At 65.8% G+C, this 57,054-nt stretch carries 48 protein-coding genes and 3 pseudogenes (1 of these 51 only partly in view); 21 read left to right on the top strand and 30 right to left on the bottom strand.

Features of this window, described 5'->3' with window-relative positions; genetic code table 11:
- The 4 genes and pseudogenes from ACX80M_RS11930 to ACX80M_RS11915 form a co-directional block, all read right to left on the bottom strand.
- A protein-coding gene (locus ACX80M_RS11930; RefSeq protein ID WP_252609390.1) for a type II toxin-antitoxin system RelE family toxin crosses the window boundary here: on the bottom strand, nucleotides 1-117 show its 5' portion. Its footprint begins 177 nt before the window's first position; only the first 117 of its 294 coding nucleotides appear in the window; its start codon is at nucleotides 115-117; its stop codon lies beyond the left edge, outside the window.
- Nucleotides 114-389 (bottom strand): type II toxin-antitoxin system Phd/YefM family antitoxin, encoded by a 276-nt coding sequence (locus ACX80M_RS11925; protein WP_056347465.1) that lies wholly within the window; start codon nucleotides 387-389, stop codon nucleotides 114-116. The genes ACX80M_RS11930 and ACX80M_RS11925 overlap by 4 nt, the downstream gene beginning before the upstream one ends.
- A 102-nt stretch (nucleotides 390-491) precedes the next feature.
- On the bottom strand, nucleotides 492-1,196 hold the full coding sequence (locus tag ACX80M_RS11920) for an alpha/beta fold hydrolase (protein ID WP_252603339.1): 705 nt from the start codon (nucleotides 1,194-1,196) through the stop codon (nucleotides 492-494).
- 9 nt (nucleotides 1,197-1,205) lie between these two features.
- Nucleotides 1,206-1,841, bottom strand: a pseudogene (locus ACX80M_RS11915) (ABC transporter ATP-binding protein); the annotation flags it as partial.
- A gap of 140 nt (nucleotides 1,842-1,981) precedes the next feature.
- Here ACX80M_RS11915 and ACX80M_RS11910 point away from each other — a divergent pair.
- A complete protein-coding gene (locus tag ACX80M_RS11910) occupies nucleotides 1,982-3,133 on the top strand; it encodes a GGDEF domain-containing protein (protein ID WP_252603829.1) in 1,152 nt (383 codons plus the stop codon).
- A gap of 87 nt (nucleotides 3,134-3,220) precedes the next feature.
- Here ACX80M_RS11910 and ACX80M_RS11905 read toward each other — a convergent pair.
- A pseudogene (locus tag ACX80M_RS11905) lies at nucleotides 3,221-3,388 on the bottom strand (SulP family inorganic anion transporter); the annotation flags it as partial.
- 213 nt (nucleotides 3,389-3,601) lie between these two features.
- On the opposite strand from ACX80M_RS11905, the gene mptB reads away from it, so the two are divergent.
- Entirely contained in the window at nucleotides 3,602-5,221 is a 1,620-nt protein-coding gene (gene mptB / locus ACX80M_RS11900) for a polyprenol phosphomannose-dependent alpha 1,6 mannosyltransferase MptB (protein ID WP_252603832.1), read from the top strand.
- A gap of 42 nt (nucleotides 5,222-5,263) precedes the next feature.
- Here the strand turns inward: mptB and ACX80M_RS11895 are convergent, their stop codons facing one another.
- The 6 genes from ACX80M_RS11895 to ACX80M_RS11870 form a co-directional block, all read right to left on the bottom strand.
- Complete coding sequence (locus ACX80M_RS11895; RefSeq protein ID WP_252603835.1) at nucleotides 5,264-5,560, bottom strand: hypothetical protein; 297 nt, start codon at nucleotides 5,558-5,560, stop codon at nucleotides 5,264-5,266.
- 38 nt (nucleotides 5,561-5,598) lie between these two features.
- A complete protein-coding gene (locus ACX80M_RS11890) occupies nucleotides 5,599-6,819 on the bottom strand; it encodes a glycosyltransferase 87 family protein (protein ID WP_459309748.1) in 1,221 nt (406 codons plus the stop codon).
- A 61-nt stretch (nucleotides 6,820-6,880) separates the two neighbouring features.
- Nucleotides 6,881-8,206 (bottom strand): glycosyltransferase family 87 protein, encoded by a 1,326-nt coding sequence (locus tag ACX80M_RS11885; RefSeq protein ID WP_459309766.1) that lies wholly within the window; start codon nucleotides 8,204-8,206, stop codon nucleotides 6,881-6,883.
- A gap of 158 nt (nucleotides 8,207-8,364) precedes the next feature.
- Complete coding sequence (locus tag ACX80M_RS11880) at nucleotides 8,365-9,474, bottom strand: GTP pyrophosphokinase (protein WP_459309747.1); 1,110 nt, start codon at nucleotides 9,472-9,474, stop codon at nucleotides 8,365-8,367.
- Between the two features lie 113 nt (nucleotides 9,475-9,587).
- Nucleotides 9,588-10,637 (bottom strand): LacI family DNA-binding transcriptional regulator, encoded by a 1,050-nt coding sequence (locus ACX80M_RS11875; protein ID WP_252614917.1) that lies wholly within the window; start codon nucleotides 10,635-10,637, stop codon nucleotides 9,588-9,590.
- 47 nt (nucleotides 10,638-10,684) lie between these two features.
- Complete coding sequence (locus ACX80M_RS11870) at nucleotides 10,685-11,728, bottom strand: NAD(P)-dependent alcohol dehydrogenase (protein WP_252609394.1); 1,044 nt, start codon at nucleotides 11,726-11,728, stop codon at nucleotides 10,685-10,687.
- A 127-nt stretch (nucleotides 11,729-11,855) separates the two neighbouring features.
- Between ACX80M_RS11870 and ACX80M_RS11865 the strand changes: the two genes are divergently transcribed.
- From ACX80M_RS11865 to ACX80M_RS11845, 5 genes are all read left to right on the top strand, one after another.
- Complete coding sequence (locus tag ACX80M_RS11865) at nucleotides 11,856-12,752, top strand: helix-turn-helix domain-containing protein (protein ID WP_252609395.1); 897 nt, start codon at nucleotides 11,856-11,858, stop codon at nucleotides 12,750-12,752.
- A 36-nt stretch (nucleotides 12,753-12,788) separates the two neighbouring features.
- A complete protein-coding gene (locus ACX80M_RS11860) occupies nucleotides 12,789-13,358 on the top strand; it encodes a DapH/DapD/GlmU-related protein (RefSeq protein WP_252614919.1) in 570 nt (189 codons plus the stop codon).
- 133 nt (nucleotides 13,359-13,491) lie between these two features.
- On the top strand, nucleotides 13,492-14,538 hold the full coding sequence (gene uriH, locus ACX80M_RS11855; RefSeq protein ID WP_459309746.1) for a uridine-preferring nucleoside hydrolase UriH: 1,047 nt from the start codon (nucleotides 13,492-13,494) through the stop codon (nucleotides 14,536-14,538).
- A complete protein-coding gene (gene uriT / locus ACX80M_RS11850; RefSeq protein WP_459309745.1) occupies nucleotides 14,539-15,966 on the top strand; it encodes a uridine transporter UriT in 1,428 nt (475 codons plus the stop codon).
- On the top strand, nucleotides 15,963-16,940 hold the full coding sequence (locus tag ACX80M_RS11845) for a ribokinase (protein ID WP_459309744.1): 978 nt from the start codon (nucleotides 15,963-15,965) through the stop codon (nucleotides 16,938-16,940). Before uriT ends, ACX80M_RS11845 begins: the two co-directional genes overlap by 4 nt.
- A 92-nt stretch (nucleotides 16,941-17,032) precedes the next feature.
- Here the strand turns inward: ACX80M_RS11845 and ACX80M_RS11840 are convergent, their stop codons facing one another.
- Both ACX80M_RS11840 and ACX80M_RS11835 read right to left on the bottom strand, forming a co-directional pair.
- Nucleotides 17,033-17,992, bottom strand: coding sequence for a polysaccharide deacetylase family protein (locus tag ACX80M_RS11840; RefSeq protein WP_252609399.1), 960 nt, complete (start codon nucleotides 17,990-17,992; stop codon nucleotides 17,033-17,035).
- Nucleotides 17,993-18,044: 52 nt separating this feature from the next.
- Nucleotides 18,045-19,574, bottom strand: coding sequence for a purine-cytosine permease family protein (locus ACX80M_RS11835; RefSeq protein ID WP_252609400.1), 1,530 nt, complete (start codon nucleotides 19,572-19,574; stop codon nucleotides 18,045-18,047).
- A 107-nt stretch (nucleotides 19,575-19,681) separates the two neighbouring features.
- Between ACX80M_RS11835 and ACX80M_RS11830 the strand changes: the two genes are divergently transcribed.
- Both ACX80M_RS11830 and ACX80M_RS11825 read left to right on the top strand, forming a co-directional pair.
- Nucleotides 19,682-21,238 carry a helix-turn-helix domain-containing protein gene (locus ACX80M_RS11830; RefSeq protein WP_252609402.1) on the top strand — a complete coding sequence of 519 codons (1,557 nt, stop codon included), beginning with the start codon at nucleotides 19,682-19,684 and terminating at the stop codon, nucleotides 21,236-21,238.
- Nucleotides 21,239-21,502: 264 nt separating this feature from the next.
- On the top strand, nucleotides 21,503-21,700 hold the full coding sequence (locus ACX80M_RS11825) for a hypothetical protein (protein WP_252609404.1): 198 nt from the start codon (nucleotides 21,503-21,505) through the stop codon (nucleotides 21,698-21,700).
- Nucleotides 21,701-21,887: 187 nt separating this feature from the next.
- Here ACX80M_RS11825 and purU (ACX80M_RS11820) read toward each other — a convergent pair whose 3' ends face one another.
- From purU (ACX80M_RS11820) to glyA, 7 genes are read right to left on the bottom strand one after another with little or no spacing between them, the layout of a single operon-like run.
- A complete protein-coding gene (gene purU / locus ACX80M_RS11820; RefSeq protein WP_459309743.1) occupies nucleotides 21,888-22,784 on the bottom strand; it encodes a formyltetrahydrofolate deformylase in 897 nt (298 codons plus the stop codon).
- 2 nt (nucleotides 22,785-22,786) lie between these two features.
- Nucleotides 22,787-24,160, bottom strand: coding sequence for an L-serine ammonia-lyase (locus ACX80M_RS11815; RefSeq protein ID WP_459309742.1), 1,374 nt, complete (start codon nucleotides 24,158-24,160; stop codon nucleotides 22,787-22,789).
- Nucleotides 24,160-24,795 (bottom strand): sarcosine oxidase subunit gamma, encoded by a 636-nt coding sequence (locus ACX80M_RS11810; protein WP_252609409.1) that lies wholly within the window; start codon nucleotides 24,793-24,795, stop codon nucleotides 24,160-24,162. Before ACX80M_RS11810 ends, ACX80M_RS11815 begins: the two co-directional genes overlap by 1 nt.
- Complete coding sequence (locus ACX80M_RS11805) at nucleotides 24,788-27,730, bottom strand: sarcosine oxidase subunit alpha family protein (protein ID WP_252614923.1); 2,943 nt, start codon at nucleotides 27,728-27,730, stop codon at nucleotides 24,788-24,790. The genes ACX80M_RS11810 and ACX80M_RS11805 overlap by 8 nt, the downstream gene beginning before the upstream one ends.
- The gene (locus tag ACX80M_RS11800) at nucleotides 27,727-28,137 is read right to left on the bottom strand and encodes a sarcosine oxidase subunit delta (RefSeq protein WP_252614924.1); all 411 of its coding nucleotides are present in this window, start codon (nucleotides 28,135-28,137) and stop codon (nucleotides 27,727-27,729) included. Before ACX80M_RS11800 ends, ACX80M_RS11805 begins: the two co-directional genes overlap by 4 nt.
- A gap of 27 nt (nucleotides 28,138-28,164) precedes the next feature.
- Nucleotides 28,165-29,385, bottom strand: a complete 1,221-nt coding sequence (locus tag ACX80M_RS11795; protein ID WP_252609413.1) for a sarcosine oxidase subunit beta family protein — start codon at nucleotides 29,383-29,385, stop codon at nucleotides 28,165-28,167.
- Entirely contained in the window at nucleotides 29,382-30,779 is a 1,398-nt protein-coding gene (gene glyA / locus ACX80M_RS11790; protein ID WP_308293024.1) for a serine hydroxymethyltransferase, read from the bottom strand. The genes ACX80M_RS11795 and glyA overlap by 4 nt, the downstream gene beginning before the upstream one ends.
- A gap of 158 nt (nucleotides 30,780-30,937) precedes the next feature.
- Between glyA and ACX80M_RS11785 the strand changes: the two genes are divergently transcribed.
- Complete coding sequence (locus tag ACX80M_RS11785) at nucleotides 30,938-31,609, top strand: GntR family transcriptional regulator (protein ID WP_459309741.1); 672 nt, start codon at nucleotides 30,938-30,940, stop codon at nucleotides 31,607-31,609.
- Nucleotides 31,610-31,720: 111 nt separating this feature from the next.
- Here ACX80M_RS11785 and hxlA read toward each other — a convergent pair whose 3' ends face one another.
- Complete coding sequence (hxlA, locus tag ACX80M_RS11780) at nucleotides 31,721-32,344, bottom strand: 3-hexulose-6-phosphate synthase (RefSeq protein WP_252602949.1); 624 nt, start codon at nucleotides 32,342-32,344, stop codon at nucleotides 31,721-31,723.
- Nucleotides 32,345-32,402: 58 nt separating this feature from the next.
- On the bottom strand, nucleotides 32,403-33,005 hold the full coding sequence (gene hxlB / locus ACX80M_RS11775; RefSeq protein ID WP_252602946.1) for a 6-phospho-3-hexuloisomerase: 603 nt from the start codon (nucleotides 33,003-33,005) through the stop codon (nucleotides 32,403-32,405).
- 130 nt (nucleotides 33,006-33,135) lie between these two features.
- Here hxlB and ACX80M_RS11770 point away from each other — a divergent pair, with 130 nt between their 5' ends.
- Both ACX80M_RS11770 and ACX80M_RS11765 read left to right on the top strand, forming a co-directional pair.
- Nucleotides 33,136-34,410 (top strand): helix-turn-helix transcriptional regulator, encoded by a 1,275-nt coding sequence (locus tag ACX80M_RS11770; protein WP_252602944.1) that lies wholly within the window; start codon nucleotides 33,136-33,138, stop codon nucleotides 34,408-34,410.
- A gap of 36 nt (nucleotides 34,411-34,446) precedes the next feature.
- Complete coding sequence (locus ACX80M_RS11765) at nucleotides 34,447-35,259, top strand: IclR family transcriptional regulator (protein WP_252602942.1); 813 nt, start codon at nucleotides 34,447-34,449, stop codon at nucleotides 35,257-35,259.
- A gap of 69 nt (nucleotides 35,260-35,328) precedes the next feature.
- Here the strand turns inward: ACX80M_RS11765 and ACX80M_RS11760 are convergent, their stop codons facing one another.
- Entirely contained in the window at nucleotides 35,329-36,465 is a 1,137-nt protein-coding gene (locus tag ACX80M_RS11760; RefSeq protein WP_252602940.1) for an aromatic ring-hydroxylating oxygenase subunit alpha, read from the bottom strand.
- Between the two features lie 83 nt (nucleotides 36,466-36,548).
- Nucleotides 36,549-37,778, bottom strand: a complete 1,230-nt coding sequence (locus ACX80M_RS11755; protein ID WP_459309740.1) for an NAD(P)/FAD-dependent oxidoreductase — start codon at nucleotides 37,776-37,778, stop codon at nucleotides 36,549-36,551.
- A 248-nt stretch (nucleotides 37,779-38,026) separates the two neighbouring features.
- On the opposite strand from ACX80M_RS11755, the gene ACX80M_RS11750 reads away from it, so the two are divergent.
- The 6 genes and pseudogenes from ACX80M_RS11750 to ACX80M_RS11725 all read left to right on the top strand — a co-directional run bounded on the left by ACX80M_RS11750 (nucleotide 38,027) and on the right by ACX80M_RS11725 (nucleotide 47,068).
- Entirely contained in the window at nucleotides 38,027-38,377 is a 351-nt protein-coding gene (locus tag ACX80M_RS11750; protein WP_104060247.1) for a bifunctional 3-phenylpropionate/cinnamic acid dioxygenase ferredoxin subunit, read from the top strand.
- A 35-nt stretch (nucleotides 38,378-38,412) separates the two neighbouring features.
- Entirely contained in the window at nucleotides 38,413-40,302 is a 1,890-nt protein-coding gene (locus tag ACX80M_RS11745) for a BCCT family transporter (protein WP_252602936.1), read from the top strand.
- Between the two features lie 9 nt (nucleotides 40,303-40,311).
- Nucleotides 40,312-41,289, top strand: a complete 978-nt coding sequence (purU, locus tag ACX80M_RS11740; protein ID WP_252602934.1) for a formyltetrahydrofolate deformylase — start codon at nucleotides 40,312-40,314, stop codon at nucleotides 41,287-41,289.
- Nucleotides 41,290-41,325: 36 nt separating this feature from the next.
- Entirely contained in the window at nucleotides 41,326-43,833 is a 2,508-nt protein-coding gene (locus ACX80M_RS11735; RefSeq protein ID WP_252609417.1) for a GcvT family protein, read from the top strand.
- Between the two features lie 107 nt (nucleotides 43,834-43,940).
- Nucleotides 43,941-45,049 (top strand): annotated as a pseudogene (locus ACX80M_RS11730) (HNH endonuclease signature motif containing protein); the annotation flags it as partial.
- Between the two features lie 297 nt (nucleotides 45,050-45,346).
- Nucleotides 45,347-47,068, top strand: coding sequence for an alkaline phosphatase D family protein (locus ACX80M_RS11725; RefSeq protein ID WP_252609419.1), 1,722 nt, complete (start codon nucleotides 45,347-45,349; stop codon nucleotides 47,066-47,068).
- Here ACX80M_RS11725 and ACX80M_RS11720 read toward each other — a convergent pair.
- From ACX80M_RS11720 to ACX80M_RS11705, 4 genes are all read right to left on the bottom strand, one after another.
- A complete protein-coding gene (locus ACX80M_RS11720; RefSeq protein ID WP_459309739.1) occupies nucleotides 47,065-47,889 on the bottom strand; it encodes a PhzF family phenazine biosynthesis protein in 825 nt (274 codons plus the stop codon). The two genes, ACX80M_RS11725 and ACX80M_RS11720, sit on opposite strands and share 4 nt — an antisense overlap.
- A 92-nt stretch (nucleotides 47,890-47,981) precedes the next feature.
- On the bottom strand, nucleotides 47,982-50,303 hold the full coding sequence (locus ACX80M_RS11715; protein ID WP_252602926.1) for an FdhF/YdeP family oxidoreductase: 2,322 nt from the start codon (nucleotides 50,301-50,303) through the stop codon (nucleotides 47,982-47,984).
- Nucleotides 50,304-50,349: 46 nt separating this feature from the next.
- Entirely contained in the window at nucleotides 50,350-50,967 is a 618-nt protein-coding gene (locus ACX80M_RS11710; RefSeq protein ID WP_252602924.1) for an MBL fold metallo-hydrolase, read from the bottom strand.
- Entirely contained in the window at nucleotides 50,964-52,070 is a 1,107-nt protein-coding gene (locus ACX80M_RS11705; RefSeq protein WP_252609421.1) for an S-(hydroxymethyl)mycothiol dehydrogenase, read from the bottom strand. Before ACX80M_RS11705 ends, ACX80M_RS11710 begins: the two co-directional genes overlap by 4 nt.
- Before the next feature lie 554 nt (nucleotides 52,071-52,624).
- Between ACX80M_RS11705 and ACX80M_RS11700 the strand changes: the two genes are divergently transcribed.
- From ACX80M_RS11700 to ACX80M_RS11690, 3 genes are all read left to right on the top strand, one after another.
- Nucleotides 52,625-53,935: an MFS transporter gene (locus ACX80M_RS11700; protein WP_459309738.1), complete on the top strand. Its 1,311-nt coding sequence runs from the start codon at nucleotides 52,625-52,627 to the stop codon at nucleotides 53,933-53,935.
- Between the two features lie 86 nt (nucleotides 53,936-54,021).
- Nucleotides 54,022-55,278: an aminopeptidase P family protein gene (locus tag ACX80M_RS11695; RefSeq protein WP_252602914.1), complete on the top strand. Its 1,257-nt coding sequence runs from the start codon at nucleotides 54,022-54,024 to the stop codon at nucleotides 55,276-55,278.
- A gap of 115 nt (nucleotides 55,279-55,393) precedes the next feature.
- Complete coding sequence (locus tag ACX80M_RS11690) at nucleotides 55,394-56,233, top strand: IclR family transcriptional regulator (RefSeq protein ID WP_252602912.1); 840 nt, start codon at nucleotides 55,394-55,396, stop codon at nucleotides 56,231-56,233.
- Between the two features lie 93 nt (nucleotides 56,234-56,326).
- Here ACX80M_RS11690 and ACX80M_RS11685 read toward each other — a convergent pair whose 3' ends face one another.
- Nucleotides 56,327-56,614, bottom strand: a complete 288-nt coding sequence (locus ACX80M_RS11685) for a hypothetical protein (RefSeq protein WP_252601835.1) — start codon at nucleotides 56,612-56,614, stop codon at nucleotides 56,327-56,329.
- Complete coding sequence (locus tag ACX80M_RS11680) at nucleotides 56,601-56,942, bottom strand: ANTAR domain-containing protein (protein WP_459309737.1); 342 nt, start codon at nucleotides 56,940-56,942, stop codon at nucleotides 56,601-56,603. The genes ACX80M_RS11685 and ACX80M_RS11680 overlap by 14 nt, the downstream gene beginning before the upstream one ends.
- Nucleotides 56,943-57,054: the final 112 nt, after the last annotated feature.

Genomic DNA, 57,054 nt, shown 5'->3' with positions numbered 1-57,054 from the left:
AACGAATTCGACAATTGCGGCAGCAGCCTTCTCCGGCAGCCGACGAAACCCCTTCAGCGCGGGGCTGGTAACTTCGATTCTCCAGGGGCCCTGCTCGTTCGATGGTTCCTCAGTCACCTCGGCGGTAGCCCAAACTCTCGGCGCAGGTCATCGCCGCTGACGGTGTTCCCTGCCTCGATGTCGCGCCGGGCCTGTTCCAAATCTGTCCTGATGTCCGGCTGCGATAGCCAGTGGATGGTTTCCTGGAGTGACTCGAGGTCGTCAGCGGACATCAACACCGCTGACGGGTGCCCGTGGCGGGTGATCTGGATGATCTCATGCGTCTTGTCCGCCTCCTCCACGAGTGCGGAAAGCTTGTCCTTGGCTTCGCTAAGGGGCACGGTTTTCATACTGTGATTATAGCCTGAAGTCAGGCTATTTAATGGCCTGACTTTTAGCCGATAATTGAACTCGCGGAGGCTCAGCTGATGTCACTGCTTAGATCCGCCGCGTCACCCCGTCCGCTCCACCGCCGCCAGGATCGCCTGGCCCAGTTCCACAGGCTTGGTGAACTGGGGCCAATGCCCGGTGGGGAGGTCCACGTACTCGACGTCGCGGATGCGGGCCAGCTCGGCGGTGAAGGGATGGCCGGCGTCGATCCATTCGGTGAGGAGCGACGACGGGAACTGGCACGCGATCACAGTCGCCGGAACGTCGTACCTGCGGACGTCATGCAGCCGCTGCCGGCCATGCGCAACGCCCCTGGGCTCGGGGATGGCGCGCGCCCGGAATGACGCGCGCAACTCATCGGTGAGGTCCACCAGATCGGCGTCATCGAAGCCATCCCACGGCGGCAGGGGCACATCGTCGCCCTCGGTGCGCAGCCCGTCATTGATGACGCCGCCCTCGCCCAGGGGTCCGCTGTCCACGTAAATATTCCGGGCAACGCGGTCCGGCCGTGCGTCCGCCACGCCGTGGATGACCGCGCCACCACCGGAGTGCCCCACCAGAACCACCTTTCCGTCGAGACCGTCCAGAACGTCTACGACGGCGGCAATATGGTCCTTCAGAGTGATGCCTCCACGCCGTGCGTCCACAGATTCAAGGCCGGGAAGAGTCAGTGGATGGGTTGTGTGCCCCGCCGCCGCCAGCGCCGGCGTCACCTTCTCCCACGATGACGCGTCCAACCAGAAACCGGGTACCAGGATGATGTCCATGACCGAACCCTACTCCGCGCCCCCGGCGCTAGGTAAGGCGCCGGGTACCACCGGGGCGGTCAGGCCGCCGTCGCGCATTACAGCGACGGCGTCGGTCAGCGGGACGAATTCCGTGTCATGCGTGACCATCACCGTGGCCACCTGGAACTCGTCGGTGACCCGGCGCAGCAGCCCGACGATCGACGCGCTGCGCGCGTGGTCCAGCGCCGCCGTCGGCTCGTCAACCAGCAGCACTTTCGGACTGCCCATCAGGGCCCGGGCAATGTTCACCCGCTGCCGCTGCCCGCCCGAGAGCTGGTGCGGACGCTTGTCCGCGGACGCGGCCAGCCCCACCAGATCCAGGAGTCCCGCGGCGCGCGAACGCGCGGCCCTCAGCGGTTTGCCACGCAGGTGGTGGCCAATCATCAACTGCTCGACGGCGGTCAGGGACGCCAGGAGGTTGGGCTGCTGGAAGATGATGCCCACCTTCTCCCGGCGCAGCGCGGTCAGTTCCCTGTCCTTCAGCCCCGCGGTGTTGATCCCGTCAACGATCACGTCGCCGCTGGTGGGGCGGACCAGGGTGGCGGCGACTGCCAGGAGGCTTGATTTGCCCGAGCCGGACGGGCCCACCAGCGAGACCATCCGGCCCGCTGCGACTTGGAGGCTACGGCAAGCTCGGCGTGGACAACCGGACCTCCGCCATCGAACTGGCCACGCAACGACGGATCATCCTTATGAGGCGAAAATGTCCGACGGCGGTGCAATACTGAGGTTTGCATCACTCGGCAGCCGGGGGAACTTCTGAAATGGTCTTGGATACAGCGACGCTGCGGGTCGCGTTCGGCCTGATGGCTTTGGTCCTGGTGCTGCTGTTCTACTTTTCGGCCTACCGCTACACACGCTCGCCGTACAGCGGCTGGTGGTGCCTCGCTCTGGTGTTCTTCCTGTCCGGATCCACCGCTTTCCTGCTCAACGGAACCCCACACCAGTGGTGGGCCAACACTCTGGGCAACGTCCTGCTGGTCCTCGGCGGTGTAGCCGTCTGGGCCGGCGCACGCTCGCTCCGGGACGTGCGGCCGCTCCGTTGGATCTTCACGGGGCTGCCGGTGGTCACGCTGGTGGCATCCGCCGTCGACCATCCCGGCACCAACACCTGGTCCGGCGGCCCGGTCTTCCTCGCCGCGATGTGCCTGACGGTGGGGCTTGCTTCCCGGGAACTCTGGCGGCTGGAGCCGGGATATTCGCGCGTCCGGGTCCCCATGGCTGCCGCGGCGGCCGGGTTGTCCGCGTTTTATTTCGGCCGGCTGGTGTACTTCCTCCTGGAGGGCCCGAATGGACCCACGTTCGTCACGTATTTCGGGTCCGCAGTGACCACGTTGGTGACCATGGTGCTGCTGGTGGTGGTGTCCTTCAGCATGGCCGCATTGAGCAACGAACAGCAGACCCGGGCCCTGCGGATGGTGGCCACCCGGGACGATCTCACGGGGCTGCTCAACCGCAAAGCTTTCCTGGACCTGGCCGCGGAACTGTTGAATGACAGGGCCGTCACCCAGGGAACGGGCGCCCTGATCCTTGCTGACCTGGACCACTTCAAGGCAGTCAACGATACCCACGGCCATGCCGCCGGTGACCTCGCGCTGCAGGCTTTCGCTGGCGCCTGCCGGGACACCGTCAGGTCAACGGATCTTGTGGGCAGGTACGGCGGGGAAGAGTTCATCCTCCTCATCCCGGGCGCCTCCGCCGACCGGGCGCAAAAAACAGCGGGGGAGGTCAGCCGGCGCCTGGCTGAGGTCCCCACTGCCGACGGGCTGGAGATGCCCACCGTCAGTTACGGTGTGGCACTGTACGACGCCGGGACCTCCGATGTGGAAGACCTCATCGCCGCCGCTGACCGGGCCCTCTATATGGCCAAGTCGTTGGGCCGGAACCGCTCCGTCCACAGCGACCCGCGGGGCTAGCCCGTCAGTTGAGCTTTCCCGCCAGCCGCGTCCGCATCTGAATGCTGGCGGCATTAAGCCCGATCAGCTCCACTTCCAGCCCGTTCCGCCCGCGATCACGGAGAAGGCGATAGCTTCCGGGATCAGTGCCAGCGCCACCACCAGGCCCGCCAGCGCCTCGGTCTTGAGCCGCCGTGGGGAGCGAAGGGTGGCGCGGACTGATTGGAGCTGCTGCGGCGTGCCGGTCCGGGCATCGGGGACGCTTCGTGCGGCCATGGCTGGGTCCAATCGTGCTGGTGAAGCCGGCAGTGGGGGCTTCGTTCTTAGGCGGGGATGGGGCGGCGCGACGCCCCATTGCGAAATAGGGGGCGCGTCCGCCCCTCCCAGTCTGGGGCACGCCGCTGGCCAACTGCTAAAATGACTGGGTTGTAGACCGGCCTATAGCTAGTCCAGCCAGCGCCGTAACGTAAGTAGGGGACCACACAAGACATGACGGCAGGCGGTTCACACATCAGCACTTCGGAGAGCTTCCCCGGTCCGTCGAAAAAGACAGCGGCCGGCACGGAGCTCCCGAAGTCTGCTGCGCCCGCCTCAGCTCCCCCCACCAAGCGCCGGGTGTACATCGCCACCTGGCAGGGGTTCCTCGGCGCCCTCATGATGTTTGTGGGCTCGATCGGAACCGGCTGGATCGCCAACGGCTCACCCATGATCCGCCAGCCGGTGGTCATCGCCCTGCGGACCGAGGGCTGGGGCGTGACGCTGTCCACCGTGCTCCTGACGGTGGGGGCGATGCTCCTGATGCGGTCCTGGCTCCGGCTGGGCCAGCGGTTGGACGACTGGGGCGAACACTCGCTGCGGTCGGTGGTCATAGCCATCTCCGCCTGGTCCCTGCCGCTCCTGCTGGCCGTCCCCATCTTCTCCCGCGATGTCTACGCCTACACCGGCCAGGGCCGCCTGGTCATGGAAGGCCAGAACCCCTATACGGTGGGCATCTCCACCCTCAACAACTGGTTTGCCCTCGGCGCGGACCCGGCCTGGGCCGAGAACCGGACCCCCTACGGGCCCTACTTCCTGTGGCTTGCCCGCGGCGTTGTGGAGCTGACAGGGGCACAGCCCGACGTGTCCGTGCTGCTGTTCCGCCTGATCGCCGGCGCAGGGGTTCTGCTCTGCGTCATTTACGTGCCCAAGCTGGCCGAACTGCACGGCATCAACGGCGCGCGGGCACTCTGGATCGCGGTGGCCAACCCGCTGTTCCTCATCAGTTTTGTGGCCAGCGCCCACAACGACGCACTCATGGTGGGCCTCGCCGTCGCCGGTGTCTACTTCGCCGCGACGAAGCGCTACCTGGCCGGAATCCTCCTTGTCACGGCCTCCATCGGGATCAAGCCGATCACCGTGCTGCTGCTACCGTTCATCGGGGTCATGTGGGCGGGGCACGCCGCCTCGTGGACGCGGAAGTTCCTTATTTGGGGAGCGACGGCGGGAATCAGTTTCGCCGTTCTGGCCGTCAGCGGGATCCCGTACAACCTCGGGTTGGGCTGGGTCTGGGCCATCATGGACCCGACGCCGGGGTACACCGGCTATTCGCCGTCAGGGTTCCTGGGGCAGCAGGTGGAGTTCCTCGGCAACGTGCTGGGACTGCCGGGCGGCACCATCGCGGACCTGCTGCGGACGGGCATGAAGTGGGCGGCGATCGGGCTGGTGCTGCTGCTGATGTTCCGAGGCGATTACTCGCGGGCGGTGCGCCGGCTGGCCCTGGCGTTCGCCGCCGTCGTGATGCTCTCGCCCATCATCCAGCCCTGGTACATTCTCTGGTTTGTGCCGTTCCTGGCGGCCACGGGCATCCGGAACGACTGGCAGATCCGGTGCCTCTACGTGGGGGTGACGTTCTTTGTGGTGTTCGGCGCGCAGGACCAGCTCTCGGTCTGGTCGTTTGTGGAGCTGGCCATTGACGCGTCGTCGCTGGCGTTCGTGACGGCGCTGCTGTTCACGTTCTATCTGCTGGTCCTGGACATCCACACGCGGAAGTTGCTGATCGAGGGTAAACCCCTGGACTGGGCCCGGCGTGGTTGGCGTTGGGTCCTGGACCAGCGCCGCAGCGCCCGCTGAGGCGCGCCGGCTTCGTCAGGTCCTGAGAGTTGACGAGCCGAACTAATGCGCTGGCTGGCGCCGGAGACCCAAGCGGTATCCCAACCAGAACGCCAGTGTCAGCAGGCCCATTGCAATGAGTAAATAACCGGCCCGTGCACCGCTGTCCATCAGGACTATCGTGACCGCTGTGAAGGTTTGGTTGGACAGGAGCGCGTAGGCGAACCACCCGATCTCCTGCCGGGGCGCCAGGATGGCAGCAAGTCCTGTAGCAACGGCTGCTGCAGCAAGGAGCGGTGCCAGCAGCGGCAGCCAGCGGCGGAACCCCGGCCTGTTTGTGTTGTCTGCCCCCGCGGTCATGGCACTACCCTAGTGCGGCCCGGGTCAGGCGGCCCACATCAGGCGGCCTGCGGGACCGCCTGCGATTTGCGGCCCAGCTCCGCGGTCCGCTTCACCGACCACCACAGCAGCACCACCAGGAGCACGTTGCGCGTGGTCAGGATGGCGGCCATGACCGGGTGGGCGTGGATGAGGGGCGTGTAGAACAGCGGGTAGATCACAAACGTGGTCAGGGCAATGCCCATCAGCAGCGTGGCAGGGACCTTCCACCACTCCCAGTCGTGCGTGAGGCCGGCGATGATCACCGGGGCCAGCCAGATGATGAACTGCGGCGATCCCACCTTGTTGAACACGATAAACGCCGTGGTCATCATCAGGGCGCCCTCGAGGAAGAGTTCCTCCCGCTCGGCGCCCCGGTTCAGCGCCCGGACCAGCAGGACGGCGGCCACCACGGCGGCGAGGATCAGCAGGGGCTGCATCAGGAACGCGGCCACGTCCGCGCCCGGGCCGTAGACCTCGGTGGAGTTGATGGCCGTGTTGTCCGCCATCTTGGAACCGGCGATGTTGAACACGCTGAGCCACACCCACGGCGTGGAGAATGTGGCTTCCAGCTGCATGCCGCGCTCGCCCTGGTTGGTCAGGAAGTCCATGATGTGCGGCAGGCCGCCGGACAGGTACGTGCCCAGGCCCACGACGGCGGTGACTGCGACGCCGGACACCAGCACCTGGATCCGTTTCCGGCTGGCAATGACGATCGGCACCAGGACCGCTGCCGGCCACACCTTGAGCCAGGTGGCCACGCTCAGCAGGATCCCTGCCACCACGGGGCGTTCGGCCGCGTACAGCAGGGCAATCAGCACGATGGGGGCGGTAATTCCCTCCACCCGGGCGAAGCTGAGGTAGCCCATAAAGACGGTGAAAAACAGCCACCACCAGGCCGGGGCGATGCCCTTCACCTTCCGCGGCCCGCGCGTCAGGAATGCAAGCCCGACGGCGTTGAGGCCTGTGATGATGAGGAACCAGCACAGGAGGTACAGGCTGGGTCCGGCAATGTTCGCGAGGAAGATGGGGATCTGCGCCAGCACCGGGTACACCCAGGGGCTGATCTTGCCGTCCAGGCTGTCCGGGCTGTAGCCGTCCATGGCCCACTGGCGGTACTGCTCGGTGTCGCTGAACGTATCGCCGTTGAGGAAGAAGGACGCCATCCAGCCGAGGAAATACAGGTGGATGACCGCGAAGCCCCACCAGACGCTGGACGGACGGGCGAACCAGTCCACCACGCGGGCGGGCAGGACTGTGCGGCGGACGCTGACCAGCCGGTCGAAGAACTTTGTGGAAATCTCAGGACTCCTTGAGCGCGGGGACGGACGCTGAAGTCTTTTTGCCCAGCGAGTACAGGCGCCGGACCGACCACAGGAACAGGACCACCAGAAGGACGTTGCGGATGGTCAGCACACCGGCCATAAGGGGGTTGTTGTGGCTGAGGGCATCATAGAACAGCGGGTAGATGAAGAACGTGGCCACCGCGATCGCGATGAGCATGGCCGCGGGGACCCGCCACTCACGCCAGCTGTGCGCCAGGCCCACCGCTACGGCCGGGGCGAGCCACACCATGAACTGGGGCGAGCCCACCTTGTTGAACACCACAAAGGCGGTGGCCAGGGTAAGCGCCCCGGCCAGCAGCAGCTCGGTACGGTCCACGCCGCCGTCGGCCTTTCCGTTGCTGTTGAGCTTGCCGTTGTGCAGCGCCCAGAAGGTCAGTCCGGCCACGAGCAGGGCAGCAAGAATGAGGAGCGGCTGCATCAGCACGGACATCACCGCGGTGCCGGGTCCGTCCACCTGCATGGAGTTGATATCGGTGTTCATGTACATCCGGGAGTCGCCGATGTTCAGCACGGACAGCCACAGCCACGGGGCGGTGAACGTTGCCTCGAGCTGCATGCCCCTGTCACCCTGCTGGGTCAGGAAGTTCAGCAGCTTGGACACACTGCCAACCGCGGCGGCAAGTGCCACCACCACCGCTGACGTGGCCACGCCCGCCAGCACCACCAGGAGGCGGTTCTTGACCACGGCGAACAGGGCCAGCATCACCGCGGCCGGCCAGACCTTTACCCACGTGGCGGCGGCGAGCAGGACCGACGCGACAAACGGCCGGCCCACACCATAGGCCAGGGCCACCAGGACGATCGGTGCGGTGAGGCCGTCCACGCGTGCGAAGCCGAGCCAGCCCATCAGCAGCGTGAAGATCAGCCACCACCAGGCCGCCGGGATGGCGTCCTGGTTGCGGCCACGGTCCGTGAGCTTGGCCAGGGCCCAGCCGTTGAGGAGGGTGGTCATCAGCACCCACAGGAAGAAGAACGGTCCGGGGCCGGCAAGCCCTGCCAGCGCCATGGGGATGAGCGCGAGGATGGGGTACACCCAGGGGCTGGGGCCACCGCTGAGGTTCGCTTCGTCGAAACCGGCCCGGGCCCAGTCGCGGTAGATGAACGTGTCGCTGAACGCTTCGCCGCGCAGGGAAAGCAGCGCCGCGAAGATCAGGAAGCCCAGGTGCACCAGGATAAAGCCCGTGAGCAGTCCACGCGGCGTGTTCAGCCAGGACCGTGCGGCCGCAGGCAGGATGACGTTGCGGATCCGGGTGAGCGTGGCGAAGAATGCGTCCGTGGAAATGGCGGAATCCTTGTCAGAGAGGGGCAAAAACAGGTGCCGGATCTTGCCGCGGGGCTGGAGCCGGGAGCATCGGAGGTCCGTCTACAACAGCCTCCACCATGAGTCAAGGGTAGTTGAATGTCAGCGGTGCCCAATAATCCTGCGGCTCCGCGATTGGTCTACTCGGACTTGGTCTGGCGGTAGCGCACGATCTGTTTGAGCCGCCGCAGGAGGCTGTCGCGCCGCGGGTGCGGGACGGCGTCGGGCGCCTCTGCGGTGAGGTCAATGTGTTTGGTGCCGTATTGCCACAGCAGGAGGTCATCCAGCAGGCGGTCCGGGCCGGGGGAGTAGCGGTGGTCCAGTGCCTTGCGGACCTCGGTGATCCGCTGGGCGCTGAGCAGGCCTGCCAGCTGGACGGTCTGGTTGAGGCCGTGGGCAGCCATGAGCTCGGCGGCCCAGCCCCAGTCGTCATCCACTTTGCGGTCCACGTGCGGCAGCAGCGTGCGCCAGACGTCCCGGATCCGGTTGGGTGTGAGCTGCGCGGCGCCTTCGCCCTCCATGTCCCAGTAGCTGCGGACTTCCTCGTAGCGTTCGTGGAGGTCCGCGAAGGCGCTTTCCACTGTTTCCAGCATGGCGGCGGTGGCGGTGAACTGCCGGTCGAAATGCGGCGTCCAGGCGCGGGGGTCCTCGGCTTTGAAGCGGATGTCGTGCTCGATCTCGCTCCATGCGTGGGCGAAGACGGTGCGGATCTGGCATTCGAAGAAATAGCTGCCGTTGGCCGGAATATCCGGGTTGAAGGCCTGCTGGTAATCCTTCACCGCCTCGTTCTGGATGGTGCGCAGGATCAGGTGGCGGCTCGAATAGCCGTACGTGCCGGACTCGATGGAACCGATGTCCTTCTCCCGGTCCCCGCGGCAGTCAAACACCTGCCGCTGGCGCTTGATGATGTTGGCCACCAGGGCATTCTCGGTTGGCAGTTTGGTGATGACGCGCACGCCCACCATGTCGTTGAGGGTGCGGAACGGGTCCGGGAACTTCAGCACCGGGGGTCCGCCGGGTTCCAGCGGTTCCTCAATCCGGGAGATCTTCTCCCGGAAGGATTCCACCGACTTGGTGCGCCCGGTGACAAAGAGCGGCGTGACCTCGGTGTCCTTCAACATGTCGCGGAGGATATGGAGAACGTCCTTGGTGACCAGCTTCAGGGCAGGGCGGACGCGCTCGTAGATCTCCACGTTCTCCTGCACGGATTCACGCAGGCTGACGTCCAGGGCGTCCCAGTTACTCGGCATGCCCCCAGCTTACGGCGGGGGTGTGACAGCACCCCATCACACCCCTCTCTCACTTATTCTAAGAAATGCGGCAACGCTCTCTCACTTTCTTAGGGAAAGTGAGAGAGCGTTGGCTATGAAGGGGCCGTTGCCGAGGTGGAGTTGCGGACCACCAGGGAGCTTTCCAGGGTCAGCTGCGGCTGCTCCAGCTGGTGGCCTTCCATAAGTCGGCGCAGCTGCCCGCCGGCCTTCAGCCCCAACGAGGTCGCCGGCAGATGCACGCTGGTCAGGCTGGGATTGCTGGTGGCGGAGTGCGGCAGATCATCGAAGCCGGCGATGGCCAGCTGGCCCGGGATCTGGACGCCTGCCACCCGCGCTTCCTGCAGCACCCCATAGGCGTGGGTGTCAGTGCAGCAGACGACGGCGGTGACCCCGGCCTGCTGCCACGCGGGCCAGGCGGCGGCGAACGCGGCGGCAGACGCCCCGACGTCGATGGTGGTCCTGATGATGTGGCCGGGCCCCACCGATATTCCGTGGGCCGCTGCCTCGTCCAGGAAGGCTTCGCGGCGGATGGCGAACGTCGCTGTGCCGGTGACACTGTCCACGTAGGCCACCTGCCGATGCCCTGCATCTGCCAGGTGTCCCGCCAGCTCCCCCGCGCCGTGCGCAACGTCCAGATTGACGGACGGCGCGTAGGCTTCCAGCCCTGGGGCATCGAGCAGGACCACGGGGCCCGCGGCAGAAAGTTCTTCCAGGAATTCGGCGTTTGGGGCACCCACGAGCAGCCCGGCCGGCCGGAGTGCCATCAGCTTCCGGACGTCGCCGGCCTGCGGAAATTCGCCCGCGTCGGTGACGGACAGCAGCAGCTGGTAATCAGCCCCGAGTGACTCCCGGACCCCGGCGATCACCTTGGCGAAAAACGGGTTGGAGATGTCCGGAGACACGAGGATCACGATGGAGCTGACGCCTTTGGCCAGCGAGCTGCCGATCCCGTCCACCACGTACCCGAGCTCGGAAATTGCGTCCCGCACTCTGGCAATGTTGTCCTCAGAAACGCGGCCGGCAGTCTTGCCGTTGGCCACCAGGGAAACCGTCGCCGTCGAGACGCCGGCGCGGGCCGCGACCATGGCGGCGGTGATGCGCCGAGAGCGGACGGATTGCTGCACCTGCTCCGCGGATTCCATCCTTCGATCGTAGTAGGCGTGGAGGGCCGGTGCTGCCCGCCGGTGTTCTAGACGAGAGTGGAGGTGTCGATGACGAACCGGTAGCGGACGTCGGAGGCAAGGACGCGTTCGTAGGCATCGTTGATCTTGCTGGCCGGGATGACTTCGATTTCGGCACCGAGGTTGTGCTCGGCGCAGAAGTCGAGCATTTCCTGGGTTTCGCGGATCCCGCCGATCATGGAGCCGGCGAAGGAGCGGCGGCCCATGATGAGGGCGAACGCGTTGACCGGGAGCGGTTCAGCGGGAGCACCGACGTTGACCAGGGCGCCGTCGAGGGTGAGCAGCTGCAGGTAGGCACTGATGTCGATCGATGCGCTCACGGTGTTGATGATCAGGTCGAAGCTGCCGGCGAGATCCTCAAAGGTGGTCTCGTCGCTGGTGGCGTAGTAGTGGTCCGCGCCCAGCTTCAGCCCGTCCTCCTGTTTTTTGAGCGACTGTGAAAGTACGCTGACTTCCGCGCCCATGGCGTGGGCGAGCTTAACGGCCATGTGGCCGAGGCCGCCCAGGCCGACGACGGCAACTCTCTTCCCGGGGCCGGCACCCCAGTGCCGCAGTGGGGAGTACGTGGTGACGCCCGCGCACAGCAGGGGAGCGGCGGCGTCGAGCGCGATGCCTTCGGGGATCCGCACGACAAAGTCTTCGGTCACGACGACGTGCGTTGAGTAGCCACCCTGCGTGATGGTGCCGTCGCGGTCCACAGCGCCGTAGGTGCCGACGTTGCCATTCAGGCAGTACTGCTCTTCGCCCTTGAGGCAGTTGACGCATTCGCGGCAGGAGTTGACCATGCAGCCGACGCCGACCCGGTCGCCGATAGCGTGCTTGGTGACCGCCGTGCCGATCTCGGTGACGATGCCGGCGATCTCGTGGCCGGGGGCCAATGGGTAGGACTGGGGACCCCAGTCCCCGCGGACGGTGTGGATGTCAGAGTGGCAGATGCCGGCGAACTTGATGTCGATCAGGACATCAAGGGGGCCGACGTCGCGGCGTTCGATCTTCGTGGGAACGAGCGGCTCAGCGGCGGACGGTGCGGCGTAGGAACTAACGGTAAACATTCTTCTCCTGTTTAGGGGGTGCCTTTGCATCAATATCACCCTATTTCCATCGGCTGAAGAAGGCTGCGTTTATGGGGGTACAAGCTCTCCCCCCTTTAGCCTGGTGAACCGGGGCTATCGTGGATTCATGGACAACCTGCCCGACAACCGCGCCGACATCCGGGACTTCCTGGCCAGTCGCCGCGCCAAAATCCGCCCGGAGCAGGTGGGGCTTCCCGCGGGCAGCCGTCGCCGCGTTCCCGGACTGCGCCGCGAAGAGGTTGCGGTCCTCGCCGGGGTGAGCACCGAGTGGTACGCGCGGCTGGAGAAGGGCAACATCAGCGGCGTGTCTGACGAAGTCCTCAAGGCTGTGGCCGGGGCACTGCACCTGAACGATGACGAATGCCGGTACCTTTTCGAGCTGGCACGGGCCGCCCGGCCCGTGCGCCGGACGCCATCCCGCCGCAAGGAAGCGGGGCTGGCGGTCACTGTCCATTGGCTGCTTGACTCCATCACCATGTCGGCCGCGTTCGTCCGCAACGGCCGCCTCGATATCGTGGCCTCTAATGCGCTGGGGCGTTCACTCCACGCGCCCATGTTTGCCAGCGACACCACCACTGCCAACGGCCAAGCAAACTTCGCACGCTTTCACTTCCTCGACCCGGCCGCACGGGAGTTCTTCGTCGACTGGGACGCCGGCGCCGCGGCCACCGCCGCCCTGCTGCGTGCCGAAGCCGGCCGTGAGCCCAACGACCGCTCTCTGCGCGAACTCGTAGGCGAACTATCCACCTTGAGCCCCGAGTTCCGCACGCTGTGGGCATCGCATGACATCCGTTTCCGACACGAGGGAACCAAGCGGCTGCGACACCCCGTGGTAGGCGACCTGGAGCTGACCTACCAGTCCCTGACGACCACCTCCCCGGGTGCCGTCAACGACGTCAGCTTCTACACCGCTGAACCCGGGACGACCCACGAAGAGCGCATCAAACTCCTTACGAGCTGGGCGGCCACGGCGGTTTCGGAAGCAGCAAAACCGAACAATTGACGCGCACGCGTGACGAGCTTTGACTGAAAGGACACCATGGAACTCGCCGATCTCCTTGAGGCGCTGAATGCCGGACACACCATCACCGGGGACTCGCCGTTGCATGAGGTCATGCACCGGGTCAGCCAGGATGCCCTGCGCATCACTGGCGAACTCAATGGCGGATATCAGGAACCGGAGCGGGTCCGGGAGCTGTTAGCTCAGCTGACCGGCAAGCCGGTTGACGAGTCCGTGACGGTCTTCCCGCCCTTCTACTCCGACTTCGGGAAAAACATCTCCCTCGGGGAACGGATTTTTATCAATTCCGGCTGCAAATTTCAGGACCAGGGCGGCGTGGTCATCGGGGACGACTGCCTGATCGGGCACAACGTGGTGATTGTCACGCTCAACCATGACCTCATGCCGAGCCGTCGCGCGGACATGCACCCTGCCCCCGTGGTTATTGGCCGCAATGTGTGGATCGGGGCGAACGCCACCATTCTGCCGGGTGTGACGATTGGCGATGATGCCGTGGTGGCGGCTGCGTCTGTGGTCACGAAGGACGTACCGGAAAGTGCCATTGTTGTCGGGTCGCCTGCACGGGTATTGCGCTCGCTCGCCACCTGAACCCACCGGAGTCGGAAGCACCACACCCAAACATCAAGCGCTTGACGTGCGCAACGTTAAGCGCTTGACGTGACGGCCGCGCGGATGCCATGATCACACTGAATACTTTCGGCCACTGCTCCGGCAGGCCCCAATGACGTGGAGATTTAACGTGGAATCCAAACCGATGAAACCCGGCCCCAAGAAAATCATTCTTGACTGCGACCCCGGGCATGACGACGCCGTGGCCATCCTGCTCGCACACGGCAACCCTGACATTGAACTGCTGGCCGTCACCACCGTGGTGGGCAACCAGACGCTCGAAAAGGTCACCAAGAACGCGCTCGCCGTCGGGACCATCGCCGGCATCACCGGTGTGCCGTTTGCCGCCGGCTGCGGCCGGCCCCTGGTCCGCACCATCGAAACCGCGCCGTCCATCCACGGCGAGACGGGCATGGACGGCCCCGCACAGCCCGAGTCCACCATCGAACTGGACCCGCGCCACGCCGTCGACCTCATCATTGACACTGTGATGGCCCACGAACCGGGCACGGTCACTTTGGTCCCGACCGGCGGCCTCACCAACATCGCGCTGGCAGCCCGCAAGGAACCGCGCATTGTAGAACGCGTCAAGGAAGTTGTCCTGATGGGCGGCGGCTACCACGTGGGCAACTGGAGCGCCGTGGCCGAATTCAACATCATCATCGACCCCGAAGCCGCCCACATCGTGTTCAACGAAAAATGGCCCGTGGTGATGGTGGGCCTGGACCTCACCCACCAGGCCCTGGCCACTCCGGACGTGGTGGAGAAGATCGCAGCTGTGGGTACCGCACCCGCCAAGTTCGTGATGGAACTGATGGAGTTCTTCACCCAGACCTACAAGGACGCCCAGGGCTTTGACTTCCCGCCCGTCCATGATCCGTGCGCCGTGGCCTATGTGATCGATCCCAGCATCGTCACCACCCGCAAGGTTCCGGTGGACATCGAACTGCAGGGCACACTGACGCTCGGCATGACCGTGGCCGACTTCCGCGCCCCCGCACCGGATGACTGCACCACCTCCGTGGCCGTTGACCTGGACCACGCCCGTTTCTGGGACCTCGTAACGGATGCCCTGGTTCGGATTGGGGAGCCCGACGACGGCGCTCCCGCCGCCGCTGCTGAACCCGCCGCCCTTGCAGCAGCCACGGGAGGCAAGTAGATGACCGCCACCCTCACTGAGGCAAAGACCAGCCGGGGCAACGTCACCGCCCTGATGGTCGCCCTGCTGGCCGCGTGCGTCGCGTTCCAGCTCAACGCCTCCATGCTCAGTCCCGCCTTGGTCACCATGGGCAAGGAACTGAACACCGATCAGGCCGTCATCGGCCTCTCCCAGACCTGGTTCTTCACCGCCGCCGCCCTGTTCTCCCTCTTCCTGCCCCGCCTGAGCGACATCATCGGCCGGAAAAAAATCCTGATCGGCATGATGCTCCTGATGGCCGTTGGTTCGGTCATCGCGGCCATGGCCCCCGACGTGACCTGGCTCTTTGTGGGCCGCATCATCCAGGGCGTCAGCGGCCCCACCGTGCCGTTGTGCCTGATCATGCTGCGCTCCGCCGTCAGCAACCCGCGCAAATACGGGACGCTCATGGGCCTCATCACCGCGGTCAACGGCGGCGTAGCCGGCGTCGACTCCTTTGTGGGCGGCTACTTCGCCGAGCACTTCGGGTTCCGCAGCATCTTCTGGCTCATGGTGGTCCTGGCCCTCGTCGCCACCGCCCTGATCGCCTTCCTCGCCGGCGAGAGCAAGCCGGCCGCCGGCACCTCCATGGACTGGCTGGGAGTGTTCTTCATCGTCGTCGCCGTGGGTGCGCTGCTCACCGCCCTGAACGAGGGCTCCAAGCTGGTGGGCGCCTTCGCACCCGGCACGCTCATGCTGGCCATTGGACTGGTGGTGGTCGCCGCCGTCGCGTTCTACGCGTTCTGGACCGTGGAAAAGCGCGCCAAACAGCCCATGGTGGAAACCGTCCACCTGCGCCAGCGCTCCACCTGGGCGCCGCTGCTGACCACCACGCTGACCATGACCGGCATCTTCGCCGTCATCAACGGGATCGTGCCGGCGTATGTGCAGGCCGCGGACCCGGGATTCGGCATCGGCCCGACCGAAATGTCGCTCATCATCCTCACCCCGTACGCCCTGCTCGGCTGGCTGGTGGGTCCCCTCAGCGGCAGGCTCGCGCCCATCCTCGGCTACACCAAGGTCCTGCGTCTCGGCATGCTGGGCAGCATCGCCGCCCTGGCCATCATCGCGTTCTTCGGCCTCAGCAGCCTGCCCATGATGATCGCCGGAACCGTCTTGCTGGGCATCATGTCCGCCGGTACGGTCAACATCATGCTGAACGGACTCGGAGTTGTCCTCTCACCCGCCGGAAACCCGGGGTTCCTTCCCGGCATGAACGCGGGCGCCTTCAACCTTGGCGCCGGCCTGAGCTTCCTGGTGCTGCCGGCAGTGCTGGTGGCCACCTCGGCCCTCGGCGACGCCAAAGCGTCCTACCTCACCGTGGTGGTGACGGGCCTGGTCATCACGGTGGCCGCGTTCGCCGCGTCGCTCCTCATCCCCAAGCCCGTCGAGGCTGAGGTGACCGAATGAGTTCCGCAGCAGCCGGCACCCAAGGCAGGATCGTCGTCGTCGGATCCCTGAACGCTGACCTGACCATCTACTGCGAGCGGCTGCCGCTGCCCGGTGAGACGGTGCATGGCAGCGGTTTCGCCGTGAACCCCGGTGGCAAGAGCGCCAACCAGGCCGTCGCCGCCAGCCTGCTGGGCGGGGCCGTCAGTTTGGTGGGTGCCGTCGGTGCGGACGCCAACGGCGACATTCTCCTGTCCTCCGCTGCCGGCGCCGGGGTGGACATCTCCGGCGTGCGGACCTCAGCAACCGAGGCCACCGGCGTCGCCGTCATCGCCGTGGATTCCAACGGCGAGAACAGCATCATCATCTCGGCCGGCGCCAACGGCACCCTCTCGCCGGCGGACGTCGCCGTCGAGGCTGAAGCGTTCGACGGCGCCGCGGTGGTCTGCCTCTGCCTGGAGGTCAGACTTGACACGGTTGAGGCCGCCGCAAGGGCAGGGCACGACGCCGGCGCCACAGTTCTGCTGAACCTCTCGCCTTACGCGGAGATCCCGCAGCATCTGGCGGACCTGACCGATGTCCTGCTGGTCAACGCGCATGAGGCGTCGCTGTTCCTCGGCTCCGCCGCCATTCCCGGCAGTGATGCGGATGTCCGCGATTGGGAAGCGGTCAGGCTGCACTTCGCCGAGCGGGGCCTCCAACGCGTCCTGGTCACGCTGGGGGCCCACGGCTCGGTGGTGCTGGATTCGATGGCGCCTTCGGGGCAGCAGCTGGTCCGGGTGGCACCCATCAAGGTCAAGGCGGTGGACACGACCGGCGCGGGCGACGCCTTCACGGGGGCGGTAGCCGCCCGCCTGGCAGCCGGTGCGCCGCTGGCTGACGCCGCCGCCTTCGCCTCGATTGCCGCCGCGCTGGCCACCGCCCGCAAGGGAACGCAGGCAGCCTATCCGCAGGTGGCGGACGTGGAGCGCCTCCTCGCCTCGGGAACCGTCTGACGGTCTGAGGGCAGTACAAAAGAAGCGCCCGACGGCGGCAGTCTCCTGCCGCCGTCGGGCGCTTCCTTGTGTGCCTCTTACCGCAGTCGGGGTTACCGGCTGTGGCTACCGGCCGGTGTCTGCTGCCGGACCGCGGCCGGCGTGAACCGGGCCCCCGTTTCCGGGAAGGAGGGGACCTCGATCCGGGCGTGGGTGTGGACCTCCTCGACGGTCCTGCGGGTGTGTTCGGCGATGGCCTCCATGGTGGTGACCCACATTCCGTCCATTGATTTCACCCGTTCAATCAGCTTCTCCAGGGCCACGGCCTTGGACGGCCGGCCCGAGATGAACGGGTGGTTGGTCAGGACAAAACAGCTGCCCTGGGCATGGTGTGCCTCAGCCTCCAGGGTCCACATTTCCAAGACCTTGGCCGGGCTTTCGATGACACCGCTGCCAGTGACTCCGGGGTAGAACGCGTACTGCTCCCAGTCATCCAGGGTCCAGTCGACCGGGATCTCCACGATGTCCCGGCTGTCGCCGGGGGCGACGCCGAAACGGTACGGTGCGTCGCCGTCGAGCAGGCTCGAATCGTAGAGGAAACCTCGGTCCGCCAGGAGCGCAGGGGAGTGCCAGTTCAGTTCCCACCACGGCGCGCGGTACCCCACCGGTTCCACACCGACCCTTGCGAGGGCCTCCAGCCCGCGGTCGATGTACCGGGCCTCGGTCTCGGCGTCGATGCCCTGCATGGGCTCGTGCAGGTACCCGTGGTGGGCCACCTCGTGCCCGGCGTCCACGATGCGCCGGACCGTGTCCGGGTAGCAGTCTGCCGTGAAGCCGGGAACGAAGAAGGTGGCCCGGATGTCCTGTCGCTGGAGGATCTGAAGCAGCCGCGGGACCGCCACCTTGGGCCCGTACGACTGGTGGGTCATCAGGGACATCCGGCGCGTGCTCTTCGGATCGTGGGCGATGGTGCAGGACTCGGCGTCGACGTCGAACGTGAATGAGGCTGCTGCCCGCTTGCCCTCAGGCCATGTGATGGGGTGGGCGGAATCCGCGAATGCTTCAAAGGTCATGGTGTGGTTCCTAGAGGTTCAGTGTCCGTCAGTAATTCAGGTTTGAGGAGTGTCAGCGTCCGGCGGGCGCGCTGGGCCGGGCGGCGAATCCCAGGTCTGCGGTGGCCTGCGCAACGGTGGCGGCCGGCAGGGCGGAATCCAAGTGCCTGCGGTGGAACTTCGGGCCAAGGATGGCATAGCTTCCGGCGCTTGCAAGGCCGCCTGCGAGCCACGAGAGGTCCCAGCCGCCCAGAGCCACAGCTATGGGGCCCTGCATGGCGGGAACCAGTCCGTACATAAACAGCCACGTGGCGAAGATGCCGACCAGGAGGGAGGCGACGCCGGCCCAGTTGACGTCGGGGAGGCGCTTGGTGCCTACGGCGTCGAAAAGCCTTTCCGGGTTGCCCGGCCACCGCTTCTCGAGCCAGAAGTAGTGGACCAGCATGACTCCGCCCCACGCGGCAACCCACGCCACGAGCCCGATGAGCCAGGCGTCGAGGACTGTTGCGAAGTCTTCCTGGAAGATGAAGAACACGACGGCGGCGAGGGAGAAGACGCCGACGAACAGGTTGAGTTTGCGGCGGCTGATGGTGATGTCCAGCGACTGCGTGGCGACCGAAAAGGTGTAGATGTTGAGGATGTTGGTGGCGATGGGGCCGTGCAGCACCATCAGCAGCACCGGCAGCGCGAGGACGCCGAAGTTCTGGACGATGAGCTTCCCAGGGTCGATTTCGCCGCTGTTGGTGGCCAGGCTTGCGCCGAGGATGCCGAGCCAGACAACCGGGATGAACTGGCCAAGGACCGACGCCAGGTAGACCTTTTTCTTGGGAACTTGGGTACTCACGAACCGGGAGTAGTCGGCGGCGTAGGTGAACCAGGTGATGCCCCAGCCGATGCCGATGGCGGTCATCACGGCGCTCATGGCCGCGATCCGTTCGGAGCCTTCCAGGATGTTGCCGGCGGGGCCGGCGTACGTCCAGTTGATCTTCATGCCGAACCAGGCCACGGCGGACATGACGGCCAGGATGAGGATGGTGGGCGGCACGGTCCACTTTTCGAAGGCTGCGATGGCTTTGTAGCCGAACCAGGCGATGGCTACCTGCGCGGCCATGATGGCGGTGGCGACGCCGATCTTCCAGCCATAGTTGTGTGCTGTGGGATCCACCCATCCGAGCGTGCCGAAGAGTGCCATGACCAGGTCCAGGATGATCCACGTGTTAACCGCGCACCAGCCGATCACCAGGACCGCCTGGATGGCTGCCGGCAGGTAGTTGCCGCGGCGGCCGAAGGCTGCGCGGGCCAGGACCATGCCGGTGGCGCCGGTCTTCTGGCCGAGGAGGACGAAGCAGCCGAACAACAGCATTCCGATCAGGTTCCCCAAAACCAGAACGGTGACCGTGTCCGCGAAGCCGAGGCCGAGATGGATGCCGAGGGCACCCAGTACCCAGTTGATCGGTGCAAGGTTTGCGCCGGCCCAGATCCAGAACTGACCCGAAACTTTCTGAGTTCGCTGGGACTCGGGAATCGGCTGAAGCCAGGCTTCGCAGTCCTCGGCCGGCGTCATTGCCGGCCCTGGCTGCGTTGTGGAGAGGTTGTCTTGCATGGGGGAGCCTCCATGAGTAAAAGGGATAAGCCCAGATTATGTGGCCCAGGCCACATGCACCACATACAATGTGTCTGCCAGTTCATGAGAAAACGCGACGGAGTGTCATGCCAATACGCCTGCAGGATGTCTTGAAACATTCCACCCTCACGCCGGCGGACCCTGTGATCCGCGCAGCGGCGGCCATTGCGGCCCAGACGCAGCTGCGCTGGATTCATTCCAGTGAGGTATTGGACATTGCCCCGTTACTTGGCGGCGGTGAACTGTTGCTCACCGGCGGTCAGGCCCTCGTCTCGGCAACGGATAAGCGGCGTATTGGCTACATCTGGGAACTGGCGGAACGTGGAGTGGCTGCGCTGGCCATAGAGACTGGCACGGAGCTGGCCTCGATACCGTCGTCGATGGTGGCAGCAGCTGAAGCCGCCGGGCTTCCCTTGATAGAGCTCCGCAAAGTTGTGCCCTTTGTCGGCGTCATGGAAGCGATCAACTCGTTGCTTGTGAGTGAGTCAGCTGCCCACTTGCAGCAGGCTGACCAGGCCAGCCATGCCATGGCAGTGGAGCTGGCCCATGGCGGCAGCCTTGATCGGATCCTGGCTGTCCTGGCGGACGCTACCGGCTCGGAAGTTGAGCTGACGTCCACCGCGGGCGCCCCGCTGGCCAGCGCGCTGCCGGCTGATCATGCGGAGGAGCCGGAACCCGGAGCGTCTATCGAGGCCGCGCCGGATCGTGCGCGGATCATCCAGGTTGACGTGTCCGTGCGTGGCATCCCTTCAGCCCGCCTTACGCTTCACGCCCTGGCGGGAGCTGATGTGAACCTGGCGAGGATCGCGGGCAACCGCTCGGTGGACATTCTGGCGTTGGCCCTGCTGCAGCGCATGCCCCCGGGCCTGAAGGAGATGGCGGGTGCGGCGCTGATCCGCGCCGTCGATTCTGGAACTCAAAACTGGCGGCTCCAGCAGCTCGCTCCGGCAGCCGGGATCCCGTTGGCCGCGCAGCTGGTGGCTGTTGTGGTTCGGTCCCCCGGCTCACGGCAACCCCGGATGGCCGTGGAGCACCTGCTGGAGCGGGTGGGGCATCACAGTGCAAGTTACGCCGACAACGCGGAACTCTTGGCGCTGGCCGTTCTCCGCCCCGGGAAGACGCAGGAAGACCGGGACGCAATTCTGGCCGGACTGCAGTCGCTGGCGTTGCCGGAGGGAACTGTCAGCGCCGTCGGTCCGGTGGCCACCGGAATCTCCGCCGCGCCATGGTCCCTGACGGAAGCCCGGCTGACGCTGGACCTTGCCGCCGGCGCCGAGCCGCTCAAGGCCGGGCCGCTCAGAGCCGGGCCGGGACAGTCCGGAGTGGTCCTCGACGCCGACGCTTTCGCGGTGGAGCGGCTCGCTTTCCATTCCCTGGATGACACGCAGCGCACGGACTATGTCAGCCAGCAGCTCGGCGCCCTCCTCGTCCACGATGCCCAACGAAATTCCGCGCTTGTTGAGACGCTGCGGGTCTGGCTGGATTCCGGCTGTAACACGGCGCAGGCTGCGCGTGAGCTGCACCTGGAGCGCCAGTCGATGCATCAGCGGCTGCAGCGAATCTTCTCACTCTGCGGCGGCGATCCCCGCGGAACGGGCCGTCTGGCAGCGCTGCACCTGGCCGCCCGGCTCGCCGCACTCTAGCCGGCCCCGGGCAACGCTCTCTCACTTGATGTGGGTTTTCCGGCGATCCTCTCTCACTTCATGCAGCTTTTCGGCAGACCCTCTCGCACTTACCCAGGGCCAGCGCCCGCCTGTGGATAACTTCTGCAGCATCACACCGTCTGGGACTTCGATCTGGAAGGCGCGGCCCGGCTTCGGTGCCAGCTGCTGCCGCCCTGGCTTGCCGATTCCACAGAGCTTCATCTGAGTAAGCCGCGTTCACTGCCAGCGGTCCGCCGGAAGGGAGTGTTCGGCCATACCGTCCTGGCGCTGGAAGACGAGATCGAACTGATCGACGGCATCCGCATGGGCGATCGCCGTCGACCGATCTCGCCTACCGTCACCGCCGGCTCCATCCAGTGCGACGGCGGACATCACCTTGGCGGCGCACGGCTCCTCAGCGACAGGAGACGAGATATGGCTGGTTTTGCCAGCAGCGACTGAGCGTCCGCGGAAACGCGCGTCGCGACGACGTCGGCCCTTTAGACCGTGACGCTCCCTGACCACGGTGAGAGAGCGTCACGGTAAAACCCGCATTAAGTGAGCGAGGATCGCCGGCAAAGTCACATTTAGTGAGAGAGCGTCCTAGGGGGTAGGGGGCTACTAAAAAGGTAACGGGGGAGTGGGGGCGTTAGCGGAGCACTACCGTCCTGTTGCCCTGCAGGATGACCCGGCCTTCGCAGTGCCAGCGCACAGCATTAGACAGCGCCTTACACTCGGTATCCCGGCCGGCAGCAACCAGGTCCTCCGGCCCGTACGTGTGGTCCACTTCCACCGTCTGCTGGGAGATGATCGGCCCCTCGTCCAGCTCGGCATTCACGTAATGCGCAGTTGCCCCCACGGTCTTCACGCCGCGCGCGTAGGCCTGGTGGTATGGCTTGGCGCCCTTGAAGCTGGGCAGGAACGAGTGGTGGATGTTGATCGCCCGGCCATCCAACCGCCGGGTGAGGTCGTCGCTGAGCACCTGCATGTAGCGGGCCAGCACCACCAGCTCCACGTCGAACGTGTCCACCAGCTCGAGCAGCCGGGCCTCGGCCGCCGGCTTGGTGTCGGCGGTGACCGGCACATGGAAGAACGGGATGCCGTGCCATTCCACCAGCGCCTGGTGGTCCGTGTGGTTGGAGACCACGGCCGCCACGTCCACCGGCAGTTCGCCGCTGCGGGCGCGGAACAGCAGGTCGTTGAGGCAGTGCCCGAACTTGGACACCATAATCAGCACGCGGCGCTTGGCGCCGTGCGGCTCCAGCCGCCAGCGCATCCCGAACCGTTCGGCTAGCGGGCCGAAAGCAGCCCGGAGCGTTCCCGCGGTGGAGGCATCGCCGTCGGACGCGAAGTGCACACGCATGAAGAAGTGCGCCTCCGACCGTTCGCCGAACTGCTTGCTGTCCACGATGTCGCAGCCATGCTCCAGCAGGAAGCCGGACACGGCGTGGACAATCCCGGGCTGCTCCGCGCAATCCAAAGTCAGGACGTGTTCCACGGTGGTGACGGGCCGCGCAAGCGACGCCTCATTCTGGATGGCTGTCATGGCTAGCACTCGATCACGTTGACGGCGAGGCCTCCGCGGGAGGTTTCCTTGTATTTGGTTTTCATGTCCGCTCCTGTCTCACGCATGGTTTTGATGGCCTTGTCCAGCGACACCTTGTGGCTGCCGTCCCCGTGGAGGGACAGTCGCGCGGCGTTGATGGCTTTCACGCTGGCGATGGCGTTCCGTTCGATGCAGGGGATCTGCACCAGGCCGCCCACCGGGTCGCACGTCAGACCGAGGTTGTGTTCAATGCCCACTTCGGCGGCGTTTTCCACCTGCTCCGGCGTGCCGCCCAGCACCTCGCAGAGGCCGGCGGCGGCCATGGAGCACGCGGAACCTACTTCGCCCTGACAGCCCACTTCAGCGCCGGAGATCGAGGCGTTAAGCTTGAACAGGATCCCGACGGCGGCCGCGGCCAGCAGGAAGCGAATCACACCGTCGTCGTTCGCTCCCGGAACGAACTTCACGTAGTAGTGCAGCACCGCCGGGACGATGCCGGCCGCGCCGTTGGTGGGGGCGGTGACGATGCGCCCGCCGGCGGCGTTTTCCTCGTTGACGGCGAGGGCGAAGAGGTTCACCCATTCCATGGCCCGGAGGGGGTCGGTGACGCCGGTATCAGCGGTCAGCGTGCGGAATAACGACGGCGCCCGGCGCCTGACGTTCAGCCCGCCGGGAAGGATCCCTTCCGCGGCGCAGCCGTTGTCCACGCATTCGCGCATGACCGCCCAGAGTCCCAGCAGCTTTTCGCGGAGTTCCGCTTCGCTGCGCCAGACGAGCTCGTTGGCGAGCATGACGTCGGAAATGGACATGCCTTCGCGGCTGCAGATCGCCAGGAGTTCGTCGGCGGTGGTGAAGGGGTAGGGGAGGACGGTGGCATCGGCCACCACGCGGTCGCCGGCATCGGCGTCACCGTCCACCACGAAGCCGCCGCCGATGGAGTAGAAGCTCCGTTCGCTGAGGACTTTGCCGGCGTGGTCCATGGCGCGGAACGTCATGCCGTTGGGGTGGGCGGGCAGGGACTTGCGGCGGTGCAGCACCACGTCCTCGTCCCAGTTGAAGTCCACGCGGTGGTCCCCGCAGATCCTGAGTTCGGCGTCGAGCGCCGCGGCGGCCACCTGGTCGTCGGCGGTGGAGGTGTCCACCGTTTCCGGGTCCAGGCCCTGCAAGCCCAGGACCACCGCCTTGTCGGAGCCGTGGCCCCGGCCGGTGGCACCCAGCGAGCCGAACAGCTCGGCCTGGACCCGGGTGGTGGAGCTCAGGAGCCCGCCGCCCTTAAGTCCGTCGGCGAACAGCTTCGCTGCCCGCATCGGGCCGACCGTGTGTGACGACGACGGCCCGATGCCAACGGAGAACAGGTCCAGGGCGCTCAGCGCCATCAAGGTACCTCGGGGGAAGCGAACTCCCTCATGGCGTCCAGGAGCCACCGGCCCAGGAAGTCCGCGAACGAAGCCCGGGGGAGGAGCCGGAAGCTCTCCTCGCCGGTCTTCTGCAGGACCACGGGGATGTTGCCGATTTCCGTGGACAGGGCGGTTCCCACGGTGAAGCTGCGCGGGTGCAGGTCCAGGGCACAGCCCTTTTCGAGGGTCGCACGGGCCCGCGGGCCCGACAGCTCGAACGTTGTGCGGTTCGCGGAGAGGTCCACCACCTGGCCCGGAGCATCGCCCAGCGCGGCCACGAGCGAGCCGATGAGGTCTCCGCCCAGGGAATCGTGGGCTTCTTCCGGTGCCACCACCAGGAACTCGGACGGTCCCAGCCAGAGGATGATAACGCGGTCCGTGCCGCCCACGTCGCCGTAGCGTGCCGGCAGGCTGCCGGCAACGGCGGCGATCCGTGCGCCTTCCTCGGAGCGGGGGTCCACGCGGACGCCCGCCATCGTCTGGAACGGGCCCTCTTTCAGGACCACAGTCCCTTGGATGGAGCCGGCCGCCAGGGCAGCGGCCAGGTGGGAGGCTGGGCTGCGGCGGATGTCCCGGAGTCCATTGATGCGGTTGATTGCTGCTGTGTTAGCCATCTTTGCGGGTCCCTTCGGGGTCAAAAAGTACGGTTTCTGCGATAACAACGTCAACCAGCTGGTCGCCGGCGGCGGCCACCAGGGTCTCGCCGATGCGGTTGCGGCCATTCTTGATCAGTGCCAGCGCGAAGGACCTGCCCAGCGCGGCGCTGTGGTAGCTCGAGGTCACGAAGCCCTGCATGGGCACCGGGCCGTAGGCGGGGTTCGTGGTGATCCCCTTTTCCACGAGCTGGGTGCCTTCGGGCAGCCGCAGCGTCCCGTCCACAGGCAGGACGCTGACCAGGTGCTTGCGGTCCCCGCGCTGGGCATCGGCCCGGGCGTAGGAGCGCTTGCCGATGAAGTCCTTGGCCTTGGACACCACCCATTCCATCCCCGCGTCCTGCGGGGTGACTGTGCCGTCCGTGTCCTGCCCGACGATCGGGTAGCCCTTCTCGGCGCGGAGGACGTGCATGGTTTCGGTGCCGTAGGGGGTGATGTTGAATTCGGCCCCTGCCGCGGCCACGGCTTCCCAAGTGTTCAGCCCGTACCAGGACGGCACGTTGATCTCGTAGGCCAGCTCGCCGGAGAAGGAAATCCGGCAGACCCGCGCCTGCACGCCGGAGGCGAGGGTGGTTTCGCGGAACGTCATGAACGGGAAGGCTTCCGCTTCCAGCCCGCCGCCCGCTGCCAGGTCCGGCGCCAGTTTGGCGAGCACCGCCCGGGATTTAGGCCCGACGACGGCAATGGTGGTCCACTGTTCGGTCACCGAGGTGCAGTGCACGTCCAGCTCAGGCCATTCGGTCTGCAGCCATTCCTCCAGCCAGTCCAGCACCTTCGCGGCACCGCCGGTGGTGGTGGTCATGAAGTACCGGTCATCGTCGAGGCGCAGGGTCACGCCGTCGTCGAAAATCATGCCGTCCGCCATGCACATCACGCCGTAGCGGGCGGAACCCGGGGCGAGCTTCTTGAAGGCGTTGGTGTAGATCCGGTTGAGGAACTCGCCGGCGTCCTTGCCACGGATTTCGATCTTGCCCAGGGTGGTGGCGTCCATAAAGCCCACGGATTCGCGGACAGCCGCGCACTCGCGGAGCACGGCAGCATCCATGTCCTCCCCGGCCTGCGGGTAGTACCAGGGCCGCTTCCACTGCCCGACGTCCTCGAACAGGGCACCTTGCGCGACGTGCCAGGGGTTGATGGACGTGACGCGGGCGGGGTCGAACAGCTCGCCGCGCTGGCGTCCGGCGAGGGCTGCGAACGCCACCGGGGTGAACGGTGCCCGGTAGGTGGTGGTGCCGATGTCGCCGATGCCCCGGGATGCTTCGCCGGCGGTGCGGAGAGCGGCGGCGATGACGCCGATCGCGTTGACGCCGGAGGTCTTGCCCTGGTCGTTGGCGGTGCTGATGGAGGTGTAGCGCTTGATGTGTTCCACGGACCGCATTCCGGCGCCGGTGGAGCGCAGGACGTCGGCCACGGACTGGTCGCGCTGGAAGTCCACAAAGTGGTGGTGCCAGTCATCCGGGGTGCCTGCCTGGCCGGGGACCAGCCAGAGCTGGCGGGTCGGGCCGGAGGCCTTCGGCCCGCCGAGGACGGCCGGTTTTGTGTCGGACTGGAAGCCCGCAGCAATGGCAGCTGCGGCGCCGGCGGAGATGCCCTCGGCCACGCAGTCCTCGAGTTCAAAGCTGCCGCGGCCGGAGCCAACGGACTGCTGGTTCGGCACCACGGTGCTCGGCACGAACGCCGCCAGGTCCTCGTCCCAGCGCAGCTTGCCCTGCCGCTGCGAGTGGAGGTGGACCAGCGGGCTCCAGCCGCCGGAGACTGCCAGCAGGTCGCAGGCGATCTCTTCGACGCCCGAGGTGAGCTCGCCGTCGTCGTTAATGCTGCGGACGGTGACGGCGTTTAGCCGGCCGGTGCCGTTCGCGGCGGTGTTGGCCACCGCGCTGCCGATCAGCACTCGGGTGCCGGCTTCGACGGCGGCAGCTGCCACTTCAGTGAGGGCGGGACGGGCGTCGACGACGGCCGCCACCTTGACGCCGGCGGCGCGCAGGTCCGCGGCGAGGGCGTAGGCGCTGTCGTTGGTGGTGCTGATGACCACGCGCTGCCCGGCGGCCACGGCGTAGCGGTTGAGGTAGCTGCGGACAGCCGAGGCGAGCATGATGCCGGGGCGGTCGTTGTTCTCGAAGACCAGGGGCCGTTCGTGGGCGCCGGGAGCCAACACCACCTGATTAGCACGCACGTGCCAAATCCGCTGCCGGGAGACGCCGGGGGCGGCCGGGCTGGACAGGTGGTCGGTGCGGTTCTGGACCGCGATGACGTAGTTGGCATCGTAGGCGCCGAAGGCCGTGGTGCGGTTCAGGACTGTGCTTTCGGCTCCGGAAATGAGTTCGGCTTCCACATCAGCCACCCATTCCAGGGCGGGCTTGCCTTCGATGGTCTCGGCCCGTCCGGGCGCAGTGGATCCGGACAGGAGCGATCCGCCCAGTTCGGGCTGGTCGTCCATAAGCATCACGCGGGCACCGGTGCGGACCGCTTCACGGGCCGCGGCGAGGCCGGCGGGGCCGCCGCCGATCACCAGGACGTCGGTGTGCACGTACTTCTTGTCGTATTCGGCGCGGTCTTCCTCAGGGTCCAGACGGCCCAGGCCGTTGAGCATGCCTGCTGTGAGGCCGTCCACCAGCGTGACGGTGGTGGCGGGGAGCATGGACTCTGCCACGTGGCCGGGGAAGCGGGGTTCGATCCTGACCAGCGCGTTGGCTTCCTCCACCCCGGCGGACATGATGCCGCGGGGCCGGTCCTCGTAGAGCGAGTTTCCGGCGGCGATCCGGCCGTTGGCGAGCAGCGCGGAGGCGAGTGTGTCACCGGGGTGTCCGGTGAATTCCTCGCCGTCCACGGTGAAGCGCCAGGAGATGGTGCGGTCGATGCGTCCGCCGGCGGCGAGGCGGGCGTTCTGGGAAGTCACTTGGATGCTCCTTCCGGGGCGGTGGTGCTGGAGGCGGTGATGCTGGTTGAAGAGGTGCTGGGCGCGGCGTTTCCGGTGGTGGTGCTGTCAGCGGCGGTGCTGGCAGTGCCGGCGTCGGTGGCGTTCGTTTTGGCGGTTGCGGGCCGGGGAGTGCCCATCGGGTAGACGGCCTGGATGTCGTAGGTGACGGTGTCGCGGAGCATGTTGAACCACTGGCGGCAGCCGGTGCTGTGCAGCCAGCGCTCGGCGAAGGCGCCCTTGGTGTTGTCCCGGTAGAACAGGTACTCGGCCCATTCGCGGTCGTTCAGCCCGGCGGGGTTTTCCGGGTAGGCCACGTGGGCCTGGCCGCCGTAGTGGAACTCGGTCTCGTCGCGGGAGCCGCAGTTGGGGCATGGGATAAGCAGCATGTGCGTCTTCTTTCTAGGGGACGGCGGCTAGTGGGCGACGGCGGCAGCGCCGTGTTCGTCGATCAGGGCGCCGGTTTCGAAGCGTTCCAGCGCAAACGGCTTGTTCAGCTTGTGCGGGGTTCCGGTGGCGATGGTGTGCGCGAATGTGAGCCCGGCGGCCGGGGTGCCCTTGAAGCCGCCGGTGCCCCAGCCGCAGTTCACGAACATGTTCTCCACCGGCGTGGTGCCAACGATGGGGGAGGCGTCCAGGGTGGTGTCCACGATGCCGCCCCACGTCCGGAGCACGTGCGCCCGGGCAAAGATGGGGAAGAGTTCGACGGCGGCAGCCATCTGGTGCTCGATCACATGGAAGGAGCCGCGCTGGCCGTAGCCGTTGTAGGAGTCCACGCCGGCTCCCATGACGAGTTCGCCCTTGTGGGCCTGGGAGACGTAGACGTGCACGTGGTTGGACATGACCACGGTGGGGTGGACGGGTTCGTGCAGTTCGGAGACGAGTGCCTGGAGCGGGTGGGACTGGATGGGGAGCCGGAAGCCGGCCATTTCCGCCAGGACCGAGCTGTGCCCGGCGGCGCAGAGGCCCACTTTTTCGGTGTTGATGGTGCCCTGGTTGGTTTTTACGCCCACCACGCGGTTGCCGTCCTTGACGAAGCCGGTGACTTCGCAGTTCTGGATGATGTCCACGCCGAGCTCGTCGCACTTGCGGGCGAAGGCCCAGGCCACGTGGTCGTGCTTGGCGATGCCCGCACGCGGCTGGTACGTGGCTCCCATGACGGGGTAGCGGATGTTGTCGTTGATGTTCAGGATGGGGCAGAGTTCCTTGACCTGCTGCGGATCCAGCCATTCAGCGTCCACGCCGTTGAGCTTGTTCGCACCGACACGTCGGATGCTTTCGCGGACGTCACCCAGGGTGTGGGCGAGGTTCATCACGCCGCGCTGGCTGAACAGGAAGTCGTATTCGAGCTCCTCCGGCAGGATTTCCCAGAGCTTGAGGGCGTGCTCGTAGATGGCCGCGCTCTCGTCCCAGAGGTAGTTGGAACGGATGATGGTGGTGTTCCGGGCCATGTTGCCGCCGGCCAGCCAGCCCTTTTCCAGGACGGCGATGTTGGTCATCCCGTGGTTCTTGGCCAGGAAGTAGGCGGTAGCCAGGCCGTGCCCGCCGCCGCCCACAATCACGGCGTCGTAGGAGGACTTGGGCTCCGGGTTCCGCCAGAGGAAATCCGGGTGTTCCGGGAGCTGTTGGTTGCTCACTGGGCTGCTCCAATCAGGTCTGTATCGAGTTCGGTGAAGGCGGCGATCTCGGCGCCGCTGCCGTCCTGGGAAAGATGCTCGTAAAGCGGGAACTGGCCGGCCAGGGCGGTGACCCGGGCTCGGAGTACGACGGCGGCGTCGTCGCTGAGGCGCGCACCGCCGGAGGTGCCGTCCCCGGCGTCGTTGTTGGCAGTGCCAGTGACGGCGGCGATGAGCGCCGTCGCGATGATGTCCGCAACTTCGGCGAACTCCACGGCGCCGAAGCCCCGGGTGGCGAGGGCCGGCGTGCCGATGCGGAGTCCCGAGGACACCATCGGCGGGCGGGGATCGAACGGTACAGCGTTGCGGTTCACCGTAATGCCGATCCGGTGCAGCGCGTCTTCGGCCTGCTGGCCGTCCAGTTCCGAGTGGCGGAGGTCCACCAGGACCAGGTGCACGTCGGTGCCGCCGTTGACCACGGAGATGCCGGCCGCGGCGACGTCGTCGCGGAGGAGCCGTTCGGCCAGCAGCTTGGATCCTTGCAGGACGCGTTCCTGGCGTTCCTTGAATTCGGGGGTGCCGGCGAGTTTGAAAGCCACGGCCTTGGCGGCGATGACGTGCTCCAGCGGGCCGCCCTGCTGGCCGGGGAACACGGCGCTGTTGATCTTGCGGGCGTACTGTTCCTTGGCGAGGATGACTCCGCCGCGCGGGCCGCCGAGGGTCTTGTGTGTGGTGGTGGTGACCACGTCGGCGTAGGGGACCGGGTTGGGATGCAGCCCTGCGGCGACGAGGCCGGCGAAGTGCGCCATGTCCACCATGAGGTAGGCGTCCACGAGGTCGGCGATCCGGCGGAACTCGGCGAAGTCGAGCTGGCGGGAGTAGGCGGACCAGCCGGCGACGATCAGCTTCGGGCGGTGTTCCAGGGCCAGCGCCTCGACCTCGGCCATATCGATCCGGAGGTCCGATTCACGCACGTGGTAGGGGACCACGTTGTAGAGCTTGCCGGAGAAATTGATCTTCATGCCGTGGGTGAGGTGGCCGCCGTGGGCCAGGCTCAGGCCCATGATGGTGTCGCCCGGGTTCAGCAGGGCGAACATGGCGGCGGCATTGGCCTGGGCGCCGGAGTGCGGCTGGACGTTGGCGAATTCGGCGCCGAACAGGTCCTTGACGCGGTCGATGGCGAGCTGCTCGATGACGTCCACGTGCTCGCAGCCCCCGTAGTAGCGCTTGCCCGGGTAGCCCTCGGCGTACTTGTTCGTCAGGACGGAGCCCTGCGCCTCCATAACGGCGGACGGGGCGAAATTCTCCGAGGCGATCATTTCCAGTGTTGACTGCTGGCGGACCAGCTCATTGTTAATGGCCTGCTGGACCTCGGGATCGACTGCGGAAAGTCGCTCGTTCAACTGCTCAACCACGGTTGCTCCTTTGAAATACCACTGTTGTTATGACTGATATATCAGTGTGAGGTCAATGGTATGATTGGGATCACAGCAGAGTCAATAGCTGGAACCAAAGTGGCATGGAGCTTCCGCTTGTAAGTCGGAGCCTGAAAAGTGAAGAACGGAGTGGCGCCTTGAATGCACTTCTTGCCTTGCCCCCCGCGGAGGGCGAAGCGCCATCGCAGGCAGAGGCCGCCTACCGGCAGCTGCGCGACAAGCTGATCATGCTGGAGATCCGGCCGGGTGAGCCCATCAACGACGGGCAGCTGGCGGCCGAGCTCGGTTTCGGCCGCACTCCCGTGCGTGAGGCGATCAAGCGGCTTGAGGTAGACCATCTGGTGGTTTCCTATCCGCGCCGCGGGACCTTTGCCACCAATGTGGACTTCACGGAGCTCGCCGACGTCTCGGAGATCCGGGAGCTGCTGGAGCCGCTGGCCGCGCGGCGGGCGGCCAAAAGGGCAAGCGAGTCCATGCGCCGTGAACTGCTGCAGGCGGCCGATGCCATCGCGGAGCTGGATCCCAGCCCGGGGGAGTCCCGGGACCTGATGCGCTACGACCTGACCGTGCACCGGCTGATCTATAAGGCGGCCGCCAACCCGCACCTGGAAGACACGCTGATCCGCTACGACAACCTGGCCACGCGCATCTGGTGCCTGGTCCTGGACAAGGTGCCCTCGGTTAGTGGCCACATCACCGAGCATGTGGAGCTGCTCAAGGCGGTGGCCGCGGGGGACGCCGACAAGGCCGGCGAACTGGCCCTGCACCACGTCACCAGCTTTGAGGAAACCATCCGCAAGGTGCTCTAAGCCGAACCGGAACGCTCTCTCACTTTCTGCACACAAGACCGAATCCCTCTCTCACCGGTTGAGAGAGCGTTCCCTAAATTCCTGCGTTAAGTGAGAGAGCGTTCTGGAGGGCTAGATGATGGCGGCGCGCAGCTCCTTCGCTGCCAGGGCGGGGTCGTCGGCGCTGTAGATGGACCCGCCGACGACGGCTACATCCGCCCCGGCGCGCTGCACGGCTTCGATAGTGGAGATGTTCACTCCGCCGGCCACGGAGAACGGCACGCGCGCTTCCTCCCCGGCGCGGAGGAGCACGTCCAGGTTGTAGCCCGGTTTGGCCTGCTCGTCCAGTCCGGCGTGGAACTCGATGAACTTGGCTCCGAGGGCGCGGGCTTCCCTGGCGCGGGTCACCTTGTCCGCCACGCCGATCAGGTCCACAACGATGCCCTTGTTGTGGGCCTTCGCTGCCTTGACCGCGCCGGCGATGGTGGAATCGTCGGCGCCGCCGAGGACTGACACCAGGTCTGCACCCGCGCTGAACGCGATGTCAGCCTCGAGTTCGCCGGCGTCCATGGTCTTAAGGTCGGCGAAGACGATCTTGTCCGGGTGGGCGGTCTTGACGGCGGTAACGGCGGACAGTCCGGCGTTCTTCACCAGCGGCGTTCCGAGCTCAATGATGTCAACGTATTCGGCAACCTTGCCGGCGAGGTCGAGGGCGGCTTCGACGGTCAGGACGTCCATGGCTACTTGCAGTTTCATGTGGGTTCTTCTTTCGGGTGGGGACGGATTTCGGTGGAGAAAGGTGGGCCGGTGCGGGCTATTCGAGGTTCGCGTGGCGCTGCCAGAGGTCTTCCGGTGACGCAGCATCCTCGTCCCAGAGGCTTTGGAACACCGCCTCGGTGGTGGTGAACAGCACCTGCTCAAAGAGGCTGCCCGAATATTGCCGGGACACCGCCGAGCCGTGGTCAGTCTTTTGGGCGGCGGGGATAAGTACGACGGCGATAGCAACGGCCGCGAGCGGGGAACCGGAGCTTGTGGTGTAGGCAGCCACCCGGGCACCTCGCGCGGCCGCGGTTTCCGCCGCCGTGACAACGCTTGCGGTGCTTCCGGAGCCGGAAGCTGCCAGCAGCAGGTCGCCGGTGCGGATGGCGGGTGCCGTGGTCTCACCGACGACGTGCACCGTCAGGCCGAGATGCATGAGCCGCATGGCCGCCATCTTCAGGACAAGGCCGCTGCGTCCGGCGCCGGTCACGAAGATCCTGTCGGCCAGCCTCAGCTCGGTGACGAGGGCTGCGACCTGCGCCGGGTCAACGCGCCCTGACACTGCACTGATCTCGCCCAGGACCAGAGCCCGGTTCCGGTCAAAAGCCTTGGACGTTCCGGTCAGGCCGGCTGGACTGGTTTCTGCGGTGACACTCATTGGCGGCAGCCTCCTTCGTTTGCGACTCCTCCATCCTGTCCCGTCCGTTGAGTTGGGCCAACGCCATCATCGGACAGTCCTGCCCACCCAAACGGGTAGGCGGCGTCCAGTGCACCCGTAAACTGGGCAGGTGGATACGTCTTATGGAGTCCTGCTCGAAGCCATCACCGCGCTGTCCGCCGCCCCGCTGGCCACCATCGCGCAGCGGCTGCGGGAGGCCACCCTTCCCTATCTCGGTAGCAGCGCCCTAGTCATCTTCACCGAGGACTGCACTGGACGGCCCCAGAAGAAGGCCGGCGACGAAGCCATCATCAGCAGGGTTTCCATCGCCGAACTGGACCACATCCGGGCGCTACTGGTCCGAGAATGCCCGAACGGCGAGTCCTGGAGCGGAGAGGCGCTGATCGGCGGGGAGGTGCGTCCTGTCCTTGCCCTGTCCTCACCCAGCAACGCGCTGCTCGTCCTCGCCGATCCGCAGCCCGTACCGGACCCCGCCGGCCAGGAGGCAGAGCGGCTCGTCCGCTATCTCTGGACCCTGGCCGCCGAGCGGATCCGTGAAAAGGTGGCCGATGCGCCGCCGTCGTACCTGATTGAATCCCGCGCGGCGTCGGCCGAACGCTTAAGGGTGACCGCCGAACTGGTGGACCGCCACTCCACCACCTTGGAAACCGTGCTTGCCGCGCTGAGATCGCCTGCGCTGAGTGACGACTTGGCGCGGAAGTCCGCCACCGACGTCGCCGCGCGGGCACTCGTAGCGCTACGCACGCTCAGCGACCGCACCACGGAACTCGTGGAGGAACCCGTCGCCACCGCGTTCCAGCGTCTCCGCGAGGACCTCAAGCCACTGGTGAACTTCAGCGGCATCGACGTCCAGTTCATCGAGCCTCCCGTCAACGGCCGCGCCCTGCCCGGCGAAGTGGCCCATGCTGCCAGGGCGATCGTCCGCGGGCTGGTCCTGGCCATGATGGACCAGGCCGGAGTCCGCCGGATCCGCACGCAGTGGGATTGCGACGGCGAGAACCTCCTGGTCAACGTCCGCGACGACGGTCCCGGCGAACTGTCCGCGGCGACGCCTTCCATGGCCCGCCTAACCCGGCGCGTCGAAGCCCTGGACGGCACCATGTCGGTGGACGTGATGCCCGGCTGGGGCGCCGACGTCGCCGTGTCCATCCCGCTCGACCCGCCGGCGAGGCAGCTGGCCGACGTCTCCGACTGGAAGCTCGGGAACCGCGAACTGGAGGTCCTTCAGCTGCTGGCATCAGGCCAGCGGAACCGTGCCATCGCCGCGAAACTGCACATCAGCGAAAACACGGTGAAGTTCCACCTCCGCAACATATACCGGAAGGTGGGCGCCTCGTCCCGCACCGAAGCCATCGCGATGGCCCACAGCAACGGCCTGCGCTGATTTCGCCAAGCCGCAAACTACTTGAGAGTATGGACCATGGCATCCAACAATGACCGAGATCCCGACGCCGATGCGGACTCAGGCCAGCACGGCGGCGTCCAGTCCGTGGACCGGGCCCTAGCGGTCCTGGAGATCCTGGCCCGCGACGGCCACGCCGGCGTGAGCGACATCGCCGAAGAGATGGGCATCCACAAATCCACTGTCTCCCGGCTGCTGGGTTCGTTGGTAAGCCGGGAAATGGTCCACCAGAACAGCGAGCGGGGAAAGTACCAGCTGGGCTTCGGCATACTCCGGCTGGCAAGCTCCATCCCCGGCCGGCTCAGCCTGGTCCGCGAAGCCCGGCCAGTGCTGGAAGGCCTGGCGGACGAATTCAAGGAGACGGTGAACCTCGCGGTCCTGCGCTCCAACTACGCCGTCAACGTGGACCAGGCCATGGGGCCGTCAACGCTGGCAACGTATGACTGGGTGGGCAGCCTGACACCGCTGCACGCGACGTCGAGCGGCAAAGTCCTGCTGGCGGCGCTGCCCGCGGACGAGCGGGACCGCGTCCTGAAGGAGACCGGGCTGCCGGCCCGGACTCCGCGGACCATCACCAACCGGAAAGAGCTCGAAACCCAGCTGCTCGACGTCGCCCGTGACGGCTATGGCGTGGTGCGGGAGGAATTCGAAATCGGGCTCAACTCGATGTCAGTGCCCGTGTTGAACCATATGGGGGCGGTCATCGGTGCAGTCAGCATCTCCGGGCCGGCCTTCCGCTTTGATCCGGAAACGGCGCCCGGACTCATCGAGGCACTGAAGCAGGCGGGGCTACAGATCAGCGCCAAGATGGGCTACACCGGGACCCGGTGATCTAGCCTCTAGCCGGGCTGCGGTACTCCGCGCTAAGCGACGGCGAAGGGCCGCAACCCGGCGCTTCGCTTAGGCGCGCGGGACGACGTCCCCAACCTTCCCCTGTACCCAGTCGTGGAACGCTCCGATGTGGTGCTCGCTCGGCACCAGGACGCCGCCCTTGGCGTAGACCTTCGAGCCCATGGCCGGCTGGCAGCGCTCGCAGGCGTCGAAGTCCTGCTGGTTGACACGGTGGAACAGTTCCACCGAGGCGCTGACGTCCTTGCCGCTCTCCACGACACTGGGCAGGTACAGCCAGTCGCATTCCACGATGGTGTGGTCCGCGGCCATGGGGAACATGCGGTGGATGATCACGTGGTCCGGGACCAGGTTCACAAACACCGTGGGCTTGATGGTGATGGCGTAGTAGCGGCGGTCCTGGCCCTCCTCGATTCCCGGAATCAGGTCGAGCCCCTCGGAGCCATCGATGGTGAAGCCCTTGACGTCCTCACCGAACTCCGCGCCGTGCCCCACGAAGTACTGCGCAGCCAGGCCGTCCGCGAACTCCGGCAGGACCTCCGTCAGTTCCGGGTGGATGGTGGCGCAGTGGTAGCACTCCATGAAGTTCTCAATGATGAGCTTCCAGTTCGCCTTCACGTCGTAGCGGATGCGGCGGCCCAGGCTGAGGTTGGCCACATCATAGCCCTCGATCGCCTTCAGGTCGCCGAGCCGCTCCTCGATGGCGCCCATTACGTCCACTTCGAAAGACGGCGGCTCGTCCGCCAGGCACACCCAGACGTAGCCCAGGTATTCGCGGATGTGGACCTTCACCAGGCCGTACTCGTCGCGGTCGATATCCGGCATCTTGGTCAGGTTGGGCGCCGCGATGAGCTTGCCCTCGAAATCGTAGGTCCAGGCGTGGTACGGGCACTGGAATGAGCGCGCCGCTTCACCCTGCTCCTCCATGCACAGCTTGACGCCGCGGTGCCGGCAGATGTTGTAGAAGGCGCGGATCCCGCCCTTGCGGGTGCGGCTGATCAGCACGCTTTCCCGCCCGATCTGGACGGTCCGCCAGGCGCCCGGCTTGTCCAGGTCGGCCGAGCGGATGGCACAGAACCACATCTGCTCGAAGATCCGCTCCTGCTCTGCGCGGAACACGCCCTCATCCACATACGTGTGGCCGGGAAGGGTGGGGATCAGACTCGGGGCACTTACCTCAACAGACAATTTGTCCTCCTAACGAACAAAGATCAACTAACAACACAGGCCATAACGCGGGGTTTCAGGTTTGTAGCGGCGGAGCAGGGTTTTCAGGACACGACGGCGGCCCCCACGAGTCCGGGAACGTCCAGCCGGACGGGTGCTGCCACGCCGGGTGCCGCGGCAGGTGCCGCGAGGCTCCGTCGCCACTTGGTAAACAGCCGCGGCTGGTTCATGCCGAGGACCGCCACAGCGACATCATCGCGGTAGTAGACGGCGAGGCAGCAGTGCGCGTTGACGTCGCCCACTTCGATCTCCACCCGGTCGTAGCCGGCGGAACGGCCGGCGAACTGCAGCTTCACGCCGTACTGGTCGGACCAGAAATAGTGCGGCTTGGCCGGGCGGGGCGCGGCGTCGGCATCCAGGAGTGCTTCGACGGCGATGGCGGCACGCTCCAGGGCGCCGGTCCAGTGTTCAATCCGGCGGTGCGTGCCCGTTGCCTGGTCGAACCAGGCGGCGCAGTCGCCCACGGCCACGATTCCCGGCATGCCGGTCCGTCCCATGGCGTCGCACAGCACGCCGCCGCGCAGCTCCAGGCCGGAGCCCTCCAGCCAGCCGGTGTTGGGCTCGGCTCCAATGCCAACCACGACGACGTCGGCGGCCACGTAGCGTCCTCCGGCCAGTCGGATTCCGGTGACGTTGCCTTCGCCGCTGTAGAAGTCCTCGATCACGGCAGAGGAAATGAGCTCCACTCCGTTGACGGCGTGCAGGCCGGCAACCACGCCGCCCATCTCGGTTCCGAGCTGCGCGGCGAACGGCACGGGCTTGGTGTCGATCATGGTCACTTCCATGCCCCGCGACGCGGCGGCTGCGGCAACTTCGGCGCCGATGAAGCCGGCACCGATCACGGCCATCCTGCTTCCGGGCACCAGCTCGGGGGCAAGGCTCTGTGCGTCCGCGAGCGTGCGGAGCGTAAAGACATTGCTGAGACCGGCCAGCGTGGGCAGTCGCCGCGCCCTGGCGCCCGTCGCGATCACGATGCCGTCCGACTGTATGGTGCGGCCGTCCTTAAGGTGGATGGTCCGGGACGACGCATCCAGGGAAACGGCCTCGGCACCCAGCACCCACTCGGCCGCCAGCTCGTCGGCGTCGGTCTCCAGGAAGAGGTCGTCTGCCGAGATCGCGCCGAGCAGGAAGTCCTTGGACAGGGGCGGGCGGTCGTACGGCCGGTGGGGTTCATCGCCGATGATGACCAGCCGTCCGGTAAAGCCTTGGGCGCGGGCCGCCCGGGCGGCGGAAAGGCCCGCCAGGGAGGCTCCGATAATCGCAAGCGTCTGCATCAATACAGCCTCTTTCAATTGCTTCTTACGCAACAACAATCGCTATATGCAACAGCGTGATCTATGCCACGGTCGCTGTCAAGGGTGGAATGTCAGGAAGTCGGGAGCCCGCAACAGAAGAGAAAACCCTTGACAAGCGCTGTGAGCTGGAGCACTCTGTTGCTTATTGCGATTGCTGTTGTTCAATGCGGAACTTAGCGGCCATCGCGGCAGACACAAGGGTCCCCGAAGAAATAAGAGGTCCACCCATGCACAAGGCATGCCCGCTCAGTGAATTGGCTCCCGGGGAAGCGCTGCGGCTCAATACGTCGCCGCCTATCGCCGTCTTCCACACCGAGGAAGGCGAGCTCTTTGCCATCGACGACACGTGCACCCACCAGGACGCCTCGCTGGCGGACGGCTGGGTGGAGGACTGCTGGGTGGAATGCCCGCTGCACGCCTCCAGGTTCAACCTGCGCACGGGGAGCGTCGACGCGCCGCCGGCCAAGCTGCCGGTGCGCTCCCACGAAGTAACAGTGATCGACGGCGACATCATGATCACCGAATCCACGGAGGTCCCCAACCTTCCCCCCGGCCTGACAGTGGACGGCCACGTCTAGCACCAGCCCATGCATCCGAACAAAAGGACTTGCTCATGGCTTTGAACAGCGACACCCGCGCGGTCAACGAAATCAGCGTTGACACAGACTCCCTTCCGATAACTGTCCAGGATCAGCTCGCCGAGGCCGAGGACACCGAGCAGATCATGCACGAACTCCGCCAGGCCCGGTCCGAACAGGCGGTGACAAACCGCCGGAACCGTAAGCTCACCCTCGACAAGGCCACCTTCGGCATCACCGGCGCCCTCGCCCTGGCGTTCGTGGCCTGGGGCTTCCTCGGGCGGGATAGCCTGTCCGCCACCTCAACACTTGCCCTGAACTGGGTCATGGAGTACACCGGCTGGCTCTTTATGGTCCTGGCATCATTGTTTGTTGTCTTCGTCCTCTGGCTGGCCCTTGGTAAATGGGGCAACATCCCACTGGGCAAGGATGGCGAAAAACCCGAGTTCAAGACAGTCTCCTGGGTCTCCATGATGTTCGCGGCAGGCATGGGCATCGGCCTGATGTTCTACGGCGTAGCGGAGCCGCTCTACCACTACATCTCCCCGCCGCCCGGAACCGTGGACGGGAGTACTCCCGCAGCCATCCAGACGGCCATGGCCACCTCCATCTTTCACTGGACCCTCCATCCTTGGGCCATGTACGCCGTCGTGGGAATTGCCATGGCCTACGGCACCTACCGCCTGGGCCGCAGGCAGCTGATCTCCGCAGCGTTTACTTCGCTGTTCGGCATCAGGACTGTGGAAGGGCCTGTGGGGAAGTTCATCAACATCCTCGCGATCTTTGCCACGCTCTTCGGCACGGCCGCTTCCCTCGGCCTAGGTGCACTGCAGATCGGCAGCGGCCTGACATCGAACGGCTGGATCGGCGAAATCGGCACCCCCGTCCTGGTGGCTATCGTCGCCATCCTGACGGCCTGTTTCGTTGCCTCGGCTGTCTCCGGCATCAGCCGCGGCATCCAGTGGCTGTCCAACATCAACATGGTCCTGGCCGTGATCCTGGCGCTCATCGTCTTCATCGCCGGGCCAACCCTGTTCATCCTCAACCTCATCCCCGCCGCAGTAGGAGACTACGCCAGAGATCTGGCCGAAATGTCCTCCCGCACGGAGGCCGTCGGTGACGAGGCGTTGCGCAAGTGGATGTCCGGCTGGACCATCTTCTACTGGGCTTGGTGGGTATCCTGGACGCCTTTTGTCGGCATGTTCATCGCCCGGATCAGCCGGGGTCGAACGATCCGCCAGTTCGTTACCGGCGTCCTGCTGGTCCCCAGCATCGTCAGCGTCATCTGGTTCGGAATCTTTGGCGGAACCGCCTTCCATGTCCAGCAGGAAGCGGACAAGGCGGGCACGCCCGGCCTGGTGTCCATGGCTAACGGAACGCCTTCCATATCCTTCGACGGCGCCCTCTTCGACCTGGTAAAGAACATGTCCATGCCTGCCTGGCTGACCACGGCGGTCATTATCCTGGCCATGGTCCTGGTGGCCATTTTCTTCATCACCGGAGCCGACTCGGCGTCGATCATCATGGGGTCACTGAGCTCCAATGGGTCCTCCGATCCGAAACGAGGCCTCGTGATTTTCTGGGGCCTCCTCACCGGTGCCGTGGCGGCGGTCATGCTGCTGGCCGGCGGCGACGAGCCCTCGGAAGCACTGTCCGGTCTACAACGCATCACCATTGTGGCGGCGCTGCCGTTCGTTCTGGTCATGCTGCTGCTGTGCTTCGCCCTCGTCAAGGACCTGCGCCGGGACCCAATGTCCCTCAGGCGCCGGCTGGCGGACTCAGTGGTAGAACGTGCCATCCGCGAGGGCGTAGACCAGCATGGGGGAGTCCAGTTCGACCTGGTGACCAGGCATGAGTGCGGCGGTCGCTGTTCAGCCGACAGCCCATGTCCTGGCGACGCCACCAAGCCCACACCGGCACTTTAGGAGAACTTCGTGACCACCATCATTGAAAGCCGCCCTCCGCGCAGCGTCACGGCCGTTGCGGGTGCTGCGACGGCGGCCGCCAAAACCCGCCGCGCCGAATTTGTCCTCACCCTGTCCTGCCCCGAACAGCCCGGCATCGTCCGGGCCGTGACAGCCTTCCTGGCCGACCGCGGCTTCGACATCGTGGAGCACCAGCAGTTCGACGACCACGTCAGCGGCAACCTGTACCTGCGCACGGCCTTCACCGGCGGCGCCGGTGACCAGGCCCGCCCGGATCCTTGTTTGGGCGGGCTCGACCAGCGGAACCCCAGCACCGCGGAGAGCCTCACCGCAGAGTTCGCGCCGACGGCCCACGAATTCGGGATGGATTTCAGCATCCACGACGGCAGGCCGCAGCGGCTGCTGGTGATGGTCTCGAAGTTCGGGCACTGCCTGAACGACCTGATTTTCCGCTGGCAGGCGGGCAGCCTGGGTGCGGAGATCGCCGTCGTGGTTTCCAACCACGAGGACCTGCGCGCCATGGCCGAATCGGCTGGGCTGACGTTCATCCATGTCCCGGTGACGGCGGGCACTAAACCTGAAGCGGAGGCCCGGCTGCTGGAACTCGTGGCCGAGTACAACGCGGACCTGGTGGTCCTGGCCCGCTACATGCAGGTGCTGTCCAACGACCTGTGCACCAGCCTGCGCGGCCGGGCCATCAACATCCACCATTCGTTCCTGCCCGGCTTCAAGGGTGCCAAGCCGTATCACCAGGCCTACGACCGCGGCGTGAAGCTCGTCGGGGCAACGGCGCACTACGTGACGCCCGACCTCGACGAGGGCCCCATCATCGAGCAGGAGGTCTTCCGGGTGGACCACAGCCTGGATGCCGAAGCCCTGGTGACCGTGGGTAGGGACGCCGAAACGCAGGCCCTGTCCCGCGCCGTGAAGTGGCATTGCCAGCACCGAGTCCTGCTCAACAACACCCGCACCGTCGTATTCCGCTAACGCGAACACCCTCCAAGCCAAACAGGAGAACCACTTATGAGCGCATCACCACGCGTTGTCATCATCGGCGCCGGCATCGTCGGCACCAACCTCGCGGACGAACTCGCCACCCGCGGCTGGACCAACATCACCGTTGTGGAACAGGGGCCGCTGGAGCTGGCCGGCGGTTCCACCTCGCACGCCCCCGGCCTCGTCTTCCAGACCAACCCGTCCAAGACCATGACGGAATTCGCCAGCTATACGGTGGACAAGCTGCTCTCCCTCAGCGCCGACGGAGTGCCCTGCTTCAACCAGGTGGGCGGGCTTGAGCTTGCCACCACCGAGGCCCGGCTCCAGGACCTCAAACGCAAGCTCGGCTACGCCACCTCCTGGGGTATCGAAGGCCGGATCATCGACCCCGACGAGTGCGAGAAGCACTACCCGCTGCTGAACACCGGCGCACTTGCCGACGGGCGCCGCGTCCTGGGCGGCCTTTACGTCCCGAGCGACGGCCTGGCCCTCGCGGCCCGCGCGGTCCAGCTGCTGATCAGCCGCGCACGGCAGGCAGGCGTGACATTGCTCGGCTCCACCGCCGTGACCGGGATCGAACAGGCAGGCGGCAAAGTCACCGGCGTCGAAACAGCCGACGGCGTGATCCCGGCGGACATCGTGGTGTCCTGCGCCGGCTTCTGGGGCCGCGAACTCGGCAAGCTGGTGGGACTGAAGGTCCCGCTGCTGCCGCTGGCGCACCAGTACGTCAAGACCACGCCGCTGAACGAGCTGCGCGGCCTCAACGATCTTCCCAACGGGGCCAGCAAGCCCATCCTGCGTTACCAGGACCGCGACCTGTACTTCCGTGAGCACGGTAGCCGGATCGGCATCGGCAGCTACGCACACAAGCCGATGCCCGTGGACATGGACCAGCTGCCCCGCGTTGGCGCGGAGGAGATGTCCGATCACCGTATGCCTTCCCGCCTGGACTTTACGCTGGAAGACTTCGCACCCGTCTGGGAGGACTGCCAGGACCTGCTGCCGGCCCTGCACGCAACCCAGATCAATGACGGCTTCAACGGCATTTTCTCCTTCACCCCGGACGGCGGACCGCTCATGGGCGAGTCGCCCGACGTCGGGGGCTTCTTTGTTGCCGAGGCGGTCTGGGTTACGCACTCGGCCGGCGTGGCCAGGGCGATGGCCGAGCTGCTGATCGAGGGCCAGTCCCGCACGGACCTGCACGGCTGCGAGCTCAACCGTTTCGAGAAGGTCCAGACGTCCGACCAGTACGTCAGCGAAACGTCGCAGCAGAACTTCGTGGAAATCTACGACATCCTGCACCCGCTGCAGCCCAAGGAATCTCCGCGGGACCTGCGCGTCAGCCCGTTCAACGCGCGGCAGAAGGAACTCGGGGCGTTCTTCCTGGAGTCCGCCGGCTGGGAGCGTCCGCACTGGTTCGAGGCCAACCGCGGCCTGCTCGAGGAGCTGCCGGCGGAATGGCAGGCGCCGGAGCGGGACGAGTGGGCGGCGATGTTCCATTCCCCCATCTCCGCGGCCGAAGCATGGAGGACGCGCACCGCCGTCGGGCTTTACGACATGACGCCGCTGAAGCGGCTGGAAGTCAACGGGCCGGGCGCCCAGGCGCTGCTGCACCGCCTGAGCACCGGCAATATCGCCAAGAAGCCGGGTGCGGTTACGTACTGCCTGCTGCTGGCGGACGACGGCGGCATCCGCAGCGACGTGACGGTGGCCCGGCTCGCGGAGGAACAGTTCCAGCTGGGTGTAAACAGCAACGTGGACTTCGACTACCTGCGCGTCGAAGCCAGGAGGCAGTCAGCCGCGGATCCGGCCCAGTGGGTCCACGTCTCCGACATCACCGGCAGCACGTGCTGCATCGGGCTGTGGGGACCGCTGGCCCGCGAGGTGATCGGGAAAATCAGCGCGGACGACCTCAGCAACGACGGCCTGAAGTACTTCCGGACCAAGGAAATTTCCGTGGGCGGCATCCCCGTCACGGCCATGCGGCTCTCCTATGTCGGTGAGCTTGGCTGGGAGCTGTACACCACTGCCGAGTACGGGCTGAAGCTGTGGGACCTTCTGTTTGAGGCAGGGCAGGAGCACGGCATCGTCGCGGCCGGGCGCGGCGCGTTCAACAGCATGCGGCTCGAGAAGGGCTACCGGCTGTGGGGCGCGGACATGACGTCGCAGCACCAGCCCTACGAGTCCGGCCTGGGCTTCTCGATCGCCAAGGACAAGACGGGCTTCGTGGGTTGGGAGGCGCTGGCCGCACGCAAAGAGCAGCCCGCCACGCGGGCGCTGCGGTGCCTGACGGTCGACGACGGCACGTCCGTTGTGCTGGGCAAGGAACCCGTGTACGTCAACGGCGAGCCTGCCGGGTACGTCACCAGCGCTGCGTACGGCTATTCGGTGCGCAAGCCGATCGCGTACGCCTGGCTGCCGGCGTCGGTCTCTGTTGGGGACTCGGTGGAGGTTGAGTACTTCGGGAAGCGCATCGCCGCGACCGTCACGGCCGAGCCGCTGTTCGATCCCGGCATGGAGCGCCTGCGCGGCTGAGCAAAAACCCCGGGGGTTGCCGCCTGGGCTCGGTGGTTGAGCTTGTCGAAACCCGGCAGGCTCAACCATGTCGCTTGAATGTCAGACCCTCCCACGAGGATTGATGCATGGGAAGCGGAGCGGTGGCGAAGGCATTTGCGGATATTTGCCTGGACATTCTTGCCTGGACCGCCGGGTCGGAGCCGCGGTTTGCCGCGTTGAAGGCCCAGGCTGCGGCGAAGTACACGGACAATATTCACTCGATGGCACCTCCCGCCGCGTCAGCGCAGGCGCAGGAGGCATCGGTGGCAGCGGAGATCGCGTGCGTCCTGACAATCGGGCCGCGCGCGGCGAGTGTGTTGCTGTCCGAGTCCCACGAGCTCACCACCCGTGGCTGCCCTGCCGGGGAAATGCCCGCCTCCCGGTTCCGCCACAAAGCCCGCATCTGGCGCGAACGCCACCACACGGAGAGCATCGAGAAGCGCCACGCCAAAGGCGTCCTGGACCGGCGGGTGTAATACACGCCGGACAAGGACGGCATGGCCTGGCTCGCGGCGTATTTGCCTGCCGACCAGGCGGCAGCGATCTGGAACCGCACCACCGCCCTCGCGCGTGGTCTGCAGGGCCCCGACGAGAACCGCAACCTCACCCAGCTCCGCTCCGACACCTTCGCCACCGCACTCCTCGGCGGCGGCCGTAGTCTTGGCCACGGTGGGGACGCGGGGAACCCCGGGAAAGTCCCCACGCCCCGGGCCGAGGTCTTGGTGACGGTGCTGGTGTTCTCCCTGCTCGGCGCCACCGATGAACCAGCCATGCTCGACGGGTACGGCCCGATCCCACCGTCCATGGCTGGGGACCTCGTCGCCAACGGAGCAGACTCGTTCTACCGGGTCCTGGTTGACCCGCGGGACGGGTCCTCGCTGGAGATCGGCCGCAAGAGTTGCCGGCCCAGCAAAGCGATGCGGCGGTGGCTGCGGATGCTGGACGGCCGATGCCCTTCCCGGGATGTTCCAACCAGTCCCTGGACAACGAAGCGGACCACGTCGTGGCCTGGCATCAGGGCGGAACCACCGGCGTATCGAATTTGGGCCAGTCATGTCCCCGACACCACCGGCTCAGACACACCAGCGCCTGGAGACCCACCCCAGCAGCCAAAAACGAGCCACCCCGCTGGATTTCACCCTCCGGCCGGCACTACAAGAGCGAACACCAGGACTGGGAACCACCTCACTGGCCCCGGTGAACAAAAACCGGAACCCAAACCGGAGCTGAACTCGGTGCTGACATCAGACGGGCGCCTAGCATCGCGTGAAGGCCGCGGTCACCCCGACTTTGTCCACAATGCACTCTCCCTGGGAGAGAAAGGCTTGGAGCGTTTCCTCCACGCCGCCGTCTGACGAGTGCCCGAAAGCAGTGTGTTCCCGCCTCGACTCGGCTGAGCACTTGAACGAACGTGGAGGCAGGCCGCTGGTGTTTCCTCGGCTCTTTGGCCGTAGCCATGGTTGCCGCGGGCCGGAACGGGTACAACTTAGTGATGACGACTTCCCTGGTGCTTGGTCCCATGATGCGGTATGTGGATGAGACCTCGGCGAGCATCTGGGTGGAGACCCGGAGCGATTCCCGCGTCACCGTCCGGGCCGGACAGCAGAGCTGGGCGGCGCGTACTTTCGCGGTGCACGGCCACCATTACGCGCTGGTGGAGGCGGACGGAATTGAGCCAGGATCAGTGCTTCCCTACACCTTGGAAATCGGCGGCGTGCAGGTCTGGCCTGAGCCGGGCACCGGGTTTCCGCCGCCGGTGATCGCGACGCTGAAGCCCGGCAAGCCGCTGCGCATGGCCTACGGGTCCTGCCGCACCAGTGTCCCGCACGACGAGTCCGGCAACCGGACGCACGGCGTCGACTCGCTCCGCGCCTACGCACTGGCGATGGCCTCCGGCGGCGACCTGCCGTGGCCGGACCTGGTGGCCTTCCTCGGAGACCAGGTGTACGCCGACCTGACCAGCGAACAGATGCAGCAGTTCATCCGCGCCCGCCGCGACATCAGTGCACCGCCTGGTGAGGAGCTCAAGGACTACGAGGAGTATGCGCACCTCTACAATCTCGCGTGGTCCGACCCGGCGAACAGGTGGCTGCTGTCCACCCTGCCCAGCGCCATGATCTTCGACGACCACGACATCCGCGACGACTGGAACGCTTCACTGAGCTGGAAGAGGAGCATGGAAGCCACCTCGTGGTGGCATGAGCGGATAGTTTCGGGGCTGTCCTCCTACTGGGTCTACCAGCACCTGGGCAACCTGTCGCCGCAGGACCGGCTTACCGATGCCATCTGGCAGCGGATCGCCCGGCACCGGAGCGAGGCTGAGCTCGACCTCAGCGCGGAACTGGACAGCTTCGCTGAACGCGCAGACCGGGACCCGGAATCCTACAGGTGGAGCTTCTGCCGGGATTTCGGGGACACACGGCTGATAGTGGTTGACTCCCGAGCCGCCAGGAACCTGGTGCCGGAAGCCCGCGCCCTGCTTGATGATGAGGAGATGGCCTGGCTCGACGGCCGGATGCGCGGCGGATTCCGCCACGTGCTGGTGGCAACGTCGCTGCCTTTCCTGCTGCCGATGGGCCTGCACCACGTCGAGTCGTGGAATGAGGCCGTTTCGGAAGGCGCGTGGGGGAAGCGCGCCGCCCGGGTCGGCGAGAAGCTGCGCCAGGCGGTGGACCTGGAACACTGGGGCGCCTTCCAAAAAAGCTTCCAGGAGGTGGCCGTCATGACCGCCGAGGTCGCGGATGGCAAGCGCGGCCCGTCACCGGAGACAGTCACGTTCCTGTCCGGGGACGTGCACTTCTCCTACGTCGCGGAGGTGAAACGCTCCTCGGGCAGCCGGATCATGCAGGCAGTCTGTTCCCCGATCCGGAACCCTCTTCCCCGGCTGATGAGATACTTCGGGGCCGCCATGGCCTACGGCCTGGCTGCGCCGATTGGGGGCCTGGTGGCCCGCTCGGCGCGTGTGCCGGACCCGCCGTTCCGTTGGACACGCGTCGAGGGACCCTGGTTCAACAACAACCTGGCCAGCCTGGAGATTGTCCCGGAAGGGCTGAAACTGTGGTGGCAGACAGGCGTCGTGGAAGACGGCGACGAATTGCACCCACGGCTCGAGACTGTGGCATCCTTCACCGTGGCGTCCCGGAGGGAAAGCAGGAGCCGATTTAGTGGGCGGGGTTTTGATAGGCTCAACCGCCGCCGGGCGGCACGAAGCTAGGCCGCCAGCCACACCCTGCCTTCGAGGTACCGCACGCACGTGCCGGAGAGCAGGGTGCGCTCACCTTCCACACGGCAGAGCACGGTCCCGCCGCGCGCCGAAAGTTGGCGGGCGGACAGGACCGTGCTGCCCAGCCTGCCGGCCCAGAGCGGTGCCAGCTGGGAGTGCGCCGAGCCGGTCACCGGGTCCTCGGCAATGCCTGCCCGGGCACCGAAGAACCGGGAGACGAAGTCGTGGCCGGTTCCATAACCCTCCGCCGTGACGACGACGCCCCGCACCGGCAGCTTCGCAAGCGCCACAAAGTCGGGGGTCAGCGTGCGCACGGTCTCGGCATCCTTGACGACATGGATGAGGTCGGTTGCCAGGAAGGCCTCGAGAGCCGGGACCCCGAGGGCTTCTGATACGGAGGGGTCGACGGCCACGGGTTCAGGGACCTCGGAAGGGAAGTCCAGGATGAAGCCGTCACCGTCGCGCTCTACAAACAGCCAGCCGCTGCGGCTCCAGAATTGCAGCCGCTTGGCGTCCGGGTGAACGTCCGTGAAGAGGTACGACGCCGTGGCCAGGGTCGCGTGCCCGCAGAGGTCCACTTCAATGGCCGGCGTGAACCAGCGGAGGTGGTAGGCGGGCTGCGAGGAGTCGAAGGGCGTGGCTTCGTACGGGATCGCGGCAACGATAAAGGCCGTCTCGGAGAGGTTGTTCTCCTCGGCCAACTGCTGGAGGACACCGTCAACCAGCCAGCCCTCCAAAGGCATTACGGCTGCTGGATTCCCCTCGAAGGGCTTGGTGGCGAAGGCGTCGATCTTGATCAGGGGTATATGCATGCCTTTCACCGTAGCGGCAAACTGGACTGCAAAGTTAGAGCCAGTTTGAAGAAGTGGCCTGCTTGCCCAGGCCTGGGCAAGCAGGCCCGGGCTCAGCCGCCGGCGTGCGGCACGAAGCGGACGAACATTGCCTTGAAGCCGGGGGTGTTGGATTCCCTGGCGACGTTTTCCTTGTGGACCAGGGCGTTGGCTTCGGGGAAGTATGCGGCGGCGCAGCCCTTGGCTGTGGGGTAGGCGACCAGGCGGAACTTGTCCGCCTGCCGGTCGTGGCCGCGGAAGGTGCTGACGACGTCCACGAGGTCCCGGTCCTGGAAGCCGAGTTCTGCCAGGTCTTCGGGGTGGACCAGGATCACACGGCGGCCGCCCGAAATCCCCCGGTACCGGTCGTCGAGGCCGTAGAAGGTGGTGTTGTACTGGTCGTGGCTGCGGATGGTCTGGAGGACCAGGTGCCCGTCGGGCGGGGTGAGGTATTCGAGCGGGCTGACCGTGAAGCGGCCCCGGCCGATGTCGGTCTTGAACGAGCGGGTGTCCCGTGGCGGGTTGGGCAGTACAAAGCCGTTTTTGGTCCTGACCCGGGTGTTGAAGTCCTCGAACCCGGGCAGGACGCGGGAGATGTGGTCCCGGACCACGTCGTAGTCCCCGGCCATGGCCTTCCAGTCCACGAGGTGGTCCGGCCCGAAGGTCGCCTCGGCCATCCGCGCGACGATTACCGGTTCGGCGAGCAGGTGCTCGGAGACGGGCGCCAGCCTGCCCTGGGTGGAGTGGACCACGGACATGGAGTCCTCCACGGACAGGAACTGGGCGCCCTTGGGGTGCTTGTCGTCCTTATCGGTCCGGCCGAGGGTGGGCAGGATCAGCGACGTGCGCCCGTGGACCACGTGGGACCTGTTCGGCTTGGTGGAGACGTGTACGGTCAGGCCGATCCGCTGCATACCGGCTTCCAGCGCCTGCGTGTCGGAGCCGGCGAGTGAGAAGTTTCCGCCCATGGAGACGAAGACGTCGACGTCGTTGCGGTCGAAGGCTTCCATGGTTTCGACGGCGTCATAGCCGTGGGGGCGGGGCGAGTTGATCCCGAACTCGGTGTCGAGGGCGTCCAGGAGCCAGTCCTTGGGTTTTTCCCAGATGCCCATGGTCCGGTCGCCCTGGACGTTCGAGTGCCCGCGGACCGGGCAGGCCCCGGCGCCGGGCTTGCCGAAGTTGCCCTGCAGGAGCAGGACGTTGACCATTTCCTTGATGGTGTCCACCGAGTGCGGCTGCTGCGTGACGCCGAGGGCCCAGCAGAAGATCGTGGCCTTGGACCGGATCAGCATCCCGGCCACGGTTTCGATCTGTTCCCGGGGCAGGCCGGTGGCCTTTTCGGTTTCGGCCCAGTCCAGCTCCTCACGGGCGTCTCGGTAGGCGTCGAACCCGTCGGTTTGCGCGTCAACAAAGGAACGATCGACGACGGTGCCCGGGTTGCGTTCCTCCGCCGCCAGGAGCAGGTGGCCCAGTGCCTGGAACAGGGCCAGGTCTCCGCCGACCTTGATCTGCAGGTACTCATCGGCCAGCGGCGTTCCGCCGCCGACGACGCCGGAGACGGTCTGAGGGTCCTTGAAGTTGAACAGCCCGGCTTCCGGCAGCGGGTTGACGGCCACCACCTTGCCGCCCTTGTCCTTGCATTCCTTCAGGGCTGAGAGCATCCGGGGGTGGTTGGTGCCGGGGTTCTGCCCCACGACGAAGATGAGCTCGGAGTCGTGGATGTCCTCCAGGGACACGGTGCCCTTGCCGATGCCGATGGTCGGGTTCAGCGCCGAGCCGGAGGACTCGTGGCACATGTTCGAACAGTCGGGCAGGTTGTTGGTGCCCAGGGCCCGCGCGAACAGCTGATACATAAACGCCGTCTCGTTCGCGGTGCGGCCGGAGGTGTAGAAGACGCACCGGTCCGGGGTGGAGGCCCGAATGTGTTCGCCTACCAGTTCGAACGCTTCGGCCCAGGAGATCGGCGAATAGTGGGTCTCCCCTTCGCGGATCACCACCGGTTCGCTCAGCCGGCCCTGATTGCCGAGCCAGTACTCCGTTTTCCCCGAGAGTTCGGCGATGGAGTGCGTGGCCCAGAACTCGGCACCGACCGTGCGGAGGGTGTTCTCCTCAGCCACCGCCTTGGCACCGTTCTCGCAGAACTCGGCCGCTTTGCGCTTCGTGGCCGATTCCGGCCACGCACAGCCGGGGCAGTCGAACCCGCCCTGCTGGTTCAGCCGCAGCAGGGACTGCGCCGTCCGGGTCACCCCGGCCTGGGCCACCGCGCGTTCGAGGGCAACCATGACGGCCTTGACTCCGGCCGCTTCCGTTTTGGGCTTGTGGACTTCGAGGTTGTCCTCGTTGATGTCCTCAACGGGGGCGGGCTGCTTGCCGAACTTCACTGAACCGACCTTCATTGGACTGCTTTCACTGGATCACATGGGTGTTACTGGGCTGGTCTCACTAGGCCAGCTGCGCCAGGGTCTCCTGTTCGGCCCCGATGGTGGTGTTGTCGCCATGGCCGGTGCGGACCACAGTCCCGGGCGGAAGGATGAGCAGGCGTTCCCGGATGGAGGCGAGGATCGTGGGGTAGTCGCTGAAGGACCTGCCAGTGGCGCCCGGACCGCCGTTGAACAACGTATCTCCCGTGAAGATCGTTGCTTCGCGCTCCAGCAGGAAACACGTGGAGCCGGGGGAGTGGCCGGGCGTGTGGATGGCCTTCATGCTGGCGCCGCCCACCGCGAACACCTCGCCGTCACTGATGCTGTGGTCTGGCTGCTGGTCCGGGTAGACCTGCTCCCAGAGCACCAGGTCGCCCGGGTGCAGGTAGATGGGCGCTTGCACGGCCTCGGCCACGGCACGCGCGGCGCCGATGTGGTCGTTGTGCGCGTGGGTCAGCAGGATGGCCAGGACCTTCCGGCCCCGGACCTGGCTGATGATTGCGGCGGCGTCGTGCGGGCAGTCGATGATCACGCATTCATCGTCGTTGCCCACGATCCAGACGTTGTTGTCCACGTCCCAGGTGCCGCCGTCGAGCGCAAAAGTGCCCGAGGTGACCAGGTTTTCGATGGTGACTTTCATGAGAGCTCCTTCAGGGACTGAATTTCAACCACCGAGCGCAGGACTTTGCCCTCGTGCATCTTGACGAAGGCTTCCTCCACCTGGTCAATGGTGATGCGCTCGGTGACGAAGGCGTCCAGGTCCAGGTTGCCCTGTTTGTAGTGCGCCACCAGCATCGGGAAATCACGGGAGGGCAGGCAGTCGCCATACCAGGAGGACTTCAGCGACCCGCCCCGGCCAAAGACGTCCAGGAGGGGCAGCTCAAGCAACATGCCCGGCGTCGGGACGCCCACCAGCACCACCCGGCCGGCGAGGTCGCGGGAGTAGAACGCCTGCTTGTACGTTTCAGGACGGCCGACGGCGTCAATCACCACGTCCGCTCCGTTGCCGTTCGTGAGGGCCCGGATGGCCTCGATGGGGTCTTCGGTGCTGGAGTCCACGCCGTGGGTGGCCCCGAGGGAGGTGGCCATGGCCACCTTGTTGGCGTCGATGTCCACGGCGATGATGGTGGTGGCGCCGGCCAGCTTGGCACCCGCGATCGCGGCGATGCCTACCCCGCCGCAGCCGATCACCGCCACGGACTCGCCGCGCTTGACCTCGCCGGTGTTGATGGCCGCGCCGATGCCTGCCATCACGCCGCAGCCGAGCAGGCCGACGGCGGCGGCATCGGTGTCGTCGTCAATCTTGGTGCACTGCCCGGCGGCTACCAGGGTCTTTTCCGCGAAGGCGCCGATGCCCAGCGCCGGGGAGAGCTCCGTGCCGTCCTCGAGCGTCATCTTCTGCGTGGCGTTGTGCGTGTCGAAGCAGTACTGCGGCTGGCCCTTGGCACATGCCCTGCACTCACCGCAGACAGCGCGCCAGTTCAGGATCACGCGGTCGCCGGGAGACACCTCTGTGACGCCCGGACCCACGGCGCTGACCACACCGGTGGCCTCGTGGCCCAGAAGGATGGGGAAATCGTCGGTGATTCCGCCCTGCTTGTAGTGCAGGTCGGTGTGGCAGACCCCGCACGTGAGGATGTCCACCAGCGCCTCCCCCGGACCGGGGTCCGGGACCAGGATGGTCTCCACCGATACCGGGGCATTCTTTTCCTTGGCGATGACCGCCTTGACTCTGTGAACCATTAGCTGGTGTTCCTTTCCTGAGTCCAGGGACTCCTGGGCGACGGCGCTCCGGGCAATCCAGCCGGCCCGTCTGGTTCAAAGGGTTCTCATGCCGCAGCTCCGAGAGCCCCCAACCGCTGGTTGCCGACCTGACGTTATTGCGTATTACACAACACGGTGCACATAGCGCGTACTCGAAATATGTCAGCCGCCACGGAGGGTGTCAATAGATCCCTCGTGTGCTGCGTTCGTCCACAGTCCAAGTTGGGGTGTTGGACTCACGCCACTGTCGCAACATGATTTCATCCTATGCAACAGACCGCAATGTTCTCTCCTGCTGCGCGCCGCCGGGAAGTCAGACGCTGACCTTTCCGGGATCCATGTGCCGAGCCACAAAATAACCATTGACTGTGTTGCTCATCACGCTTAGTCTGTTGCAACAGCGTTGCGCTGATTGCAACCCCAAACAACTTGGTGGATACATGAGTAACGAAACTTCCTCTCCCGCTCGTGCGGGAAGCCCCGGCCCTCAACCGCATGGTGTACATGACGGGCCCCGGGCCGGCCGCAGCACAATGAGCGGCCAGAATTTTGAACCGGCTGACAACGTGGTCAGCAAAGAAACACGCCGCAGAGTCATTGCGGCCAGCTTCATCGGCAACTTCGTAGAGTGGTTCGATTACGCCGTTTACGGCTATCTTGCCGTAACGATCGCGACAGTCTTTTTCCCTGAATCAGATCCCCAAACCGGGCTTCTGCTGACCTTCGCCCTGTTTGCGATTTCATTCCTGGTGCGCCCGCTCGGCGGGTTCGTCTGGGGCCACATCGGTGACAGGGTGGGCCGGCGGACAGCGCTGTCCCTCTCGATCTTGATCATGTCAGGAGCAACCTTCTGCATAGCCTTCATTCCGGGCTATGCCACGATCGGCATCTGGGCTCCCATCCTGCTTCTGGTCATCCGGGTAGCGCAGGGCTTCTCCGCTTCTGGTGAATATGCTGGAGCGTCGGCCTTCCTGGTCGAGTACGCTCCCGCCAACAAGCGCGGCCTATACGCCGCGGTTGTTCCCGCCAGTACCGCGGCCGGACTGCTCCTCGGCTCCCTGATTGCAGGCCTGTTGACAGTCCTTCTGAGTTCCGATGCCATGCAAAGCTGGGGTTGGCGCCTGCCGTTCCTGCTCGCAGCCCCGATGGGACTGATCGGCCGCTACATCCGGACCAAGCTCGAAGACACCCCGGTGTTCCGCGAGCTGGCAACGGAGGACCAGGCAATCAAGGCACCCGTGTCCAGCCTGTTCCGGAACCACTGGCGGCAGCTGCTGCAGGCCGTCGGAGCCGTGCTGCTCAACGCCGTCGGGTTCTACGTCATCCTCAGCTACATGCCCACCTATCTGTCCTCGGAACTGGGCCTTGGCGAAACCGAATCGTTCCTTGCGACGACCATCGCACTGGTTACGTACATCGGCTTTATCTTCCTGACCGGGATGCTTTCGGACCGTTACGGACGCAAGAAGGTGCTTATCAGTGCATCCATCGCATTCATTGTGCTGACCGTTCCCGCCTTCGCGCTGCTGGGAACCGGGAATTTCCTGGTCATCGTCCTGGTCCAGATCCTGCTGGGCGCGATGCTCACCCTCAATGACGGAACACTTCCCAGCTTCCTGGCCGAAATGTTCCCCACCCGCGTCCGCTACAGCGGCTTCGCGGTCAGCTTCAACCTCTCCAACGCGCTGTTCGGCGGTACCGCCCCGTTCATGGCCACGCTCCTGATCGCCGCCACCGCAAGCGATCTGGCCCCCGCCTGGTACCTCGTCGCTGCGGCTGTCATCTCGCTGATCGCCGTTTCACTGTCCAGGGAAACGTGCAAAGAACCGCTGCGCCACGAATAGCCCACCTCTTCCAACAGCTTCTCCCTTCAAGTAAATGCATCACCCAAATACGTCACGTAAATGCATCGCAGAAAGGCACCACCACAATGACCACCACAGCATCTGAAAACGCCACCTCCGTCGCCGAACTGGAGCGTCTGAAGGTCCTCAACAACGGCCAGAAGGTCTCCCTGACCTTCTCCGACGCCGAATTCGAGCGGCGCATTGCCGGTCTTCGCCGGATCATGGCCGAGAAGGACCTGGACGCCGTCGTCCTCACCAGCTACCACTCCATCAAGTACTACTCCGACTTCCTGTTCACCACCTTCGGCCGCTCCTACGGCATGGTGGTCACCAAGGATGACACCGTCACCGTCACAGCCAACATCGACGCCGGCATGCCCTGGCGCCGCAGCTACGGCGACAACCTGGTCTACACGGACTGGCGCCGGGACAACTACATCTTCGCCATCCAGGAAGTCCTGCGGACCCGCGGCATCAACCCGCGCCGCCTCGGCGTCGAGGACGACTCGCTGCCGCTGGACAACCGCAACAAGATCCAGGCCGCCTTCTCCGGCGCGACGCTCGTGGACGTGGCGCAGGCAGCGATGCGCCAGAGGATGATCAAGTCAGCGGAGGAAATCGAGGTCATCAAGCACGGTGCCCGGATCGGCGACCTCGGCGGCGAGGCCATCCGCAACGCCATCACGGCCGGCATCACGGAGTACGAGGTCGCCCTGATCGGCACCGAGGCGATGGTCCACGAGATCGCCAGGACGTTCCCCAACTCCGAAATCCGGGACACCTGGGTCTGGTTCCAGTCCGGCATCAACACGGACGGCGCCCACAACTGGGCCACAACCCGCAAGGTCCAGGAACACGACATCCTGTCCCTGAACTGTTTCCCCATGACCAGCGGGTACTACACGGCACTGGAGCGCACGCTGTTCTACGGCGAACCCGATGCCCGCTCCCTGGAACTGTGGAACATCAACGTGGAGGTCCACAAGCGCGGACTTGAGCTGATCAAACCCGGCGCCGTGTGCAAGGACATCGCCGCGGAGCTCAACGAGATCTACGTGGGCCACGGGCTCCTCGCCAACCGGACGTTCGGCTACGGACACTCCTTCGGTGTCCTCAGCCACTACTACGGCCGCGAAGCCGGGCTGGAGCTCCGCGAGGACATCGACACCGTGCTGGAGCCGGGCATGGTGGTTTCCATGGAGCCCATGATTACGGTCCTGGATGGCCAGCCGGGCGCCGGCGGCTACCGCGAGCACGACATCCTGGTGGTGGGCGAAGGCGGCGCCGAGAACATCACCAAGTTCCCGTTCGGCCCCGAGTACAACATCATCGGAGCTTAACCCCGGTGGTTGAGCCTGCCGAAACCCTGACAAGCTCAACCACGGCCCCGGGGAGCGGCGCCGTGTCTGACGCGGCGCCGCTTTCCGCTGACTATGCGCAATGATAGTGAGCATCATGACCACACCGGATTCCATTGACACCAACGGCAGCGACACCAACGGCAAGGGCGATACCAAGGGCGCCTCTGTCATCGTCAACGCCATCGCCGTCCTTCGATCATTCACGGCCGACGAGCCGTTGCTTGGCGTGACGGAGATCGCCAACCGGGTGGGCCTGCACAAGAGCACCGTGTCAAGGATCCTGGCAACCTTCGAACAGGAAAACCTCGTGGAACGCGATGCGGACACGCGCCGTTTCCGGCTCGGACTGGGCCTGATCGCCGTCGCCGGTCCGTTGCTGGCCGAACTGGAGGAGCGGCGTGTCGCCTATCCCGTCCTGCGCGAACTCACGGAACTGACGGGCGAAACCAGTGCCTTGATGATGTGGGAGGGCAACGAGTCGATCTGCGTGGAGCAGATTGCCAGCCGCCACCAGATCAAGCACACTGCGCCGCTGGGGGCCCGCTACAGCGACGCGTTGAGTTCCTCGGTTCAGGTGTTCCTTGGAATCCAACCGGAGGAGAGGGTGCGTGCCCTCCTGCGCAGCGGAGCAATTACCTACCCCGGGCTGGACGAGGCCTCCCTTGAGGACTATCTGCTCCGCCTTAAGGACGACTCCCGCCGCGGGTGGGCTATCAACTACGGCGAGTCCTCCTTGGATGAAGTCGGCGTCGCCGCCCCCGTCTACGATCACCGCGGCGACCTTGTGGCAGCAGTCCTCATCCCGGCCCCGCGGTTCCGGGTCTCCAAGGAGCGCCTGCAGAGCCTCGGCGAATCCTGCAGGGCAGCGGCGGACAAAGTCACCGCACGGCTGGGCGGCAAGGCACCCGGCACCATCAAACGCTCTCTCACTTAACGCAGGAAAATCACCAACGCTCTCTCACTTGCCTCAAGAAAGCGAGAGAGCGTTCGGCGAAAAGTGGCATCAAGTGAGAGAGCGTTTGGCCCGCTAGGGATCCTCGGGGCGGGATGGATCCCCAGACCCAAGCTCGTCCGAATAGGGCGCGCGGGGGCCGGCGTGGTCATTGAACAGTTCGTTTGCCGCCATGGCCAGGAGGTCCCGTTGCAGTTCGGGGAGCGAGAGAAGCCCCTGCAGGTAGGCCTCCACTTCATACTCACCGACCGAACCGCCGATGCCGAAGTAGTAAAGCCACAGGTCACCCGTGCTGACTTGTGCTGCTGCCAGTGCTGCTTGGAGCCTGCGGCGTTGCTCCCATTCGCTGCTATCGAAGCCCATCACTACTGCCTCTGCGCGGGTCGGAGGCCACCCCGGCCAGGACAATGGCGCTGACTTCCATAAGCGTGCTGCGCGTCGCGCGGGCCTGCCGCATCAGCTGCTGCAGGGCGGCGTCCTCGGTGATGGTGTGGCGCTCCATGAGGATTCCGCAGGCCCGGTTAATCAGGTCCCTGCTGTAGAGAGCCGATTGAAGGCTGTCACTGATGCGTTCCGGAGTTTCGGCAGTCTGGATATGCGACAGGAGGGTGGCCGCGGGGGAGGCAAAAAGCTCCATGAGGGCAGCGGTGGCATCTTCAAAGGCGCCGGGGGAGGCGGCGTAAATCTTCATTGCACCTATGGCCTCAGGACTCTGGACACAGCGATTTAGTTTTTGAGTGACGTTTCTTTGTTTTTGATTTCGAATCGTAGGATCCGGTCCGTGCCCGGGTAACGGGTTTCGG

This window comes from Pseudarthrobacter sp. MDT1-22 (assembly GCF_054511035.1).
Note: the sequence above shows the minus strand (reverse complement) of the source record. Positions and strands in the feature narration are given on the sequence as shown.

Bases quoted from the DNA above. Each gene is read 5' to 3' on its own strand.
- ACX80M_RS11925 (WP_056347465.1), bottom strand. From the start codon at position 389: ATGAAAACCGTGCCCCTTAGCGAAGCCAAGGACAAGCTTTCCGCACTC.
- ACX80M_RS11920 (WP_252603339.1), bottom strand. From the start codon at position 1,196: ATGGACATCATCCTGGTACCCGGTTTCTGGTTGGACGCGTCATCGTGG.
- ACX80M_RS11910 (WP_252603829.1), top strand. From the start codon at position 1,982: ATGGTCTTGGATACAGCGACGCTGCGGGTCGCGTTCGGCCTGATGGCT.
- mptB (WP_252603832.1), top strand. From the start codon at position 3,602: ATGACGGCAGGCGGTTCACACATCAGCACTTCGGAGAGCTTCCCCGGT.
- ACX80M_RS11895 (WP_252603835.1), bottom strand. From the start codon at position 5,560: ATGACCGCGGGGGCAGACAACACAAACAGGCCGGGGTTCCGCCGCTGG.
- ACX80M_RS11880 (WP_459309747.1), bottom strand. From the start codon at position 9,474: ATGCCGAGTAACTGGGACGCCCTGGACGTCAGCCTGCGTGAATCCGTG.
- ACX80M_RS11875 (WP_252614917.1), bottom strand. From the start codon at position 10,637: ATGGAATCCGCGGAGCAGGTGCAGCAATCCGTCCGCTCTCGGCGCATC.
- ACX80M_RS11870 (WP_252609394.1), bottom strand. From the start codon at position 11,728: ATGTTTACCGTTAGTTCCTACGCCGCACCGTCCGCCGCTGAGCCGCTC.
- ACX80M_RS11865 (WP_252609395.1), top strand. From the start codon at position 11,856: ATGGACAACCTGCCCGACAACCGCGCCGACATCCGGGACTTCCTGGCC.
- ACX80M_RS11860 (WP_252614919.1), top strand. From the start codon at position 12,789: ATGGAACTCGCCGATCTCCTTGAGGCGCTGAATGCCGGACACACCATC.
- uriH (WP_459309746.1), top strand. From the start codon at position 13,492: ATGACGTGGAGATTTAACGTGGAATCCAAACCGATGAAACCCGGCCCC.
- uriT (WP_459309745.1), top strand. From the start codon at position 14,539: ATGACCGCCACCCTCACTGAGGCAAAGACCAGCCGGGGCAACGTCACC.
- ACX80M_RS11845 (WP_459309744.1), top strand. From the start codon at position 15,963: ATGAGTTCCGCAGCAGCCGGCACCCAAGGCAGGATCGTCGTCGTCGGA.
- ACX80M_RS11840 (WP_252609399.1), bottom strand. From the start codon at position 17,992: ATGACCTTTGAAGCATTCGCGGATTCCGCCCACCCCATCACATGGCCT.
- ACX80M_RS11835 (WP_252609400.1), bottom strand. From the start codon at position 19,574: ATGCAAGACAACCTCTCCACAACGCAGCCAGGGCCGGCAATGACGCCG.
- ACX80M_RS11830 (WP_252609402.1), top strand. From the start codon at position 19,682: ATGCCAATACGCCTGCAGGATGTCTTGAAACATTCCACCCTCACGCCG.
- purU (WP_459309743.1), bottom strand. From the start codon at position 22,784: ATGACAGCCATCCAGAATGAGGCGTCGCTTGCGCGGCCCGTCACCACC.
- ACX80M_RS11815 (WP_459309742.1), bottom strand. From the start codon at position 24,160: ATGGCGCTGAGCGCCCTGGACCTGTTCTCCGTTGGCATCGGGCCGTCG.
- ACX80M_RS11810 (WP_252609409.1), bottom strand. From the start codon at position 24,795: ATGGCTAACACAGCAGCAATCAACCGCATCAATGGACTCCGGGACATC.
- ACX80M_RS11800 (WP_252614924.1), bottom strand. From the start codon at position 28,137: ATGCTGCTTATCCCATGCCCCAACTGCGGCTCCCGCGACGAGACCGAG.
- hxlA (WP_252602949.1), bottom strand. From the start codon at position 32,344: ATGAAACTGCAAGTAGCCATGGACGTCCTGACCGTCGAAGCCGCCCTC.
- hxlB (WP_252602946.1), bottom strand. From the start codon at position 33,005: ATGAGTGTCACCGCAGAAACCAGTCCAGCCGGCCTGACCGGAACGTCC.
- ACX80M_RS11765 (WP_252602942.1), top strand. From the start codon at position 34,447: ATGGCATCCAACAATGACCGAGATCCCGACGCCGATGCGGACTCAGGC.
- ACX80M_RS11755 (WP_459309740.1), bottom strand. From the start codon at position 37,778: ATGCAGACGCTTGCGATTATCGGAGCCTCCCTGGCGGGCCTTTCCGCC.
- ACX80M_RS11750 (WP_104060247.1), top strand. From the start codon at position 38,027: ATGCACAAGGCATGCCCGCTCAGTGAATTGGCTCCCGGGGAAGCGCTG.
- ACX80M_RS11745 (WP_252602936.1), top strand. From the start codon at position 38,413: ATGGCTTTGAACAGCGACACCCGCGCGGTCAACGAAATCAGCGTTGAC.
- ACX80M_RS11735 (WP_252609417.1), top strand. From the start codon at position 41,326: ATGAGCGCATCACCACGCGTTGTCATCATCGGCGCCGGCATCGTCGGC.
- ACX80M_RS11725 (WP_252609419.1), top strand. From the start codon at position 45,347: ATGACGACTTCCCTGGTGCTTGGTCCCATGATGCGGTATGTGGATGAG.
- ACX80M_RS11720 (WP_459309739.1), bottom strand. From the start codon at position 47,889: ATGCATATACCCCTGATCAAGATCGACGCCTTCGCCACCAAGCCCTTC.
- ACX80M_RS11715 (WP_252602926.1), bottom strand. From the start codon at position 50,303: ATGAAGGTCGGTTCAGTGAAGTTCGGCAAGCAGCCCGCCCCCGTTGAG.
- ACX80M_RS11710 (WP_252602924.1), bottom strand. From the start codon at position 50,967: ATGAAAGTCACCATCGAAAACCTGGTCACCTCGGGCACTTTTGCGCTC.
- ACX80M_RS11705 (WP_252609421.1), bottom strand. From the start codon at position 52,070: ATGGTTCACAGAGTCAAGGCGGTCATCGCCAAGGAAAAGAATGCCCCG.
- ACX80M_RS11700 (WP_459309738.1), top strand. From the start codon at position 52,625: ATGAGCGGCCAGAATTTTGAACCGGCTGACAACGTGGTCAGCAAAGAA.
- ACX80M_RS11695 (WP_252602914.1), top strand. From the start codon at position 54,022: ATGACCACCACAGCATCTGAAAACGCCACCTCCGTCGCCGAACTGGAG.
- ACX80M_RS11690 (WP_252602912.1), top strand. From the start codon at position 55,394: ATGACCACACCGGATTCCATTGACACCAACGGCAGCGACACCAACGGC.
- ACX80M_RS11685 (WP_252601835.1), bottom strand. From the start codon at position 56,614: ATGGGCTTCGATAGCAGCGAATGGGAGCAACGCCGCAGGCTCCAAGCA.
- ACX80M_RS11680 (WP_459309737.1), bottom strand. From the start codon at position 56,942: ATGAAGATTTACGCCGCCTCCCCCGGCGCCTTTGAAGATGCCACCGCT.